This window comes from Aeromonas sp. 600948 (genome assembly GCF_049174875.1).
GTDB lineage: Bacteria > Pseudomonadota > Gammaproteobacteria > Enterobacterales > Aeromonadaceae > Aeromonas > Aeromonas veronii_A.
The window spans coordinates 170,069-227,739 of record NZ_JAAKTY010000006.1 but is presented as its reverse complement, the minus strand read 5'-3'; the positions used below and the strand labels follow the sequence as shown (position 1 = coordinate 227,739).

45 protein-coding genes and 2 pseudogenes (2 of these 47 running past the window's edge) are annotated in these 57,671 nt (G+C 55.4%); 22 read left to right on the top strand and 25 right to left on the bottom strand.

The features are described from left to right. The 5 genes from G5182_RS07885 to G5182_RS07865 form a co-directional block, all read left to right on the top strand. On the top strand, nt 1-48 hold the final stretch of the coding sequence (locus G5182_RS07885; protein ID WP_227342786.1) for an inverse autotransporter beta domain-containing protein. The gene continues 2,706 nt to the left of window position 1, outside the view; only the last 48 of its 2,754 coding nucleotides appear in the window; the start codon falls outside the window, past its left edge; the stop codon is at nt 46-48. A 68-nt stretch (nt 49-116) separates the two neighbouring features. After that, on the top strand, nt 117-821 hold the full coding sequence (locus tag G5182_RS07880; protein ID WP_227342788.1) for a ZirU family protein: 705 nt from the start codon (nt 117-119) through the stop codon (nt 819-821). Between the two features lie 243 nt (nt 822-1,064). Beyond that, a complete protein-coding gene (locus G5182_RS07875; RefSeq protein WP_227342790.1) occupies nt 1,065-2,741 on the top strand; it encodes an Ig-like domain-containing protein in 1,677 nt (558 codons plus the stop codon). Between the two features lie 477 nt (nt 2,742-3,218). Further along, nucleotides 3,219-3,965 (top strand): hypothetical protein, encoded by a 747-nt coding sequence (locus tag G5182_RS07870; protein WP_216953520.1) that lies wholly within the window; start codon nt 3,219-3,221, stop codon nt 3,963-3,965. Further along, nucleotides 3,962-6,127, top strand: coding sequence for a putative bifunctional diguanylate cyclase/phosphodiesterase (locus tag G5182_RS07865; RefSeq protein ID WP_227342791.1), 2,166 nt, complete (start codon nt 3,962-3,964; stop codon nt 6,125-6,127). The genes G5182_RS07870 and G5182_RS07865 overlap by 4 nt, the downstream gene beginning before the upstream one ends. Before the next feature lie 75 nt (nt 6,128-6,202). On the opposite strand, the gene G5182_RS07860 is transcribed toward G5182_RS07865, so the two are convergent. Together G5182_RS07860 and G5182_RS07855 are read right to left on the bottom strand one after the other, a co-directional pair. Next, a complete protein-coding gene (locus tag G5182_RS07860) occupies nt 6,203-6,514 on the bottom strand; it encodes a hypothetical protein (RefSeq protein WP_216953522.1) in 312 nt (103 codons plus the stop codon). Between the two features lie 85 nt (nt 6,515-6,599). Continuing rightward, entirely contained in the window at nt 6,600-7,316 is a 717-nt protein-coding gene (locus G5182_RS07855; RefSeq protein WP_227342793.1) for a winged helix-turn-helix domain-containing protein, read from the bottom strand. A 1,064-nt stretch (nt 7,317-8,380) separates the two neighbouring features. On the opposite strand from G5182_RS07855, the gene G5182_RS07850 reads away from it, so the two are divergent. Continuing rightward, nucleotides 8,381-8,758 (top strand): winged helix-turn-helix domain-containing protein, encoded by a 378-nt coding sequence (locus tag G5182_RS07850; protein WP_216953524.1) that lies wholly within the window; start codon nt 8,381-8,383, stop codon nt 8,756-8,758. 259 nt (nt 8,759-9,017) lie between these two features. Here G5182_RS07850 and G5182_RS07845 read toward each other — a convergent pair. Then, a pseudogene (locus tag G5182_RS07845) lies at nt 9,018-9,289 on the bottom strand (hypothetical protein); the annotation flags it as partial. A 220-nt stretch (nt 9,290-9,509) separates the two neighbouring features. Between G5182_RS07845 and G5182_RS07840 the strand changes: the two are divergent. From G5182_RS07840 to rplY, 5 genes are all read left to right on the top strand, one after another. Beyond that, on the top strand, nt 9,510-10,787 hold the full coding sequence (locus tag G5182_RS07840) for an HD domain-containing phosphohydrolase (RefSeq protein ID WP_227342795.1): 1,278 nt from the start codon (nt 9,510-9,512) through the stop codon (nt 10,785-10,787). A gap of 121 nt (nt 10,788-10,908) precedes the next feature. After that, entirely contained in the window at nt 10,909-11,328 is a 420-nt protein-coding gene (locus G5182_RS07835; RefSeq protein ID WP_227342797.1) for a CBS domain-containing protein, read from the top strand. Between the two features lie 217 nt (nt 11,329-11,545). Continuing rightward, nucleotides 11,546-15,445 carry an ATP-dependent RNA helicase HrpA gene (gene hrpA / locus G5182_RS07830; protein WP_421254314.1) on the top strand — a complete coding sequence of 1,300 codons (3,900 nt, stop codon included), beginning with the start codon at nt 11,546-11,548 and terminating at the stop codon, nt 15,443-15,445. Nucleotides 15,446-15,540: 95 nt separating this feature from the next. After that, nucleotides 15,541-16,374: a hypothetical protein gene (locus tag G5182_RS07825; RefSeq protein ID WP_227342801.1), complete on the top strand. Its 834-nt coding sequence runs from the start codon at nt 15,541-15,543 to the stop codon at nt 16,372-16,374. 115 nt (nt 16,375-16,489) lie between these two features. Continuing rightward, nucleotides 16,490-16,777, top strand: coding sequence for a 50S ribosomal protein L25 (rplY, locus tag G5182_RS07820; protein WP_005345280.1), 288 nt, complete (start codon nt 16,490-16,492; stop codon nt 16,775-16,777). Between the two features lie 89 nt (nt 16,778-16,866). Here the strand turns inward: rplY and G5182_RS07815 are convergent, their stop codons facing one another. Beyond that, on the bottom strand, nt 16,867-17,265 hold the full coding sequence (locus tag G5182_RS07815) for a MerR family transcriptional regulator (protein WP_216953528.1): 399 nt from the start codon (nt 17,263-17,265) through the stop codon (nt 16,867-16,869). Nucleotides 17,266-17,387: 122 nt separating this feature from the next. Here G5182_RS07815 and G5182_RS07810 point away from each other — a divergent pair, with 122 nt between their 5' ends. Continuing rightward, nucleotides 17,388-18,551 (top strand): acetyl-CoA C-acyltransferase, encoded by a 1,164-nt coding sequence (locus tag G5182_RS07810; protein WP_227342802.1) that lies wholly within the window; start codon nt 17,388-17,390, stop codon nt 18,549-18,551. Here G5182_RS07810 and G5182_RS07805 read toward each other — a convergent pair. The 11 genes from G5182_RS07805 to G5182_RS07755 form a co-directional block, all read right to left on the bottom strand. Continuing rightward, nucleotides 18,548-19,771 (bottom strand): EAL and HDOD domain-containing protein, encoded by a 1,224-nt coding sequence (locus G5182_RS07805; protein ID WP_216953530.1) that lies wholly within the window; start codon nt 19,769-19,771, stop codon nt 18,548-18,550. The genes G5182_RS07810 and G5182_RS07805 overlap by 4 nt on opposite strands. Before the next feature lie 116 nt (nt 19,772-19,887). Continuing rightward, nucleotides 19,888-21,144, bottom strand: a complete 1,257-nt coding sequence (locus tag G5182_RS07800) for an OmpP1/FadL family transporter (protein WP_227342804.1) — start codon at nt 21,142-21,144, stop codon at nt 19,888-19,890. 252 nt (nt 21,145-21,396) lie between these two features. Continuing rightward, the gene (locus G5182_RS07795) at nt 21,397-22,680 is read right to left on the bottom strand and encodes an outer membrane protein transport protein (protein WP_227342806.1); all 1,284 of its coding nucleotides are present in this window, start codon (nt 22,678-22,680) and stop codon (nt 21,397-21,399) included. A gap of 402 nt (nt 22,681-23,082) precedes the next feature. Beyond that, nucleotides 23,083-23,862, bottom strand: coding sequence for a DUF3379 domain-containing protein (locus G5182_RS07790; RefSeq protein ID WP_227342808.1), 780 nt, complete (start codon nt 23,860-23,862; stop codon nt 23,083-23,085). After that, nucleotides 23,855-24,454 (bottom strand): sigma-70 family RNA polymerase sigma factor, encoded by a 600-nt coding sequence (locus G5182_RS07785; RefSeq protein WP_204479196.1) that lies wholly within the window; start codon nt 24,452-24,454, stop codon nt 23,855-23,857. The genes G5182_RS07790 and G5182_RS07785 overlap by 8 nt, the downstream gene beginning before the upstream one ends. A 13-nt stretch (nt 24,455-24,467) precedes the next feature. Then, nucleotides 24,468-25,979 carry a hypothetical protein gene (locus G5182_RS07780; RefSeq protein ID WP_421254318.1) on the bottom strand — a complete coding sequence of 504 codons (1,512 nt, stop codon included), beginning with the start codon at nt 25,977-25,979 and terminating at the stop codon, nt 24,468-24,470. A 20-nt stretch (nt 25,980-25,999) separates the two neighbouring features. Beyond that, nucleotides 26,000-27,451 (bottom strand): VWA domain-containing protein, encoded by a 1,452-nt coding sequence (locus G5182_RS07775; RefSeq protein ID WP_227342812.1) that lies wholly within the window; start codon nt 27,449-27,451, stop codon nt 26,000-26,002. Beyond that, nucleotides 27,442-28,434: a VWA domain-containing protein gene (locus G5182_RS07770; protein ID WP_204479202.1), complete on the bottom strand. Its 993-nt coding sequence runs from the start codon at nt 28,432-28,434 to the stop codon at nt 27,442-27,444. Before G5182_RS07770 ends, G5182_RS07775 begins: the two co-directional genes overlap by 10 nt. Then, a complete protein-coding gene (locus G5182_RS07765; RefSeq protein ID WP_421254313.1) occupies nt 28,431-28,970 on the bottom strand; it encodes a DUF4381 domain-containing protein in 540 nt (179 codons plus the stop codon). The genes G5182_RS07770 and G5182_RS07765 overlap by 4 nt, the downstream gene beginning before the upstream one ends. Then, nucleotides 28,955-29,857, bottom strand: a complete 903-nt coding sequence (locus G5182_RS07760; protein ID WP_227342816.1) for a DUF58 domain-containing protein — start codon at nt 29,855-29,857, stop codon at nt 28,955-28,957. The genes G5182_RS07765 and G5182_RS07760 overlap by 16 nt, the downstream gene beginning before the upstream one ends. Next, the gene (locus tag G5182_RS07755; protein WP_064341237.1) at nt 29,848-30,798 is read right to left on the bottom strand and encodes an AAA family ATPase; all 951 of its coding nucleotides are present in this window, start codon (nt 30,796-30,798) and stop codon (nt 29,848-29,850) included. The genes G5182_RS07760 and G5182_RS07755 overlap by 10 nt, the downstream gene beginning before the upstream one ends. A gap of 182 nt (nt 30,799-30,980) precedes the next feature. Between G5182_RS07755 and fadI the strand changes: the two genes are divergently transcribed. Continuing rightward, on the top strand, nt 30,981-32,291 hold the full coding sequence (gene fadI, locus G5182_RS07750) for an acetyl-CoA C-acyltransferase FadI (protein WP_227342818.1): 1,311 nt from the start codon (nt 30,981-30,983) through the stop codon (nt 32,289-32,291). After that, nucleotides 32,291-34,438, top strand: a complete 2,148-nt coding sequence (gene fadJ, locus G5182_RS07745; protein ID WP_227343047.1) for a fatty acid oxidation complex subunit alpha FadJ — start codon at nt 32,291-32,293, stop codon at nt 34,436-34,438. The genes fadI and fadJ overlap by 1 nt, the downstream gene beginning before the upstream one ends. A gap of 164 nt (nt 34,439-34,602) precedes the next feature. Here the strand turns inward: fadJ and G5182_RS07740 are convergent, their stop codons facing one another. The 4 genes from G5182_RS07740 to G5182_RS07725 all read right to left on the bottom strand — a co-directional run bounded on the left by G5182_RS07740 (nt 34,603) and on the right by G5182_RS07725 (nt 41,854). Then, entirely contained in the window at nt 34,603-36,123 is a 1,521-nt protein-coding gene (locus tag G5182_RS07740; protein ID WP_040065652.1) for a SpoVR family protein, read from the bottom strand. Between the two features lie 9 nt (nt 36,124-36,132). Then, nucleotides 36,133-37,404, bottom strand: coding sequence for a YeaH/YhbH family protein (locus G5182_RS07735; protein ID WP_005360363.1), 1,272 nt, complete (start codon nt 37,402-37,404; stop codon nt 36,133-36,135). 23 nt (nt 37,405-37,427) lie between these two features. After that, nucleotides 37,428-39,350, bottom strand: a complete 1,923-nt coding sequence (locus G5182_RS07730) for a PrkA family serine protein kinase (protein ID WP_033113275.1) — start codon at nt 39,348-39,350, stop codon at nt 37,428-37,430. 587 nt (nt 39,351-39,937) lie between these two features. Then, a complete protein-coding gene (locus tag G5182_RS07725) occupies nt 39,938-41,854 on the bottom strand; it encodes a RecQ family ATP-dependent DNA helicase (RefSeq protein ID WP_421252313.1) in 1,917 nt (638 codons plus the stop codon). A 355-nt stretch (nt 41,855-42,209) separates the two neighbouring features. On the opposite strand from G5182_RS07725, the gene sstT reads away from it, so the two are divergent. Then, the gene (sstT, locus tag G5182_RS07720; RefSeq protein WP_227342822.1) at nt 42,210-43,460 is read left to right on the top strand and encodes a serine/threonine transporter SstT; all 1,251 of its coding nucleotides are present in this window, start codon (nt 42,210-42,212) and stop codon (nt 43,458-43,460) included. A gap of 573 nt (nt 43,461-44,033) precedes the next feature. Here the strand turns inward: sstT and G5182_RS07715 are convergent. The 3 genes from G5182_RS07715 to pabB form a co-directional block, all read right to left on the bottom strand. Next, entirely contained in the window at nt 44,034-45,332 is a 1,299-nt protein-coding gene (locus G5182_RS07715; protein ID WP_005345325.1) for a serine/threonine transporter, read from the bottom strand. 216 nt (nt 45,333-45,548) lie between these two features. Next, nucleotides 45,549-46,115, bottom strand: a complete 567-nt coding sequence (locus G5182_RS07710; RefSeq protein ID WP_005351753.1) for a CoA pyrophosphatase — start codon at nt 46,113-46,115, stop codon at nt 45,549-45,551. Nucleotides 46,116-46,157: 42 nt separating this feature from the next. Next, nucleotides 46,158-47,441, bottom strand: a complete 1,284-nt coding sequence (gene pabB, locus G5182_RS07705) for an aminodeoxychorismate synthase component I (RefSeq protein ID WP_421254312.1) — start codon at nt 47,439-47,441, stop codon at nt 46,158-46,160. Nucleotides 47,442-47,735: 294 nt separating this feature from the next. Here pabB and G5182_RS07700 point away from each other — a divergent pair, with 294 nt between their 5' ends. After that, nucleotides 47,736-49,262 carry a fumarate hydratase gene (locus G5182_RS07700; protein WP_005345328.1) on the top strand — a complete coding sequence of 509 codons (1,527 nt, stop codon included), beginning with the start codon at nt 47,736-47,738 and terminating at the stop codon, nt 49,260-49,262. A gap of 202 nt (nt 49,263-49,464) precedes the next feature. Here G5182_RS07700 and G5182_RS07695 read toward each other — a convergent pair whose 3' ends face one another. Beyond that, nucleotides 49,465-50,043: a PhnA domain-containing protein gene (locus tag G5182_RS07695; protein ID WP_005333203.1), complete on the bottom strand. Its 579-nt coding sequence runs from the start codon at nt 50,041-50,043 to the stop codon at nt 49,465-49,467. Nucleotides 50,044-50,226: 183 nt separating this feature from the next. Here G5182_RS07695 and G5182_RS07690 point away from each other — a divergent pair, with 183 nt between their 5' ends. After that, entirely contained in the window at nt 50,227-51,447 is a 1,221-nt protein-coding gene (locus G5182_RS07690) for a methyltransferase (RefSeq protein ID WP_227342827.1), read from the top strand. Between the two features lie 307 nt (nt 51,448-51,754). Then, on the top strand, nt 51,755-53,218 hold the full coding sequence (locus tag G5182_RS07685; protein ID WP_227342829.1) for a chitinase: 1,464 nt from the start codon (nt 51,755-51,757) through the stop codon (nt 53,216-53,218). A gap of 125 nt (nt 53,219-53,343) precedes the next feature. On the opposite strand, the gene G5182_RS07680 is transcribed toward G5182_RS07685, so the two are convergent. Then, nucleotides 53,344-53,898, bottom strand: coding sequence for a porin family protein (locus tag G5182_RS07680; RefSeq protein WP_227342831.1), 555 nt, complete (start codon nt 53,896-53,898; stop codon nt 53,344-53,346). Between the two features lie 316 nt (nt 53,899-54,214). Here G5182_RS07680 and G5182_RS07675 point away from each other — a divergent pair, with 316 nt between their 5' ends. Further along, complete coding sequence (locus G5182_RS07675; RefSeq protein WP_335843780.1) at nt 54,215-54,637, top strand: GFA family protein; 423 nt, start codon at nt 54,215-54,217, stop codon at nt 54,635-54,637. Nucleotides 54,638-54,672: 35 nt separating this feature from the next. Continuing rightward, nucleotides 54,673-55,262 (top strand): annotated as a pseudogene (locus G5182_RS07670) (histidine phosphatase family protein). A gap of 17 nt (nt 55,263-55,279) precedes the next feature. Here the strand turns inward: G5182_RS07670 and smrB are convergent. Next, complete coding sequence (smrB, locus tag G5182_RS07665; RefSeq protein ID WP_201951174.1) at nt 55,280-55,804, bottom strand: endonuclease SmrB; 525 nt, start codon at nt 55,802-55,804, stop codon at nt 55,280-55,282. A gap of 82 nt (nt 55,805-55,886) precedes the next feature. Here smrB and prmB point away from each other — a divergent pair, with 82 nt between their 5' ends. After that, the gene (gene prmB, locus G5182_RS07660; protein WP_139462539.1) at nt 55,887-56,822 is read left to right on the top strand and encodes a 50S ribosomal protein L3 N(5)-glutamine methyltransferase; all 936 of its coding nucleotides are present in this window, start codon (nt 55,887-55,889) and stop codon (nt 56,820-56,822) included. Between the two features lie 12 nt (nt 56,823-56,834). Next, nucleotides 56,835-57,671, top strand: partial view of a chorismate synthase gene (aroC, locus tag G5182_RS07655; RefSeq protein ID WP_201951171.1) — the 5' portion only. It continues 252 nt past the right edge of the window; 837 of the gene's 1,089 nt are visible here — the first part of the coding sequence; its start codon is at nt 56,835-56,837; the stop codon falls past the right edge of the window.

Below are 57,671 nucleotides of genomic sequence, written 5' to 3'. Positions count from 1 at the left end.
CGAGAGGATCAGAAGAAACGGGTGCGCGTCATTGTTGCGGCGCTGTGAGCATCCGGAGTGGCGTTTATCGACGCCATGTAAGTCATTTTTTGTAGCCAAAAGGAAGAGAGCAAGTGATGAGAAAGCAAAAAATCGCGGTATCGATCGCAATGGTAATGTGGGGCGTAGCCAGTGGCGCCAGCGCGCTGACATCGGCTCCAACCGATACTGTGAAGGGGCGACCCCCAACGTTGACTGGAGTGTCATTCAACTATGTCGATGTCAACAACAACGGTCGAGTGGATGTAGGTGACAGCCTCAAAATTGAAGAACAAGGTTTTGATGATCCGGATATGGATGCTCAAGCACCGAGTGAGTACAAGTGGTATCGCGATGGCATTGATATGGGGGTAACCGGTGATAGTTATTCCCTGACTTTGGCAGATCTTGGTACCCAAATCACAGCAGGAGTTATTCCGCAAACCGATGCAACCACGACAGACCCTTATCAGGGGAATGAAGTTGCGGCGGCGGGGGGCTCTCCTGATGGCGATGGTTCTGTTGATGTGGTTGATCCCAATGAGGTGGATGCCGTCGAGATCGTCATTGCGGCCACTGACGCTGCGCTTGCTGGCAATCCGATTGTCTCGACCGAACTCAGGGCCAAGGTCACTACCAGTGCCGGTGGGGTTGGGGTGGCGAGTGATTACAACTACACATGGCAAATTGAGGATGGTGCAGGTGGCAACTACATCAACATTCCTGGGGCTGTCAGTGAAACCTACACCCCAAGCAAGGATGATCAGAAGCGCAAGCTGCGGGTTGATGTCACCAAGAAGTAAAGCCATCACCAGCCCCGGCTGGATGGGCATGATATCCGGACCATCGCCCGCAGCAAGAGGTTGATGGTTATCGGATGGATAACGGGTTGTCCTGCCTTGCCAGGGAAGGTGAGGTGGGCACATCAATCAGTAATACAGGGCGCCCGCGGGCGCCCACCATTTTAATCAGCTTGGCCTGTAAAAATGGCGAGGCTGGCGAGTTACAGCAGGTGATGGTGCTGTCGTAAACCGGAGAGTGTTTGAATGAAGGTGATATCTCGTTATTTGTCATATCTGGCACTGTGGATGGTGCTGTGGCAAACGACAGGAGCAATGGCCGAAAGTGCCAACACCCTGTCGGTGCAGGGGCGTGCGCCAGTGGCATCTGGCGTGACACTGACTGGCCCGGCGGCGCCCTTGGTGGGGGATACCCTGCTGGGAACATATACCTTTAATGACCTGGATACCGACGAGGAACAGGGCAGTGTATTGCGCTGGCTGAATAATAGTGACATCGAACTCGCCAGAGGTGATCGCTATCTGTTGACCGATGCCGAGCGTGGCAAACAGCTTCGCTTTGCTGTTACCCCGGCCACCAATCCGGCGGCGACTGATCCGCATGAGGGGGTAGAGGTAAGCAGTTCTCTCTCTGCTGTGGTGCAGGGGCGGCCAGCCCCCGCCAAATCCACCTTCAGTGTCGACAAGTCCACCATAGTGGCGGATGGGGTTGATAATGCAGTTCTGATGCTGACCCTCAAAGACGACAATCAAACACCGGTAACCGGCATCAGTGATCGGGTGGAGCTAGGTTATAGCGGTGTGGATACAGATGTTATCTCCCTGATGGAAAACGACCGGGGCAATGGTATCTATGAGTACATCCTGACGGGGACCAAGTCTGGCGTTGTCACCCTGATGCCACAGCTGGATGGCGCTCCCTTGACCACACTTCCTCCATCACTGCAGGTGACTCTGGCCGCCAACCCAGCTACCGCGAGAGTGGCCCAACTGGTGACCACCACTGACAATCAGCCTGCGGATAACGTCAGCGCTGACCTGCTGACAGCGACTGTGCATGATATTGAGGGGAACCCCATGCAGGGCGCTAGCGTGGTATGGTCGCATGGCAGCACCACGGCAACCTTGGGCGCAGCGACAAGTGTGACCGACAGTAATGGTCTGGCAACAGTGACCCTCATCAACACCCGGGCTGAGAGGGTCGCCGTGACGGCAAGGGCTGAAGCCAATTCTGGTGACACGGGCATGACCAGTGATGCCAACTTCGCACTCTATCCGGTGCTCGATACATTAGCCGTGGGGACCAATAATCAGCCCGCCAATAATAAGGCCTGGAACACAATAGTGGCCACATTCAAAGACCTTGCTGGGTCGGTTCTGGCAAATGTGCCGATCACTGTGCAGTTCAGTGCTGACAAGGGCACCGCCACGTTCGATAACGAGTCGCCATGGACGACCACTACCAATGACGTTGGTGAGGTGATCGTGTCACTGCGCAGCAGCGTGGTTGAGGATGTGGAGGTGACGCTATATGCGAAAAATAGCGATACCGTGCAAAAAGCGGCAACGGTCAGCTTTACAGAATTGATGATAACAAGATTCCTCAAGCCGGATCCGGCCACCATGAATTGGCTGGATGCCGACAACTACTGCAATAGCATCGGACGCCGTCTACCGACGGTAGCTGAATTGCAGGCATTGTTTGTCGAGATATCTCCTTCTTCTGGTGAGAATTATGCCTTGTGTCATGTTCATGGATGGCCACTGGCTAACAAGTGTGGTGGCTCTTTCGATGACTATTGGACGAGTGAGACGTACGACCCTCTTGCTGTTAGTGCACATGCCGCCGTCTATATGCACACAGGTCTCGTTGGTGGATTCGGTGACACACAGCCTAGCCAGGTAGCGTGCATACGTCGTTGAGGAGGCCTTGTTTCCCGGAACGATACCGATTGAATGGAACTAACCGGGGATAGTGGTGATGTGATCACCATTATCCCCTCAATTTTGCACTGCGGTTATTCACGCCATCACTACTGAACAACAAGAGTGATATCCATATACTACAGCTCGTTGAGCTTGGCATGGTTATAAAACCAACCCCATGCAGAAGTACAAATATGAAAGCTATCAGAGGACGGTTGCCGAGTTTTAATATATGTGGCTCAAAAAATAGAGCATGAAGAATTAAACTTCACGTTGTAAAAAGATCATTCTTGGAGATACAATCATTTGTATGGTTATCCATGAAATCGCATTAAATCAATGCGTTATGTTGCCATCATCTGTCTTGGTGAGTGGTTTTTATTATTTTATTAATCATCATCTTTTTGATGGCTCAACTTAAAATCTCAATCTGCCAAATTTGAAACATCATAGACCGGTCAGATTGGGGATGAAATGGAACAGGATAACAGTTGGAACATCGGTGAGGATGATATTGAGTGGTGGAATAGCTACACTCGATTATTTGTACAGGATATTTATAGCAAAGACCCTAAAAAAAGAATGGCTGGTTTCTATTTTAGACCACTCAGTATGGAGGCGGCTTCATTCTATCATTCCTGTGATCACGATTTGCTTTTGATGATCACCTGTGTACAAATGTCACTTCTTGAAGAGTGTTGCAAGGCATATCATCAAGCTGGACGTCGGCCATGTCAGTTATTTTTTAAGGCTGAACCACGAGTATTATCAAAAATATCTAGCCAGCTAATAGCATTGATGGATAGTCTGCGCTCTCAAAAGATAGAGTTGATTCTTGACTTGAATTTACCATATCATAAAAATGATAAGGAGTGGCAAAAGTCACTATTTAAAATAGTCGATAGTGGCCATATGGTTTGTCTGGGAGGGTATAACTGGAAAGATAACGAACCCAGAGATTTCCAGGTGGTTAAAGAACTATTTAAATATGTCAGATTAGGACCGCCTCCGTCTAATTTGGCGGAAGTTAATCACTTTATTGATACCTGCTTCTATGTTAAAGAAAAACTGGCAATGCAACTCATATTAGATAGAGTGCAAAGTCAGACAGATCTGGATATAGCTTGTCGGACACCATTTTTTGCATTGATGGGCGATTATATTTCAACTGCTCATTTAGCAAAAAATCTGGATGATGTCTCCTATAAGGTCATGTTATGAGTGCCATCAAGAATACTACACTTGTTATTGCATTGTGTACATTAACACTCTGTAATATGATTTATCAAGATGTATTCCATACATTGAAAAATGATGGGCATCATCATTCTGAATACAGCATTATCTGGGCACCTAATGCTTATCTGGTATTTTTTCTATGGGCATTTGGTCGCTGCATAGATAAGACAATATCACTAATATCAATTTTCATGACAGTAATAGGGTTCAACTTACTCTATTTTAGTAGCCAAAATTATCCTATGGGAATGGGGTCTTATTGGTCATCATTGATAATGTATGCTGTCAATAACACTGTATTTATCATTGGCTTTCTATTTGTGTTGAATTTTTGGCAATCATCAATATCTTTTCTTTCAAAAGACAATGAAGTGCTATCATTTTTATGGCTCCATTTTGGTGGAGCCTTATGTACTCTTATTGCAAGTGTATCTGTCCTGGTTTTCCCTAGTTCCTCAGAAAAATTGGTATATCAGCTGTTTTCCGCAAACCTAATGGCATTTACCTTTTTTACATCATATCTTTTTTTGTCAGAGCAATTCATTCCTGACAACAAAAACCTGAAGATGATGAACTTTTGTTTATTGGTGTCACTGTCATCAATTGTTTTTTTTATAGTAAATGAGTTTTTTCATACCTTATCAAAGGAAACGTTTGCATTAATCTTGATGGCATCATTTATTTGTCTTTTTATTAAATCCAGACCCTATGTGAGAATTGTTATTGCGGCGTTGGTCTCAGCTTTTTGCGCTGCTGTAAATGTAGCTTTGGATTTATCTCTTTATGATTTTATTTTATTTTACAGTATATGCATTAGTACCAGCATTATCTTGATAATGCGGAAGAAAGAAACACACATTATACATGCGCTGCAGAAAACGGTAGATGAGCTTAGAAAAAGTAAACTAATAGACCCTTTGACTGGCTTGCTTAACAGAGAGGGATTCAGGAGCGTATTAAGTGAAAAATGTAACACCAATGAAGAGTTTCTGGTCGCATATGCAGACCTTGATAAATTTAAAGAAATTAATGATTTTATGGGACACGCTGCCGGTGACCTTGTATTAAAGATATCTTCAGCAAGAATGTCATCAATCTTAGGTATGAATAGCCCTGTCGCACGCCTTGGTGGTGATGAGTTTGCTTTTGTTATTCCTGGTGAGAAAAGTGTAGCCCTGCAGCGTTGTCAGGAACTAATCGAAAAAATAACGCAGCCCATCGCAATAGGAGAGCGCACATTTTCAATTGGTATTTCTATTGGAGTTAGCGCTTATCCTCATCAAGCAGTTACAGTAGAAGAGTTGCTTGATAAAGCGGATATGGCCATGTATGCAGCCAAATGCTCCCATGATCGTGCGCCAGTGTATTTTGAAGAAAAGATGGACTACCGAAAAAATCATGAGACATTTTATTTGCAAAGAACATTTAATATAGAGTTAATGTTGGGGGAATGTTATGCGGTATTCCAGCCGCTACACGATATTGAGCAGGGGAGAATAAAGTCATTTGAAGCATTACTGCGACATCCTAATTTTAGCACGGTTGATATAATTCAGTGGGCTGAAGAATATGGCCATATGAATGCACTGTTTGAACTTATGGTACAATGCGCAGTAAATTTTATTCTAAAGTCAGGTTATCCCGTTACAGTCAACATATCTCCCTCTCAGATCATCTTCAATTGTGGGATAATTAGAAACTTAATGGAAAAGGTGATCATAGAATGTAAATTGCCACGAGGTTCATTAAATTTAGAAGTTACTGAGTCGGTACCAATCGTTGAGCAGGCAGTGTTCATTAATGCGGTTGGCCAAATAAAAGAACTCGGAGTAGAAGTTTACCTTGATGACTTTGGTACTGGCTATGCCTTTTTTTCTACACTAAGTATGGGGGCTTTTGATGCAATCAAGATTGATAGGAATCTAGTGTCTGGCATTAATAACTCACTATCCATGCAGCGCCTTTTGAACTCCATATTAACTTATGCGAACGAAGCGGGTATGTACGTTATCGCTGAGGGTGTTGAAGAAGAAGACGAACTTTGGGTGTTGAAAAACTTGGGGGTAAAATATGTGCAAGGGTACTATTTCTCAAAACCAATGAAAGAAGAGGCCATGTTAAGCTACATAAAAGATTGGCTCTAAGCCGATAAAGAAGGCGTCAATCGATATAAAATTAAAAGCTATGCTACTTAATATCATTGGCTAGCAAGAATAGCATTACCAAAATCCCAACTTGCCAGCCATATTTACCTTGTAAACACGATACGATGGGTTTCTTAGAAGAACCCAATCGTATTGCCCCGCATGAATTTGCTTCGCCGAGTATATATGAGCATCGGTAAACCTTACATTTAGACCATCATCAAAATCGAATATAGGTTTGGATAGTTCTTTTGAATAAACTACAAAAAAAAACAAATCGTCTTTCTTTTTTGCCAAGATTCCTTTAAAAAGTTTTTTCTCTCCACTAATCTTGTTCCATGCGATTGTTTCTACAATGCCGAATCGACATGTGCTTATATATTTCATCTTTACATCATTTGCCTCTGAGTTATAATTGCACCCCATACCATTGATAACCGGAATAATAATATAAGTATGGAGGACTATGAAACTAGTCAACGCTATGAACTTTAATGTCTTGATCATTGTTGTCATATCCATAAAGATAAAGACCAGATTTCTTTTGTATATTGTCAGATATTGACTTTTGCTTGCTTTTATTTAGCTCAAAAACGCCACATATCTTTGTTTTTTCACTTAACTGATAGCAGTAAAGTTCACCTGAAGAAAAGAAATATATGATACCTAATGACAGGATCGCTACGCAATACAGCGAGAATAGTGTTTTGACAAATATTTTTTTAAAATAACTGGCATGATTTTCTTGCGCTATGATCTTTGCGTTAATTTTGGCCATATCAATAATGGCCTCATCTACTTCATCTGAACTTGATTCGGTTGTTTTATTCTCTGTATTTATCTCATTTTTATTTTTTGACGAGTCACAAGGAGGTTGCAGAGCAATCATGCTAGATTGGATCTTGTCTGCTGCGCCATGAAGTATATAACCTCTCCGGTGAACGGTTTCTATCTTAAAAGCCCCGTCAGTTTCTTGTAGTACTTTTCTGATGTTTTTTATAGCAACTGCCAATGAATTGGGAGAGACGAACTTGTTAGGCCACCCTTCTTCAATCAGTTCCTCTTTACTGGAAAACTGATTTAATTTTTTTAGTAAAGCGGTAAAAATCAGTGTCTCGCTTTTGCTTAATCGAGCAATCACTTCTGAGTTCCATGTGACGTCACCTGAGACGGGGTTGTAGTCCAGCATGCAAAACCACCAATGATTAAATTTTACGTTATAAACAAGGCTCTCATCCAGTGAAAGCTAATCCTTAGACCTCTATCTACGATAGCCTTACTTTTAGTGATTCTATAAGTAACATTACTATAGTTGCAATACTCTTATTCAAGCACCCTGTATATTATTCGTTCTCAATAGTGAGACATCGCTCATCATAGTTTCAGTATTAATTAGTTTATCTAATCCATTAATTATAAAAATTTTAAGTGAGGTGTCTCACTATAAACCTTGACACAAATCTTAACCGTTTATTTGTTGCGTAGTTTTACAACAGATGGAGATGTTTATAAAGAAAAATAAGCAGGATGTGAGAAGTTGCTTTGATTGTCATCTGAATATTTATTGTTGTGGTAAATTTCTTGGTGTTATATTAACTTGTTAGTGGTTGTTGATAATGCTGTTAAATATATGCCAGCTTGACAATAAATATTAAATCATGTCTAGTTTAAATCTGGCTTGATACGTTATGGTAAATAAAGCTATCAAGTGACTGGTAGACATATCTAATGTCGGTTCCTGAGATAATCAGAGGCGGTAACGTAAAAATACAGTTATCAAAGCTGGTGACAACTCTCTGCGATGATCTGGCAAATAGCTACATAGCTATCGGATAATAGATAGATCTAAATTAACTCCCTATTAAATCATATCTTTTCATGTAAATTTGCGTCGAATCAGCATTATATTTAACCAGCATTGTATTCTTTATGTCATGTGAGGATACTCATGAACTCTTTTTATATATCAGTGATATAAGATTAATTAAGTCGTTATTTCATGGTTTTGAGTATTGAATAATACAGGAGATGGCCTTTGAAAAGGTTGCCTGTTACTGAGCATTCGGAGTGATGAATGAACAATGAAATTACTATGACAGATGAGATGGTGTTGGTGTAACTAATTGAAAAGAAAGGGTTTTTTATTTTTATAAATTTATTATTTTAGCATCACTACATTTTGATTAAAACATAGGATTATTGCTGCTTAGTTATCAGGCATATGTGAATCTGTATTGGTCGAGGTGAAATGATATGTATATAAAAATGGTAAATAGAGATAAGGGAGTTACCTTTGATCTTCAAAATGGTATTGTCGAATACAAAGCATTGGGGGGATTGTTGGTACAGTCTAGGCTGGGTAAAAAAGACAGGGATGTATTGATTTATTTGATAAATAACGTAGGGCGATTGATCTCAAAAGATGAAATTTTACATAGTGTATGGACTAATCGTATTGTCTGCGACAATACCGTTTCGGTTTCATTGTCAAATATTAGAAAGTTCTTGAGGAAAGCAGATGAAGATTGCTCATGCCTGACAAATGTCTCTGGGTCTGGTTATATATTCAATCCAGCCAAATCGGGATTTAGATTAGAAAAACAACTGAAAGTAAATGAGTTTGCTGTTTGATTATTGATATTTATTGTCGGTGCTGGTTATTAATTATATTGGTGAGGCCATTGCTGTAAGGGTTACTGTTAGTATGAAATAGTCGTGGCAAGCTACAGTAGCCCAACGCCATTTCACGAAAAATACTGAAGCATGATAAAGTTCAGGTATGAATACGCTGTCAAGCCTTATTTTAACTATCTTGCCAATCAGGAATTATATTTTTCGGTTTGTGGAGCGTGGAATATTATTGTTTTTATCTATGGATAACTGCAGAAAATTAATGCCTGGTTGTACAGCTCAAAGATGTGATATCAACATGCACGATCTCTATTTGTTCTCGCTGGTCACCAAGACAGAAAACCAGATTGATGAAGACAGCATAACCTCTCGCCTGCTTTTCATATCTGAAACCTCTTCAGCCATCCGAAGCACCGCGCGACTGCATTTAGCTGCAATAACGAGCTTTGTTTAACACCAGTGTGCGGAACCTTATGGTGTCGCGACTGCTCGCACATGCTGTGCGATGACCGCTTTTATCCTTCTACGCCGGTTGGGTGTATCCCGGCAATCCCATCGAGCAGCAGGTCTTGTTCGCGTGAAAGAGGCCCGGTTGAGCGGTAGTAGGGATACAAGGGCTCTATAAGCCTCTTTGCACTGCTTTTTGCAAAACCGTGATGAGGTAAACCATGGGATTAATGACTAGATTTATCAGTAGCAAGGAGTAAAACGACACCCTTGCATCATCACAAAACAGCATGGGACAGGGATCATGAACAGAGCGCAGGAAGCCGGTTCGTGCTCGCTTCAGGTGGATCTCAGACAGGTCGTTTATGCCTTGTCTGCGTCACTGGATCTGGTAGGAATTGGCGATGTGGCCCATGGTAAACGGGTCGGGATCATGGCGGCCGAGTGTGGTCGGGTATTGGGGCTGGATACAGCTGAATGTTGTTTGTTGTTTGAGCTCGGCGTGCTGCACGATATTGGTGTCTCCTCGACCATCACCCATCACCATCTGGTTAGTGAGTTCGATTGGGAGTCCTCCCAGCGTCACTGCGAGGTAGGATATCAGCTGCTCAAGGATTTCCGCTTGCTGGCCCCGTTGGCACTGCCTATCCGTTATCATCATACCCACTGGCATCTCTTGCGCGAGATGGCCGATGTGGAGCCCCAGGTTGCTCGTCAGGCCAACCTTATCTTTCTGGTGGATCGTTGCGATGCGCTGGCTGCCCCATTCTATGGCGATGGCTCATTGTTAATGCATACACACGAGATCCGTGCTCGCCTGCAGGATTGCCGTGACGAATTCTTTGCCACCGATCTGTTGGATGGTTTTCTCCAAGCCTCCCGCTCGGAGGCGTTCTGGTTGCAACTGGAGGCGCGAGCCATCAATGATTACATGCACGAGATGCTGAGGCAGCGGGAGTCCTGCATCACCGATAATGGTGAGCTAAAAGCGTTGGCCAGGATCTTCTCGGGTATCGTTGATGCCAAAAGTCCATTCACTATGACGCACTCCCTCGGAGTGAGCCGTCTTTCGCGTGCCCTGGCCGAGCGGCTGGGGGTTAGTAGTGTCCATTGTGACATGCTCGAAATTGCAGGGCTGTTGCATGATCTCGGCAAGTTGAGGGTTCCTGATGAAATATTGGACAAACCTGCCGGCTTGACGCCGGAGGAGCGGGCAATCATCAATACCCACAGTTTCGAAACCTACCAGATCCTGCGTCATATCGAAGGGTTTGAGGAGATAGCCTGCTGGGCGGCCTATCACCATGAGGAGCCTGACGGGGAGGGCTATCCGTTCCATCTGCCGGCATCCGCCATGGCGCTCGAAGCGCGCATCCTGCGGGTGGCCGATATTTTCCAGGCCATGGTGCAGGACAGACCTTATCGACGTGGGCTGCCTGCTCGTGATGCTCTGGCTTTTATGCATCAACTGGCGGCTCAGGGTCGGGTAGATCCTGTCGTGGTGGCGACGTTGGCGGATTATCTGCCACAGATGATGGCTGCGGCCATGCCGGCCAATGAAAACAGATATGCAATCGGTTGATGGGGGAGGAGAGGCTGACCCATCCGGCAGTGAGCCAGCTATGCTTGGAGCAAGCCGTGCGTGGTGCCGGTACTGACGCGCAAGACGCCAGCCTGATTGGACTATGGATAGGGGAATTGATATGGAATCGCTAAAAGCCAGGGATTATATGCAGAGCAGACCTATAACCTTCACTGCAGACATGATGGTGCAGGCTGCGGTCGAGAAATTTTTGAACAGTCATCAGTTGGGAGGGCCAGTGGTGGATGGGCAGGGACACTTGATCGGCTGGATCTCCGAGCAGGATTGCATTGCAGTGATGCTCAAGGAAGCTTATCACTGTGAGCAGGTCGCTCAGGTCAAGGATGTGATGCGCAAGGAGGTACTGACTGTTGAGCCAGATACCAGCATCCTCACCCTGGCGGAGATGATGATGGGACAGAAACCCAAGATCTATCCGGTGGTGGAGGAGGGCAGGCTGCTCGGGGTAATCAATCGCCATAATGTGATGCAGGCTATCCATGCCCAGTTGACCACCTGTTTTGTACACAATCACGGCTAAGGGCTGACCGGATGCAACATGCAACAGAAGCAGGCCAATGGCCTGCTTCATTGTTTTGGGAGATGGTGCGTTCACCCATCCGTAGCCTGGTATGGAGGCTAATTTGCCTCTCCAGTGTCTCATGTTAAGGCTTGCACCTGCTGTCTGTGCTCTTTAGGATCTCCCCCAGCTATCGATATGGCCCCCTTGTCGGGCACTCTTTTAAGGAATTCGTACCTTGTCTCTCTCTATCGAGGCGCTGCGCCGCCGTCTCTCTGCCTGCATGAACCTCGACGCCCGCCGTCTCTCCAGCCGTCTGCACGGTGCCAAGAAGTTGCCCGAGGGCAAACAGGCTGCGGTACTCGAGACCATTGCCGCCGATCTGGATGCGGCGCAGGCGCGTTACCAGTCCCGTTTGGCGGGCGTACCCAAGGTCACCTATCCGGACAACTTGCCGGTCAGTCAGAAGCAGGCGGAGATCGCCAAAGCCATTGAAGAGCATCAAGTGGTGATCATCGCCGGCGAAACCGGCTCGGGCAAAACCACCCAGATCCCCAAGATCTGTCTGGCGCTGGGGCGCGGGGTGAAGGGCTTCATCGGCCACACCCAGCCGCGTCGTCTGGCGGCCCGCACTGTGGCGGCCCGTATTGCCGAGGAGATGGAGTCCGAACTCGGTCACTACGTGGGTTACAAGGTGCGCTTTACCGATCAGGTTAGCGAGCAGACCCATATCAAGCTGATGACCGACGGTATCCTGCTGGCCGAGATCCAGAACGACCGGATGCTCACCCAGTACGACACCATCATCATCGATGAGGCCCACGAGCGCAGCCTCAATATCGACTTCATCCTGGGCTATCTCAAGCAACTGATGCCCAAGCGCCCGGATCTCAAGGTGATCATCACCTCGGCCACTATCGACCCGCAACGCTTCTCCCGCCATTTCAACAAGGCGCCGGTGATAGAGGTCTCTGGCCGCACCTATCCGGTAGAGGTGCGCTACCGCCCGCTCACCAGTGATAAAAGTGAAGGGCTGGAAGAGCGCGATGAGCTGCAGGGGATTTTCGATGCGGTGGAAGAGCTGGCTAGAGAAGGTTTAGGAGACATCCTCATCTTCATGAACGGTGAGCGGGAGATCCGCGATACCGCCGATGCCTTGCGCAAGCTCAACCTGCGCGATACTGAGGTGCTGCCGCTCTACGCCCGCCTCTCCAACGCCGAGCAGAACAAGGTGTTCCAGCAACACGCCGGACGGCGGATCGTGCTGGCTACCAACGTGGCGGAGACCTCGTTGACGGTGCCTGGCATTCGTTACGTCATTGACCCGGGCACTGCCCGTATCAGTCGCTACTCCTGGCGCACCAAGGTGCAGCGCCTGCCCATCGAGCCGGTTTCCCAGGCCAGTGCCAACCAGCGTAAGGGTCGTTGCGGTCGGGTGGCGGACGGTATCTGTATCCGTCTCTACTCCGAGGAGGATTTCAACGGCCGTCCGGCCTTTACCGACCCCGAGATCCTGCGCACTAACCTGGCCTCCGTCATCCTGCAGATGCTGGCGCTCGGCCTTGGCAATATGGAGGCCTTCCCCTTCGTCGAGCCGCCGGAGTCACGCCATATCAAGGACGGCCTGACCCTATTGAAAGAGCTGGAGGCGGTGCGCGAGCTGCCCGCCACCGGCGATCGTGAAGCCAAACTGCAGCTGACCGATATCGGTCGCCAGCTCTCGCGCATCCCCCTTGATCCGCGTTTGGCGAAGATTGTGATCAGCGCGGCGCAGACCGGCTGCCTGAGCGAGGTGATGGTGATCACGGCCGCTCTCAGCATTCAGGATCCTCGCGAGCGGCCCATGGAGAAGAAGCAGGCCGCCGACGAGCAGCACAGACGCTTTGAGGACAAGGAGTCCGACTTCCTCGCCTTCGTCAATCTGTGGAATTACCTGAAAGAGCAGCAGGATGCCCTTGGCAGCAATCCGTTCCGCCGCATGTGCCAGAAGGAGTTTCTCTCCTACCTGCGGGTGCGCGAATGGCAGGACATCCACTTCCAGCTGCGTCAGACGGTCAAGGAGCTTGGTTTTAAAGCCAACCATGAACCGGCGGATTTCAAGACGGTGCACTGCGCCCTGCTGACCGGCCTCTTGAGCCATATCGGCAACAAGGATCTGGAAAAGCCCGAATTCCTCGGCGCCCGCAACGGCCGTTTCCACCTGTTCCCGGCCTCGGGTCTGTTCAAGAAGCCGCCCAAGTGGGTTATGGCTGCAGAATTGGTGGAGACCTCGCGCCTCTACGCTCGCATCAACGCCAAGATTGAACCCGAGTGGGTGGAGCCGCTGGCAGGTCACCTCATCAAGCTGCACCACAGCGACCCCCACTGGTCGAAGAAAAATGGCGCCGTGATGGCCAAGGAGAAGGTGACGCTTTATGGCCTGACCCTGGTCAACGAGCGCACCATTAACTTCAGCCGTATCGACCCGGCGCTGTGCCGTGAGCTGTTTATCCGCCGCGCCCTGGTGGAGGGGGATTTCGAGACCCGTCACCGCTTCTTCAGCGACAACCGCAAGCTCTTGGCCGAGGTGGAGGCGCTGGAGCACAAGTCCCGTCGGCGCGACATCCTGGTGGATGACGAGGATCTGTTCCGCTTCTACGATGCCCGCTTGCCAGAGGAGGTGATCTCCGCTCGCCATTTCGACAAGTGGTGGAAAGAGGTGCAAAAGCAGGACGCCGAGCTGCTCAACTTCGAGAAAGAGATGTTGATGAAGGGGGATGCGGCCCACATCAGCGATCTCGACTACCCCAACTTCTGGCAGCAGGGGCGCCTCAAGCTCAAGTTGACCTATCAGTTCGAGCCGGGGGAGGCGGCAGATGGTGTGACCCTGCATATTCCGCTGCCGCTCCTGAATCAGGTAGAGGTAAAGGGGTTCGAGTGGCTGATCCCGGGGCTGCGCCACGAGCTGTTGGTGGCCCTCATCAAGTCGATGCCAAAGCCGATGCGCAAGAACTTCGTACCGGCGCCCAACTATGCCGATGCACTGCTCGCCAGTATCAACCCCGAGCAGGGGCCGCTGCTGGACGAGATGGAGCGCCAGCTGCGCCGAATGACTGGTGTGACCGTGCCCCGTGAATCCTGGGACTGGGCTGCGGTGCCCGATCACCTGAAACTCACCTTCCGGGTGGTGGACGATAAACACAAGAAGGTGGCGGAAGGCAAAGATCTGGAGGCCTTAAAGGAGTCGCTGCGCGGCAAGGTGCAGGAGACTCTGTCACAAGTGGCAGATGATGACATCGAGCAGTCCGGTCTTACCCTGTGGAGCTTTGGCGAGCTGCCGCAAGAGTACAGCCAGAAGCGGGGCGGGTTCGAGGTGAAGGCCTATCCGGCGTTGGTAGACGAGAAGGATTCGGTCGCCATCCAGCTGGTGGAGAGCCCGGTGGTGCAGCAGCAGCTGATGTGGGCCGGTCAGCGTCGGCTGGTGCTGCTCAACGTGCCATCTCCCATCAAGTACCTGCAGGAGAAACTGCCCAACAAGGCCAAGCTGGGGCTCTATTTCAACCCCTTTGGTAAGGTGGCGGAACTGATTGACGACTGCATCGCCTGCGGCTGCGACAAGCTGATCGAGCAACATGGCGGGTTGGCCTGGGATGAGGCCGGTTTCGAGGCGCTCAAGGAGTTTGTCCGCGCCGAGCTCAACGATGCGGTGGTGGAGGTGGCCAAGCAGGTGGAAGCCGTGCTGACGCTCTCCCATGAGATCAAGAAGCGGCTCAAGGGCAAGATGCAGCTCGACACCGCCTTTGCCATGTCAGATATCCAGCAGCAGCTCGGCAACCTTATTCACAAGGGCTTTGTCACCGAGACCGGCTGGCAGCGGCTGCCTGACTTGCTGCGTTACCTGCGGGCCATCGAGCGACGTCTGGAGAAGCTGGCCATCGATTCCAACCGGGATCGGGTCTACATGCTCAAGGTGCACAGTGTGGAGTCGGAGTACAAGGCGCTGCTGGCCAAGATCCCCAAATCCCAGCTGGTGCCCACCGAGGTGGCCAATATCCGCTGGATGATCGAGGAGCTGCGGGTGTCGTTCTTCGCCCAGAATCTGGGCACCCCTTATCCGGTCTCCGATAAACGGGTGCTTAACGCCATCGCTCAGTGCTAAGCTGCTATCTAACTGTTTTAACTGCATGATAGCGCGTGATAAGAAGGGGTTGCCGGTCAGGTAGCCCCTTCAAACCGTAAGTCAGGGAGGCAAGGATGCTGGGGATCTGGTTGAGTGTAGCGCAGGTGGTGATCAGCGGTTATCAACCCATCGCGGAACAAACCTGGGTGCAGTTGAACCCGGAATATTACCCGCTGGCGCGCACGCCGCCTGCGATGTTTGTGGCTTGGCGTGGCAATCAGTTTCCGCCGCTGGCCCAAAAGCAGAAGCACGGTCGCTGGCAGATCCTCTTTCCCGCTCGGCTTGTCCCCCCTTTCGATCTGTTCGAGGGGGAGGCGCAGCTCTCCAAAACCTATCTGGCAAGACTGCGGCGCATCGACGAGATGGCTTACGGGGTCGCCCCCGGCCAGGTCGCTGCAACCGTGCAGCATGGCAGTGTTTCACCTTTTGAGCCATCGCAACCCATAGCGCCCTTTATCGCCGAGTTCAACGTTCCTCGTGCCATGCCGGTTCAGTTGGCGGTCGCCCCCCGCTACGAAGCAGAGCCATTGCTGGCGTTGCTTGGTGCCGCAGTTGGCGAGAGGGGGAGTCGCAGTGATGGTCTGCTGGCGGCCAGCGTGTCATCTGATAGCACCACACTGACACTCTCTGCGCCGGCGGTTGGCGAGGGGCGCTCAGTGTGCCATCGGGTCGCGGCGGGTGAGACGCTGTGGCGCATCGCCAATCAGCTATCCAGCAGGGTGGGGGCAGATACTTACAGCTATCTGCTGGCCTTGGCCGCAGAAAACAGGGCGGGCCTCGGTAACAGTATCCGGGTCAAAACCGGGGAGGGGCTCTACTGTCCTCGCGCCGAGACGCTTGCGCAGTTTGATGCGTTGAGTCCGGCCCAGCGGCAACAGCAATTTGCTCGTCTTGAGCAGGGGCGTTAAAGCGCGGGATGAGCCTTGTATCCGCTATTGGCCCATGGTAGTATTCGCGCTCGTTTTGCGAGGTGCTGACCGGTCGCAGTTTGCACCATACATTCCTTTAAAAGAGATACATACTATGTCTTTCGTATTCCAAGCTGAAGTCCGTTCTGACCTGGGGAAAGGTGCGAGCCGCCGCCTGCGTCAAGCTGACCAAGTTCCTGCCATCGTTTACGGTGCAGGCAAAGAAGCCCAGTCCATCACTGTTGACCACAAGAAATTCATCCTGGCCCAAGAAAAGCCGGAATTCTATGAGTCCGTACTGACTCTGGTTATCAACGGCGAAGAAGTTAACGTGAAAGTGAAAGCTATCCAGCGTCACCCGGTACGTTACAAGCTGGTTCACCTGGACTTCGTTCGCGTTTAATCACGAACCGTCAGGTAGCAGAAAAGCCACTCTCAGGAGTGGCTTTTTGTTATCTGAAGCATGAGAAGGGGATCTCACGGCCCCCTTCTTTAACGACCCAGTTGCTGCAATGCCTGTTGACAGCGCCGCTCCGCGGCATCCAGCTCCAGCAGCACCATCCTGATATCTTCCATCTGCTGCTGCAGCGTCTCCCGCTTTTCGGTAACCAGCCCGAGCATGGTTTGCAGCTGGGTGCGGCTGCTCTTGTCGGCATCATAAAGATCAAACAACTCCCGGATCTCGGCCAGACTGAAACCGAGCCGCTTACCACGCAGGGTCAACTTGAGACGAACCCGATCCTGCTTGCTGTAGATGCGGGTCTGCCCTTCTCTGGCGGGATTGAGTAACCCTTGATCCTCATAGAAACGGATGCTACGCGTCGTAATATCAAATTCCCGAGCCAGTTCACTGATGCTGTAGCTCCGGGCTTCATCCTTGTTTTTGTTCATATAAACTTCTTGGCGAGCTAAATCCTGCTGGCACCTTACCTAAACGTAAACTGCACTGCAACTCTTGTTCCCATGGCATAGAAAACCTATGTTATGACCAGGTAACTAAAAGAGGCGGGCAAATGGATATTGCAATTGTGGCGGCAAAACGTACGCCAATGGGGGCGTTTCAAGGGGCACTGGCAGAGGTGGCGGCCCCGGAGCTGGGGGCCTGTGCCATTGCCGCTGCGTTGGTACAGGGCGGGCTTGTTCCCGAGCAGATCGATGAAGTGTTTATGGGCAATGTGCTCTCGGCAGGTGTGGGACAAGCGCCGGCAAGGCAGGCGATGTTAAAAGCGGGATTGCCAGAGAGTGTGCCTGCTACCACGGTCAACAAGGTGTGTGGCTCCGGCATGAAGGCGGTGATGCTGGCGGCAGATTCCCTTCGTCTGGGCGATAACAAGGTTGTGGTGGCTGGGGGGATGGAGAGCATGAGCAGGGCCCCCTATCTGCTGGATAATGCCCGCAATGGTTTTCGGATGGGCCATCAACAGCTGTTTGATCACCTTTTCCTCGACGGATTGCAGGATGCCTATGATGGCCAGTTGATGGGAATACACGCCCAGCGCAGCGCCGATCATGCCAGTTTGACCCGCATTGCCATGGATGAGTTTGCCCTTGCGTCGTTGCAGCGTGCCCGCGCTGCGCAGCAAGCCGGCGCGTTTGCATCCGAGCTGGCAAGTGTCTATCGCGGTGATCGCTTGTTGCTGGCCGAAGACGAACAACCGGGCAAAGGGAGGCCGGAGAAGATCCCGACCCTGAAGCCTGCATTTGGTAAAGATGGCACCATTACGGCGGCCAATTCGAGCTCCATCTCGGACGGCGCGGCGGCGCTGATATTGATGGATGGTGCCACTGCGCAAGCTTGGCAGGTACCTGTACTGGCGCGGATCGTCGGTTATCAGAGCCATGCGGCATTGCCGGCCGAGTTCACTTCCGCTCCCGTTGGCGCAATATCCAGACTGCTGGCTCGTCTCGACTGGTCAGTGGATGAGGTTGACCTGTTCGAAGTCAACGAAGCCTTTGCCATGGTCACCATGCTGGCCATGAGCGGGTGCGGGATCCCCCATCACAAGGTGAATGTTCATGGTGGCGCCTGCGCATTGGGTCACCCGCTTGGCGCGAGTGGAGCACGTATTCTGGTGACGCTGATCTCGGCATTGAGGTTGCGGAGAGGGAGACGAGGCATTGCGTCTCTTTGTATCGGTGGCGGAGAGGCGACCGCTATTGCGGTAGAGATCCCTTAATCGCCGGTATCCATCGCTTGCAGTTGCTCGTTCACCCAGGTCGTTGCCGCGAGATAAAGGTGGCTTACCTTATCTTCATTCAACCCCAGGCGGGCTGTTCGGGCCGTGACTTTGGGCCAGTTGGCATTCTCGTAGTCTTCACAAAATGCGAGATAGAAACCGAGAGTGCCTTTGCGCTCGAGCAGCGCCAGCCGGATATCCTCGATCAGGGGGATAGTCCCCAGCAGCTTGTCCATCGGCTGCTCCATAAGCACATCCAGTAGCGAAAAGAGACCGGTGATAAACGCTTGCTGAGCCTGCAGGGTCGGCGCATGGGTATGCGCCAGCAACTCGCAGAAACGGGCACGGATCATCGACATCTGGTAGAGCTCGGCACTTTTCCCCTTGCCTGCACTGGTCGCAGCCACCAGTGAAACAAAACGCTTTAGCTGGGTATTGCCCAAGTATATCGCAGCCTGGCGAAACGAGGAGATGGGGTTGGCATGGCCTTTGAGATGATTGACATAGCGCAGCAACTTGAGTGACAGAGAGATATCCTGGCTGAGCAGTTGCTCGATCTTGTTGATATCGGGTTCTGTCTCGTTGACCACATTGAGCAACTGCATGACCACGACCTGGGCGGGCTCCATAGTGGCTTGTTTGACCATCTCGGGGCGGCTGAAGAAAAAGCCCTGAAACAGCTGGATCCCCAGCTTTTTGGCTCGTTCGAACTCAGCCTTGTCCTCAACTTTTTCTGCCAGATAGGTGAGTCCCAGCGCCTGATGGCGCTTGATGAACACCCTGATCTGCAACAGGGGCGTGTCACGCAGATCAAACTTGATGATGTGGATAAACGGGAGGAAGCGCTCCCAATCCGGCGACATGGTGAAGTCATCGAGTGCCAGCTGATAGCCCAGTTTGTGCAACTGCTTCACCTTTTCCAGCAGGGCATCATCCGGAGGGGCATCCTCCAGAATTTCGATCACCACCTTTTCGGGTGGCAGGCACTCGGCCAGTCCTTCCAGTAACAGTGAGTGGGGAAAATTGATAAAGCAGGGGCGGCCACCCAACAGCTGATCGATATTCTGTTGCAGAAACTGCTCGACCACCAACCGGGAGGTGGCTTGTTGTGAGGAGATGCTCGGGAAGACATTATTCAGGCTATCGCGAAAGAGCAGCTCATAGGCATGGGTATTGAGGTCTCTGTCGAGGATCGGCTGTCTGGCTACGTAGGAATACATGCCTTGCTCCAGTATGGGTACTGGGTTGATTTTATGGTGTTGCAGAACACTATGCCAGTTTTGACCCTGTTCGGTAAGGCAATAATTGGCATAGTGTTTTTCTGCAGGGAGGGAACTTAGAAGAGATAACTCATTTGGGCGCCAGCCAGCCATGCATCTCCCTCGGAGGTGCCCTGGAAGGTGGAGGTGCTCTGCGGGTTGCCCGGTTGCAACTCCATTTTTTCAGTAACATCAACCTTCTTGCCATCGATCAGGGTTAACCCCAGATCCATGGTCAGGTTGGGGGTGAACTGATAACCCATCCCCAGGCTGTACCAGATCCGGTCGGCATCAGGAATGGAGATAGTACGGCGATCCGCTGGTACCGGGCTCGCATCGTAAGCAACTCCCGAGCGCAGCTGCCACTGGGGAGTCAGTTGATAGGTCATCCCGATCGCATAGCGCCAGCTATCTTCCCAGTGTTCATCCTTGATATGCATGTTGGGCAGTGTATCCAGATCGGCTTCCAGCTGGACAAATTTGCTCCAGTTGGTCCAGTTCAGGCTGCCATGGATCGCCAGTTTTTCGGTCAGCTGGTGAAATGCAGCAAGCTCTGCCGTTGCGGGTAGCGGAAGATCCAGAGAACCTGTGTCTTTTAGCTCCTTGCCGTTGGGCAGGCCAAGAATGGCATCACCCGAGAGTGTCAAATTGACATCGTGGCGGTATGAGAGCCCAATCCGGGTTTGCTCCGACAACTCCAGCAAGGTGCCGACATTCCAGCCCCATGCCCAGCCATCCCCTTGCAGATGTTTTGCTATCAGATTGCGAGAGGGGAAGGTGCCACCGACTTCGCCCTCGCCCTGAATAGCAGAGATCCCTGCGCCAATTGACCACATCTCATTGATGCGATAGGCAAGAGAGGTTCCCAAATCCATGGTCTTGATATCGGAAACATTGCCAAAGTGGCCGGCACTGTAGTTATCCGGCATCTTGATGCCAAGACCATAGTAAGAGGTGGCCGAGAAGCCGAGGCGCCACTGCTCATTCAGCGGGATGATGAGATAGGCGTTGGGCACCCAGGCCGAGGCCGCGATATCGTGTGCACTCGCATCGGAGGTGACGATGCCGGCTTGCGTCGGCAAACGTGTGTGGCCTTCGATATTGACGTCAGGGCTGACATAGATAGCTCCGCCAGACAGCGCCATCTGATCGAAACGGGTCATGGCTGCGGCATTGCGGGAGAGTACGCTGGCGTTATCCGCAATGGCGGCTTCACCGGCAAAAGCGCGTCCCAGGCCCGTGGCGGATTGTTCAGCCAGCTGGAACCCGGCGGCATGGGTTTGACCCGCGATCACCAGCAGGGCGATGGCGGACGGTTTGATGATGGAATGCATGGGAAAATCCTTGCTGTTACCCGAGGTTTCAATAGGTCATATGGATGGAGGCAGGATTTTATATGGTATGACCAGTAAGGCAACGCTCATGGTGGTTATCCGGAGAAAACAAGATTTAATGCTGGGATGATGTAGTCTAATAGCTTGATTGAAAAAGAAAAATAAACACGTGTGTGCTACAGCTGTGCGCTGAAACTGTTTTTTCGGATAAAAAAAGAGCGCCTGTCGGCGCTCTTTTCGGTGGCGTTCTAATCAGAACTTCATATTGAACTGGGCAGAGGCCAGGAAGGCATTGCCGTGGGAGGAGCCTTTCCAACGCAGAGGGTCTGAGTGGTTACGCAGACCTTCGTTGACATCAACCTCTTTACCGTCCAGATAGGCCATACCAAAGTCAATGCTCATATCAGTATTGATATGGTAGGTCGCGCCAGCGCTATACCAGACACGGTCAGAATCCGGGATGCTCAGGCTGCGGTATTCGGGCTCGATTGGGCTGTTGTCATAAGCAAAGCCAATACGCGCTTCCCAAGCCGGGTTGATATACCAGGTACCGCCGATTGAGTAACGAGTAGAGTCTTTAAACTTCTCATCCTTTTGCAGACATACGCCGCCAGCGCATTGGCCGCTGGTTGCTTTCAGCTCCTGGAAGGCACTCCAGTCAGTCCAGTTGACAGAGTAGTGAACGGCGAATTGCTGATTCAAACGGTGATAACCGGCAAACTCGGCCTGAGCAGGGAGATCCAGTTTCAGATTGCCATCAACAGTGCGGTTCCCTGAAGTGAGCCCCTGGAAGTCACCATCAAAGCTCATATCGACCTGTGAACGGTAGGTCAGAGCAAAGCGATGGTTCTCATTGACTTCGTACAGAGTGCCAACGTTCCAGCCAAAGCCCCAGGTATCGCCTTTCAGGTGAGCCAAGCGAGTATCTGTTGCCAGCGGGCCACCCTGGCTCGGTGGGTTCAGCGGACCCAGCAGACCAGCATAGCGGTTGAGTTCGGCAGCACCGTAAACGGCGTTGATACCGGCACCCACACTGAAGTGCTCATTGATGCGATAGGCGATGTTCGGGTTGATATTGAGAGTCATCAGTTCAGTATCACCGGCACCGGCACCAGCCGGGAAGGTTTTGGAGTACTCGGTAGATAGCCCGTAATTTGAGAAGAGGCCGATACCCCAAGCCCACTGGTCATTCAGCGGCTGAATAAAATAAGCGGCAGGAACGAATGCTGACGGAGCAATACCTGATTCGCTGGCAGGAACTGTACCCAGAGGCGTAGCAACGCTGCCATTCACATCGACATCCGGCTTGATGTAGGTGCCGGAGACAGAAACCGCCATCTTGTCGAAGGTGGTCATGGCAGCCGGGTTACGGGCCAGCACGGAGGCGTTGTCGGCGATAGCCGCTTCACCGGCATAGGCGCGACCCAGACCGGAGGCCGAGTGCTCGTTCAACTGGAATGCCGCGGCATGGACTTGACCGGTGGCCAGCGCGATGGTGGCGGCAATCAGGCTCTTCTTGAAAATAGTTGTCGTCATGGTGTTCTCTCTTGTAGGCAGATTTTTTTGCCGATATTGGCTGCACGTTCAATGCAAACCTCGACAAAATCCGTTTTTATTTCAGCTTCTTCCCAATCAATTCTGGCGTGATTCTATGGATCTGGTAGGAGGTAAGAAATCAGACCAGTGACAGCAGAATACATAAAAGTGATCGATGTGTTAATCATTTGTTTTAACTTGCTGTTTAATTCATCATTTTCAGGGTCTAAAGGCGGAATATTGACCTGGATTGCCGATCTCCGTCACAAAAATAATTTTGTCAATTTTTCGAAATCTTGAGGCAAATGAGTGACAAAGGGGAGTAAACAGGGAGGGAACAGGCAGCGTCTCGTGACCGCCGCCTGCTATTGAGGATGGCTCTGAGGTTGTTAACCAGCGATGTTAAATGTCCCACTGCAGACGTGACTGCAGGGCGTTGGCAACAGGGGCAAGTGGCTCTTTCATCTCGCCAATCAGTACCATATTGGCGCCTTTGAGCTGGACTATCTCCCCTTTGAGGGTGCCATCATCAAAGGTGTCCTGTTGCAGGGTTAATGGCACATGTTTGGGCACTAAAAAGAGAGTGACTGGCCCCATCTTTCCCTGGATCACCATGTGCAAGGCCGGTCCCTGATAAAACGAGCAGTGATTGACATAGGTCACCTTAAGCCCATCCATCCCGCTTAAGGTGGCGCCATACTTCTCCATCTTGGCATTGATGCTATGCAGATTGACCTGCTCATCGACACCTTCAATAAAGGGTTCTTCACCATAGACATGAGCCATCGCCACCTGTGCGAGGGAGAGGGCCGCAGGAGCCGTTTCTGGCAGCGTGATCCAGCGGGTGCTCATTCCCAGCAGGAAGGCGACCGATGCAGCCAGGGCGATCTGGCGCCAGGATGTCGATGTCCGGATCTTGACCGGTGCCGTGCCAAGGGGGCGGGATGGCGGCATATCATCTGGCGCGTCACTGTCTTGCAGCATGGCTTGCCTGAGCAGGATCCGCTCGGCCAGTCCGGCGGGAACCTCTACCTGCATGGTGCGCTTGAGGCTTCTGTCGAACTGCTTCATCTCGTCGAGGTAGTTCCGATTGGCCTGGCTTGCTTCAGCAGTTTTGAGAAAGTCCGGTTGTTGATCGTTGGGCTGGATCATGGCGTTGCGGCGAAATTCGAGTTCATCCATGTCCGTGTCCTCTTGCTTGGTTCTTCTGCTCCATCGCCTCCTTGATCTGGTTGCGGGCGCGAAACAGTCGGGTCATAACGGTGTTCTTGTTGAGGCCGAGCATCTCGGCAATCTCCTCACCACTGAATCCTCCCACGACTTGCAGCAGCAGTGGCTCCTGATACTCCTCGGGCAACCGGGCGATGTGACGGTGCAACCACTCGTTCTCCATCTCCTGTTCGCTGTGCAGCGCATCGTGCTGGGGTTGAGGGTGATCGTCGAGATCAATCAGTTCCAGCTGTTTGCGTTCAAAGCGGCGGGCGTTTTCCCGTCTGAGGATGGTGATCAGCCACCCTTTGGCTGCCTTGTCATCCTGCAGGGTGTCGATAGCCTTCCATGCTCGCAGAAAGGTCTCTTGCACCAGATCTTCCGCTACGTTGGGATCCCGGGTCAGCCAGTAGGCATACCGGTATAGATCGCCGTGCAGCGCATGAACCAGTGCTTCAAATTTGGTTTGTTTGTCAGCCATGGGATCAGAGACCGGCGAAATGGCCGGATCATTTCCACCAATATGCTGCTGAGCACGTTTTTTTCTAAAAAACAGCAGTGCCATAGAGCAATCCTTGTCAGGGGGCGTGGCGGCGGAAGCGGTAACTCCCGTGCGCCAGCAGGTAAATCAGGTGCGCAATACCGGCAGCTTCATCTGCCCTGAGGGTACGCGCCAGAGCGCGCCACTCGATGGGGGGGCCAGAAGAGGGTCGTGAAAAACAGGCTCGCTCGAGTGCGGCTAGCGCGTTGCCGAGCCGATTATGCCCAGCGTCAGGCAACTGGCCTAATTGATAATAGGAGACCTGCCAGCGCAAGGTCGCCCACTTGATCAGCGTCTTGCGACTGGCATCCGGCTGGTGTCGGGCAAGGGCTCGTTGCAGTTGATAGAAGGCGCGCCAGCGGGGCCCGTTGCGCCATAGCGTACGCAGCGTTATGGCCAGCACGACCCACCAAAGGCTCTCTCGCAGTGCCACCTGCGATGTCTGCTGATCAGGTTGCCGATTTGTCGTTGCCTGAAACGTCAGCGTGATGGCGGGCAGGCTGGCCTGCTCAATCCGGCCACTTTGGGTATTAAACCAGGGCAGATCAATGGGGGGCAGCTGGTAGTCGCCGCTCTGCTCCGCGACCAGAGTCTGGCGCCACTGTCGCTCAAACAGCAGCTTGCCATCTCGGTAACGCTCCTGCTGTTGCTCGCCATCGGGATGTGCCTGTATGCCGCTTGGCAGTTGATGGGCCATCAGGGGGGCAAGCTGGATCTGGCCGCTGTCACCATTTTCCATGGTCAGGGTGAGGATCCGGATCAGCGGTTCACCCACTTCCCCCTTGGAGGCCGGTTCAAGCCGTTGACTCAGGGTCAGCCGGGTGGCCACCGGCGTGGCGGGGGCCTTGTCGACCCTCACCTCGAGCGGTGCCGCGCGGGCCGAGAGTTTTTGCGGCTTGCTCCCCTGCTGCGTGAGCTGCCCCTGCAAGCGGGGTGAGTCGAGGAGCCATAGCCCAGGCGCTTTTGCCTGAACGAGCCAGCTGCGGGTGAGCCGGCCTGGTAGACCAGCCTGAGCGGGGGCGATCCACTCGTCGCTACCGAGGCGACGGATGGTGAAGCTAGCAGAGCTGAGTTCGCTCAGCGCCGGGTTTTGCATACTGGTGGGCAGCCACAGTGTCAGCCGGTAGATCACCGGCTGGCCGGGATAGAGCGGGCCCTGATGATCAAGGCTGGCCTGCATCTCGAGGGGCGAGGGGGCTGCGGGTTGCGGTAGTGCCGCTGTTTTCACCTCTCTCAATGGCAGGGTGAGCGAGGGGGTGAACTCATTTCCCAGCTTGAGCGGGGCAATCACCACCTCGGTATTTGCGGTTGAATTGCTCTGGTGCAGCGGGATCTGCCAGCGAGTCAGTTGTTGTACCGGGGTCGTGACCCGGCTCATGGTCACTCTGCCCACTGCAAATTGGCGCAGTAGGGGGGAGATCTCCAGCTCGTTGCTCTGGCGCTCGCCATCCGCTTCGATGATCAGCAGCCAATCGCTGGGGTCAGCCCCCGGCAGCAGCTCTGCCCGGGGGGGTAAGGCCCAGCAAAGTGGACTCGCCAGTGCGAGCAACAACCCCCATCCTGCCCGCGTCACCAGGGCTCCTCCACCTTGATAAGATCCCGGCGCAGCGCCTCTTTACGCAGTCGCTGCTCCAGTAGCAACACCGGGGGAGAGGAGGGCAAGGGCATTGCCGTCGCCTGCTGAGCTGCCGATGGTTCGGGCTGCTTGCTGTTACTGGTATCGGGAGCGGCCGCCGCTGTGCCCTGTAACAGAGAGAGGTTATAGAGCGCATCTTCATGGCCGGGTTCCAGTGCCAGGGCCGCCAGATAGGCCTCCTTGGCCGCGGCAAACTCCCCCAGCTGCAGCAGGGCATTGCCGCGGTTGTAGTGGGCGGTGGCACTCGCCGCTTCCTGATAGGCTGAGATGGCTTGCCGGTAGGCACCAGCTCGATACCAGGCGTTGCCGCGCCAGACTGGATCGTTGAAGGTGCGGGCTGCCCGCTGAAAATCCCCCTCTTGATAAGCCTGCATCGCTTGCAGGTCTCCCCTCTCTGCCGCTTGCAGGTCTTGTGGCGCAAGCAGCTGAGCACCCACCATCAGCGCCATCATCAACCGGGCGCCGACTCTGGCCAGCAAGGCCAGTGGTAACAAGGGGATCAGCAGCCAGGGGCCAAGATCCAGTGGTGCCGGGGTGAGGGCCGAGGTCGTGGTGGGGAGGGAAGCAAAGCGGGGTGTGTTGCTGCCAAGCCACTGCAGCTCACCGCCGAGGCGATTGGCCAGTGCGGCAATGGCCTGACTATCGGGGGCGGGCAACTGCGCGGGCATGCGGGCGGCAAACCCCAACTCATTGGCCGGAATGGCGGGCATGGGGGCCGGTTGACCACTGCTGGCAAGCAGAATATCGAGGCGTGCCGACTGGGTGTCGCGGCAAAGAAGGCGTTGCTGGCAGGGCCACAGGGCGGCGATTTGGGTCATCTGATTCCGGGTGAGGTCGTCGGTGATCAGCAGCAGACGCGCTTGTTCTCCAGGGGCCAGCTGCTTCATGGCAAGTTCCACCGCCCGTGCCGGGTTGCTGCCCTGCAGCGGCATGATATCGGGGCGCAAGTCGGGCAGCAGCAGCGAAAGGGCTTGATGATCCCGGGTGGGCGGCATGGCGAGGTAGGCATCGCCTGCGTAGAGGATCAGCGCGATGCGCTCGCCCTGAGCACGGCTCAGCAGTTGCTGCAACTGCCACCTGACCCGGGTCGCCCGATCCGGTTTGAGGTCGGTGGCGGTCATCGAGCGTGACAAGTCCAGCAGCCAGATATCGAGCGGCGCTGCAGGCTGCTGTTGCAGCTCGCCGCGCAGTGCCGGTCCGCTCAGAGCCAAAATGACGGGCAGTGTCGCCAACCAAAGCCAGGGGCGTTGAGGGTGGGATGCTGGCAGCAGATAAGCCTGCATCGCAGGTGCGAGCAGCGTGGGCTTGCGACGACGGCGCCACCCTTGCCAGAGCCAGGGGATGAGTGCGATCAGCCACAGGGGGCGGAGCAAGATCAACTCCATCTGCGTGCGCCTCGTGTCAGCCAGCTACGCACCATGCGAAACTCCAGCCTGCCGTGCCCTGACGGCAGAAGCAACAAGCCACAAAGCAGTGCCAACGGCCAGGGGTAGAGCTCGATCACCGGCTGGTACTGGGCAATCGGCATGGGGGCAGGTTCAAGGGCATTGATGGTCACGTTGATGGCATCGAGATCGCTCTGGGTGCGTGCCCGAAAGTAACGCCCTTGGCCTGTCTGTGCCAGCTCTTTCAGGAGCGGCTCGTCCAGTTCGCTGCTGGGATCGGCCTGACCACTGCCCGCCTCATCGTAGGGTTGAATAAAGGTATCGGGATCGGCCCCGACCCCCAGCGTGTAGATCCGTATTCCCTGCGCTGCGGCGAGTTTTGCCTCCTGCAGCGGGTCGGCATTGCCTGCGGTATTGCGGCCATCAGTGACCAGCAGCAGGGCGGTGGGGCGACCCGGATCTCCATGCTGACGTGCCAGCTGGATGGCTTCGCCAAGGGCGGTGGTTCGGCCGACAAGATCAAAATCGAGCTCGTCGCTCAAGGTCAACAGCGCCGGGATCTCCTGAGTGAGGGGAGAGAGCAGGTAGGCGTGATCGGCAAAGACAATGAGGCCCACCCTGTCTCCGGCCCGTTTGGCGATCAGCGTCTTGATCTGCTGGCGCACCGCCGTTAGCCGTGCTTGCTGCTCGCCGTTATCGAGCATATCAGGGGTGCGCATGCTGTCTGACAGATCCACCGCCAGCAGCAGATCCCGACTCCCTTCATATTGAATAACCGGTTCTCCCCACCACTGGGGGCGGCAGAGGGCGAGGATAAGGGCGCACCAGAGCAGCATGGCGCGCCAGAGCGGTAATCCGGCCTGAGGACGCAGCAGCGCAAACCCGGGGTGAGCCAGATAGCCGCGGCGCAGGGGCGGCAAGCCGAAGCGCACCAGCAAGGGCAGTACCAGCGCCAGCGCAAACCAGGGCCAGGCCAGGATCATGAATGCCTCCGTGCGGTTTTACGCCCCGAGCGGGGAGAGCGTTGCAAGAAGAGGGTCTGACCCCAGCGGCGATAATGTTGCCGCAGTTGTTCGCTCTGCTCGCGAGTCGGGTTCTGGCTGCCATAGAGCCAACTGCTCCAGTGAGACGAAAACTGGCTAAAATTGCTGCCGCCGTGACGATCGACGAAGGCGAGCCACGCCTCTCCCTGCAATTGGCGCGCCTCGGGCCAGCGTTGCAGTGCTTCATGACGCAGGGCCTCCTGTATGCGTGCCACCAGCAGCGCCGGATCTCCCTCCAGCTGATGACACCAGCGGCGGTAACGTATCACTCTCCGGGCAATCAAGACGATCAGCAGCAGCAATAACGCTGTGATCAATAGCCACAGTAGCGCCTGCACTCTGGGATCAAGACTCTGTTCAATCAGATCAGGTCCCGGGTGGATGTCGCGCATCAGGGCGGCCAGCAGCGGAGTGATGGCGTCGGAGGCTGGACTGGCGCTGTCGAGTTCGGCGGGCGAGATCATCCCTGATGACATAGCCCCTCCTGCCACTGCTGTTGCAGCGTCTGGCTGTTATCGAGCAGATAGAGGCGCTGCACCAATGGCAACAGCAACTGCTTGCCGTGGGCCAGCTGCTGCTCGGCGGCATGCCGGTAGCGCTGGGAGAAACCGGCATGGCTCCCATCCAGCCAGCCCTGATAGTGCTGCCCTGGCCGATCGATAGCCACTGGCAGCTGGCCGTCAGGGGGAAGGGCTGCCTCGAGGGGGTCACGGATCTGCCAATAGTGAATATCGTGGCGGCGGGAGAGCAGTTGCAATTGCTGACAGAGCGCCGACTCGCAGGATCTGTGATCGGTGATGATCGTCAGCTTGGCACCGTGAGGCAGCTTCACGCCGGACAAGGTGTCGCCCAGCGAGTGAGAAAGCGCCCGGCGGGCCAGCCCTTGCTGATAGTGATGGCAGAGGGATTCGAGCAGGGGCAGCACGCTGCCGCGCTGGCTCTGGTGATTTGGGATAAGCCCGTGGCAAATCAGGGTGTTGTGCAGCTTCTCCCCTTGCCAGATCAGGGCTGCAGCCAGCTCGCACCCCAGTCGCGCCTTGAGCTGCAGTGTGGAGCCGAAATACATGGCGGGAGAGAGATCGAGCAGCAGCCAGTGCGCCTGATCCAGCTCCTCGCTATAGAGGCGGGTATAGGGACGACCGAGGCGTGCGGTCACTCGCCAGTCGATATGGCGTACCTCGTCACCAGCCTGATAGGCGCGCAGCTCCCGAAACGTGAGTCCGGGAGAGCGGCCCGGTTTGCCGCGTTCGCTGCTGCTTCTGCCTGCGTGAGGTGGCTTCCTGGCCTTGGCCCATAGCCGGATATTGAGCAGCCGTGGCAGCGACAGGGCGATATCGGGATGCAGACCGGGTTCTAGGGGCATGGCACCTGATCCAGCAGTTGAGCGATCAGGATATCGTTATCCAGATTGTCGGCCAGTGCCTGATAGCTGGGAATAAGGCGGTGGCGCAGCACCGGATAGGCTTGCAGCTGGATATCTTCCGGTAGCACATAATCTCGTCCGGCAAGCCAGGCTCGGGCGCGGGCGGAGCGAGCCAGCCCCAGCGTAGCCCGAGGGCTGGCCCCCACGGCAATCAATGGCTCAAGGGCAGGGCAAAGGCCGCTGCCCGGGCGAGTGGCGCAGACCAGCTCCACCAGATAGTGCTCCAGTCGGCTTTGCATGGTTACCGCCAGCACTTCGCTGCGGGCACGCTGCAAGCTGGTCTGACTCAGGGTCACTGGTGCCGCGCCAAGCTGTTCGCCGCTGGCGTTGAGCTGCAAGATGGCGAGCTCCATGGTGGGGCTTGGGTAATCCACCATCAACTTGAGCAGAAAGCGGTCGAGCTGCGCCTCCGGCAGGGGATAGGTTCCCTCCTGCTCGATGGGGTTCTGGGTGGCGGCGACCATAAAGAGAGGTGGCAGCCGCCAGCTCTTTTTGCCCACGGTGATCTGGTGTTCGGCCATGGCTTCCAGCAGCGCTGATTGTACCTTGGCTGGCGCCCGGTTGATCTCGTCTGCCAGCACCAGATGGTTGAAGAGGGGGCCTGGCTGGAAAACAAAACTGGCATCCTGCGGGTGAAACACCTCGCTGCCGGTGAGATCGGCAGGAAGCAGGTCGGGGGTAAACTGGATACGGGCAAAGCGCCCTTCGACGGCGCCAGCGAGCGCCTTGACGGCGCGGGTTTTAGCAAGGCCGGGGGCCCCTTCGATTAACACATGTCCTTCACATAACAGGGCAATCAGGAGCCCTTCTATTAGCTCCTCCTGCCCCAGGATCTGACTGCCAAGATAGTCCCTAAGTGCTCTGAACTCGGCCGCTGCCATGCGATAAACCCGTTGTTTTTATGGAAGTTGATCTTTTTATACTCCAGTTGCTCCCCAAGGGCGAGCAAAGGGGCCTTGCCGTGCTTAATTTAGTTTCAATCAGCTGTATGAAACTTGTGATTGGATTGTTAAGATGTGGCGCAATGAGGTCAGACCTCTGCCTTTTAAACCAAGGAGCCAGGATGAAACAGCCATTGAAACTGACGACTCGCCAGGGCGAACGGATTGCCGTCGTGGCGGGGCTGCGTACCCCCTTTGCCAAGCAGGCCACCGCCTTTCATGGCGTGCCTGCAGTCGATCTCGGCAAACTGGTGGTGAGCGAGATGCTCGCCCGTACCAATCTCGATCCCAAGCTTATCGACCAGCTGGTGTTTGGTCAGGTGGTTCAGATGCCGGAAGCCCCCAACATTGCCCGTGAAATCGTGCTTGGCACCGGCATGAGCGTCAATACCGATGCCTATAGCGTCTCCCGCGCCTGCGCCACCAGTTTTCAGGCGGTGGCCAACGTCACCGAATCCATCATGGCGGGCACTGTGGATATCGCCATCGCTGGCGGTGCGGACTCCTCCTCCGTGCTCCCTATCGGAGTGAGCAAGAAGCTGGCCCGTGCCCTGGTGGATCTCAACAAGGCGCGCAATCTGCAGCAGCGCTTCAATATTCTACGTCAGCTGCGGGTCAAGGATCTGCTGCCGGTGCCGCCTGCCGTGGCGGAATACTCTACTGGCCTCTCCATGGGACAGACCGCCGAGCAGATGGCCAAGAGTCACCAGATCAGCCGCGAGGCGCAAGATGCGTTAGCTCATCGCTCCCACACTCTGGCCGCGCAGGCTTGGGCCGATGGCAAGCTCAGTGGCGAGGTGTTTACCGCCCATGTACCGCCCTACAAGTCGCCGCTGGAGCGGGACAACAATATCCGTGAAAGCTCGGATCTCGCGAGCTACGCCAAGCTCAAGCCGGTGTTTGATCGGGTTCATGGCACAGTGACGGCTGCCAACGCCACGCCGCTGACCGATGGCGCTGCCGCCGTGCTGCTGATGCGCGAAGGGCGGGCGAAAGAGCTGGGCCTCAAACCGCTGGGCTATATCCGCAGCTTCGCTTTCTCGGCCATCGATGTGTGGCAAGACATGCTGATGGGGCCCTCCTACGCCACGCCGCTGGCGCTGGACAGAGCCGGCATCACGCTCAGCGATTTGACTCTGATCGACATGCACGAAGCCTTTGCCGCCCAGACTCTGGCCAACCTCAAGATGTTTGCCAGCCACGAGTTTGCCCGTGACAAGCTGGGCCGCGATCAGGCCATCGGCGAGGTGGACATGGAGAAGTTCAACGTCCTCGGCGGTTCGCTGGCCTATGGCCACCCCTTTGCCGCGACCGGTGCGCGGATGATCACCCAGACCCTGCACGAGCTGCGTCGTCGCGGTGGGGGATTGGGGCTCAACACCGCCTGTGCGGCGGGTGGATTGGGCGTGGCTATGGTGTTGGAGGTTGAATGATGAGCGCTAAGACTTTTTCCCTGGATGTTCGCAAAGATGGCATCGGCATCCTCACCATGGATGTGCCGGGCGAGAGCATGAATACCCTGAAAGCCGCCTTTGTCGAGGAGATCCGCTCCGTACTGGACGAGGTAAAACGCAACAAGGATTTGATCGGGCTGGTGATCACCTCCGGCAAGAAGGACTCCTTCATCGCCGGCGCTGACATTACCATGCTGGCCGCCTGCACCAGTGCCAAGGATGCCGAGACCCTGTCACGAGAAGGGCAGGAGATCTTTGCCGAGATCGAGGGGCTGACCATTCCGGTGATCGCCGCCATTCATGGCCCCTGCCTCGGTGGCGGGTTGGAGCTGGCGCTGGCCTGCCATGGTCGGGTGGTGACCGAGCACGGTAAAACCGTGCTGGGATTGCCGGAAGTGCAGCTCGGTCTGCTGCCGGGCTCTGGCGGTACCCAGCGTCTGCCGCGCCTTATCGGGGTGGCCAAGGCGCTGGATCTGATGCTGACCGGCAAGCAGGTGCGGGCCAAACAAGCCAAGAAATTGGGGCTGGTGGACGATGTGGTGCCGCCGTCAATCTTGCTGGATGCTGCCATCAAGCTGGCCAAGAAGGGCAAACCGCGCCATCAGTTGAAACGGGATCTGCAGGGCAAGGTGCTGGAGACCAACAAGCTGGGTCGCAAGGTGCTGTTCGATCAGGCCAGCAAGGGGGTGAAAGCCAAGACCCGCGGCAACTATCCGGCGCCGGAGCGGATCCTGGACGTGGTACGCATCGGCGTGGAGGAGGGGATGAAGGCCGGTCTGGCCGCTGAATCCCGCCACTTTGGCGAGCTGGTGATGACTGCCGAGTCTGCCGCCCTGCGTTCCATCTTCTTTGCCACCACGGAGATGAAGAAAGAGGTCACCTATCAGGGAGCCGAGCCGCGCAAGGTGGGCCATGCCGCCGTGCTGGGTGGTGGTCTGATGGGGGGCGGCATCGCGTTCGTCACCGCTACCAAGGCGGGCGTGCCGGTGCGGATCAAGGATGTGGCAAGCGCCGGGATCGGCAATGCCATGCGCTACAGCTATGACATTCTGGCCAAGAAGCTCAAGCGCCGTCATATCCTGCGCAGCGAGCTGGAAAAGCAGATGAGCCTGTTGACCGGTACCCTCGACTACTCCGGTTTCCACCGGGTGGACATGGTGGTGGAGGCGGTGTTTGAAGATCTCAATCTCAAACACCAGATGGTGAAGGACGTGGAGCGTGAGTGCGGTGAGCACACAGTGTTTGCCTCCAACACCTCTTCCTTGCCCATCAACCAGATTGCGGCAGAGGCGGCGCACCCAGAGCGAGTCGTGGGGCTGCACTACTTCAGCCCGGTGGACAAGATGCCGCTGGCGGAGATCATCCCCCACGCTGGCACCAGTGCCGAGACGGTCGCTACCACCCTGGCTTTTGCCCGCGCCCAGGGCAAAACGCCCATCGTGGTGAAGGACGAAGCCGGTTTCTACGTCAACCGCATCCTGGCGCCCTACATGAATGAGGCGGCAAGACTGGTGCTGGAAGGGGAGCCGGTAGAGGTGCTGGATAGCGCGCTGCTGGACTTTGGCTTCCCGGTTGGCCCCATCACCTTGCTCGATGAGGTGGGGATCGATGTGGGCGCCAAGATCTCCCCCATCCTTGAGAAAGAGCTGGGCGGCGAGCAGTTCCAGGCGCCCAAGGCGTTCGACAAGCTGCTGCAAAATGATCGCAAGGGACGCAAGAACGGCAAGGGCTTCTATCTCTATGGCAAGGCGGCACCGCGCAACAAGCTGACTGGCAAAGAGGGCAAGAAGACGGTGGACGAGAGCGTCTATGGCGTGCTCGGCATCAAGCCGTCTGCCAAGCTGGCCCGTCAGGAGATCGCCGAGCGCTGCGTGCTGCTGATGCTCAACGAAGCGGCCATGGCGCTGGATAGCGGTGTGGTGGCGTCGGCCCGTGATGGTGATATCGGTGCCATCTTCGGCATCGGTTTCCCGCCTTTCCTTGGCGGCCCGTTCCGCTACATGGACACGCTTGGGATTGATCATCTGGTTGGCCGTCTGGAGTATTACCAGAAGCGCCATGGCGACCGGTTTGCCCCTTGTGCCCGCCTCAAGGCAATGGCCGCAGAGCAGCAGACCTTCTACTGATAACTGCTGCAGATTGACCGCAAGACAACGAGGCCCGCACCCATGCGGGCCTCTTTCTATGCTGTGGTTTGTTCGGGTTATTCAGGTGGTGCTGCGATGATGCAGGCAGAGGCGAAGGCCGAAAAAATGGCCCACCGAAGTGGGCCATTTGCGAGGTGGTAAGCTTAGATACCCGGCTTACGCTCCGGGCAGCGGCCGATAATATCGGGTGGCAGTTCACCGTTGTCCTGCTCCAGCACCACGTCGAATCCCCACAGTTGATGGAGGTGCTTGAGCACCTCATGGCGAGAGTCGCCAAGGGGGATGCGGTTGTGGGGCACATAGCGCAGGGTGAGGGAGCGATCCCCCTTCACGGCGACGTTGTACACCTGAATATTGGGTTCCAGATTGCTGAGGTTGTACTGGGCCGACAGAGTATTGCGCACCTGACGGTACCCCTCGTCATTGTGGATAGCGGAGACCTTCAGATAGTTCTTCAGATCGTCGTCATCAATGGCGAACAACTTCATATCCCGCATCACTTTCGGGCTTAAGAACTGGCTGATAAAGCTCTCGTCCTTGAAGTTCTGCATGGCAAAGTGGAGGGTGTCGACCCAGTTGCTGCCGGCATAGTCGGGGAACCAGTATCTATCCTCCTCGGTCGGGTTCTCGCAGATGCGGCGCAGGTCGGTAAACATGGCAAACCCCAGCGCATAAGGGTTGATCCCCGAGTAGTAGCGACTGTTGTAAGCAGGTTGATAGACCACATTGGTGTGGCTGTGCAGCACCTCCATCATGAAGCGATCGCTCAGCTTGCCCTCGTCATAGAGGTGATTGAGGATGGTGTAGTGCCAGAAGGTGGCCCACCCCTCGTTCATCACCTGAGTCTGCTTTTGTGGATAGAAATACTGACTTATCTTGCGCACGATGCGCACCACTTCCCGCTGCCAAGGCTCCAGCAAGGGGGCATTCTTCTCGATGAAGTAGAGGATGTTCTCCTGGGGCTCTGCGGGGTAGCGCCTGTCCTCCACCCCTGCCGCTTTATGCTGCTTGGGCAGGGTACGCCACAGCTCATTGACCTGAGTTTGCAGATAATCTTCCCGCGCCTTCTGGCGCCGCTTCTCCTCGGCCATGGAGATCTTCTGGGGACGCTTGTAGCGATCCACCCCGAAGTTCATCAGGGCATGGCAGGAATCGAGCAGCTGTTCCACCGCCTCGATGCCATGCTTCTCTTCGCACTGGGTGATGTAGTTCTTGGCGAACAGCAGGTAGTCGATGATGGAGGAGGCATCGGTCCAGGCCTTGAACAGGTAGTTGTTCTTGAAGAAGGAGTTATGACCGTAGCAGGCGTGCGCCATCACCAGCGCCTGCATCGGCATGGTGTTCTCCTCCATCAGGTAGGCGATGCAGGGATCGGAATTGATGACGATCTCGTAGGCCAGTCCCATCTGGCCGCGCTTGTAGTTGCGCTCGGTATGGATAAAGCGCTTGCCGAACGACCAGTGCTGATAGCCGATGGGCATGCCGACGCTGGAGTAGGCATCCATCATCTGCTCGGCGGTGATCACCTCGATCTGGTTGGGGTAGGTGTCCAGCTTGTAGAAACGGGCGACCCGGGCGATCTCCTGGTGATAGGTCTCCAGCAGATCGAAGTTCCAGTCTGGTCCGTCATCCAGTGGCGCTACACGTTTTTCTGTTTCGATCATGTGACCTCCTCACGCCGCTTGTTTCTTGAACAGCTCGCGGAACACCGGATAGATATCCTCGACCTTGCGAATGTGCTCCATCGCAAAGTGGGGGAACTGGCTGGCTACCGACTCATATTCGTGCCAAAGGGTCTGGTGGGCACGGGTGGTGATCTCGATGTAGGAGTAGTACCGCACCCTTGGCATGATGTCCCGCGCCAGAATTTCACGGCACTGCGGTGAGTCATCGGCCCAGTTGTCACCATCCGACGCCTGCGCCGCATAGATGTTCCACTGGTTGGCCGGGTAACGCTCGTTGATGATGTCATTCATCATCTTGAGGGCGCTGGAGACGATGGTGCCGCCTGTCTCCTGGGAGTAGAAGAACTCGTGTTCATCCACCTCCTTGGCCTGGGTATGGTGGCGGATATAGACCACTTCTACGTTCTTGTAAGTCCGGCTCAGGAACAGATAGAGCAGGATATAGAAACGTTTGGCCATCTCCTTGGTGGCCTGATCCATGGAGCCCGAGACGTCCATCAGACAGAACATCACCGCTTGGCTGGAGGGGACGGGCCGTTTGACGAAGTTGTTGAACTTGAGATCGAAGGTGTCAATAAACGGTACCGCATCGATCCGTCGTTTCAGCTCCCTGATCTCCTTCTCGAGCAGGGCGATCTCGGCAAAGTGTTCGTTGGGATCGGTGGCCAGCAGGGCCAGCCGATCTTCCAGTTCATGCAGTTGGCGCTTCTTGCCCGCTTGCAGCGCCATGCGCCGCGCCAGTGAATTTTGCAGGGAACGCACCACGTTGATATTGGCGGGCACCCCGTTGGAGGTGTAGCCCGCCCGATAGGTTTTCACCTCCATCAGCTGGTTGAGCTGGGTTTTCTGCAGCCTGGGCAGCTCCAGATCTTCAAACAGCAGATCGAGATACTCATCCTTGGAGATCTGGAACACGAAATCATCGGCCCCTTCTCCCTGATTGGATGCTTGTCCCTCGCCTGAACCCTGTCCGCCGCCCCCTCCTTTGGGACGGTCAATCTTGTCGCCGGAGACGAACTGATCATTGCCGGGATGCACCATCTCCCGTTTACCGCCGTGCCCCTGATGAAAATGGGGCTCGCCAATATCCTTGGTCGGGATGCTTATGCTCTCGCCCTTGTCAACGTCCTGAATGCTGCGCTTGGAGACAGCATCCGAGACCGCTTGTTTTATCTGCTTCTTGTAGCGGCGGATGAAGCGCTGCCGATTGACAGCGCTTTTGTTTTTGCCGTTGAGCCTGCGGTCGATAAAATGCGCCATAACTCCCCCTTGAACAGTCAGGGTCAGGATGACTTGCGTACCCTGAGATACCATTCGGAGAGCAGTCGCACCTGTTTGCGGGTGTAGCCTTTCTCCATCATCCGTTCGACAAAGTTATCGTGCTTCTTCTGCTCCTCGGCCGAGGTTTTGCTGTTGAAGGAGATAACCGGCAGCAGCTCTTCCGTGTTGGAGAACATCTTCTTCTCGATCACGGTGCGCAGCTTTTCGTAACTGGTCCAGTTGGGGTTACGGCCTGCATTGTTGGCCCGGGCACGCAGCACGAAGTTGACGATTTCGTTACGGAAATCTTTCGGGTTGCTGATCCCGGCGGGTTTTTCAATTTTCTCCAGCTCGCTGTTGAGAGACGCTCTGTCAAACAGCTGGCCGGTTTCGGGGTCACGGTACTCCTGATCCTGGATCCAGAAGTCGGCGTAGGTGACGTAGCGATCGAAGATGTTCTGACCGTACTCGGAGTAGGACTCGAGATAGGCGGTCTGGATCTCCTTGCCGATGAACTCCACATAGCGCGGGGTCAGATAGCCCTTGATGAACTCAAGGTAGCGATCGTGCAGCTCTTGCGGGAACTGTTCGCGCTCGATCTGCTGCTCCAGCACATAGAAGAGGTGCACCGGGTTGGCGGCCACTTCCGCGTGGTCGAAGTTGAAGACGCGGGAGAGGATCTTGAACGCAAAGCGGGTAGAGAGACCATTCATCCCTTCGTCTACACCTGCGTAGTCGCGATACTCCTGATAGCTCTTCGCCTTCGGATCTGTGTCCTTCAGACTTTCGCCATCATAGACCCGCATCTTGGAGTAGATGCTGGAGTTTTCGGGTTCTTTCAGCCGTGACAACACCGAGAACTGACCCAGCAGTTCGAGGGTGCCCGGGGCGCATTTGGCCTCGGTCAGTTCACTGTTGACCAGCAGCTTCTCGTAGATCTTCACCTCTTCCGAGACGCGCAGGCAGTAAGGCACCTTGACGATGTAAACGCGGTCGAGGAAAGCTTCGTTGTTCTTGTTGTTGCGGAACTGCTGCCACTCGGATTCGTTGGAGTGAGCCAGCAGAATGCCGTCAAAGGGGAGGGCGGAGAGCCCTTCGGTACCGTTGTAGTTACCCTCCTGGGTTGCTGTCAGCAGCGGGTGCAGCACCTTGATGGGGGCCTTGAACATCTCCACAAATTCCATCACTCCCTGGTTCGCTTTACACAGCGCACCTGAGTAGGAGTAGGCATCGGCGTCATCCTGGGCGAAGTGCTCCAGCATGCGGATGTCGACCTTGCCGACCAGTGAGGAGATATCCTGGTTGTTGTCATCACCGGGTTCCGTTTTGGCTATGGCAATTTGATCGAGAATGGAGGGGTTGACCTTCTCCACCTTGAACTTGGTGATGTCGCCGCCAAACTCGTGCAGGCGTTTGGCCACCCAGGGGGACATGATGGGACGCAGGTAACGGCGCGGGATACCGTACTCTTTTTCCAGGATCTCCCCATCCTCTTCGATGTCGAACAGGCAGAAGGGGTGATCGTTGACCGGTGAGCCCTTGATGCGATAGATGGGCACCTTCTGCATCAGGGATTTGAGTTTCTCTGCCAGCGAGGATTTACCGCCGCCAACGGGGCCCAGCAGATAGAGGATCTGTTTCTTCTCTTCCAACCCCTGGGCGGAGTGTTTGAGGTAGGAGACGATCTGTTCGATGGCCTCTTCCATCCCGTAGAAATCCTTGAAGGCGGGATAGCGTGCCACGACGCGGTTGGAGAAGAGTCGGCTCAGTCTGGGGTTGGCTGAGGTGTCTACCATCTCCGGCTCACCAATGGCGGTCAGCAGACGTTCGGCTGCGGAGGCGTAGCAGGCTTTGTCCTGCTTACACATATCCAGGAACTCCTGGATGGTATATTCCTCTTCTCTCGCTTTTTCATATCGCTGTTGGTAATGCTCGAATATGCCCATAACTTTGCCCTCGTTATAGTCGCTTACCCTGAAAAATGTGGATGACTGCTTTTGTGTTGTGCGCTTTTAAAGCCTAGTCAACAGACTCCAGTAATCCATCACGGTTGATAGGTTAAATTCTGAAGAAACCTGCCCGATCCTTGTGCGGGGAGGGTCAGTCAACAACACCGCTATGTTACTGACTGTTAAATTATTTTTGCCACGATAGTGAGGTAAATGTCAAAGACATAAAAAATAAATGTTTATGGGAAACAGGGAACTTATTGCGAAAAGATTAAGGGGTTTGACGAAAGGCAATGGGGCTGCGGGTTGGCGGGGTTATGAATGAAAATATCATTACGTGAACGTCAACGTAAATTGCTTTGTTTGGAGTTTAGACTCTAATTTTTACATTGACGCTACATTTTGAGTGCCCTAGATTGGCGATGTGTGAGCAGCAAGACGCTTTAGCAAGAGAGTTGACTGTTGCCTCACCAAGCTCTGTTTAAGCACGTTTCCGTTGGCTTGACCCTCGCAACCGCGAGGGTCTTCTTTTTCTGTGTCTATAAACGCTTCTGCTGGTGGCTATTGAAGCCGCCAGCACTCACCTAGCAAGGGTAGGCTTGTTGCACTGCCGCCAGGACGCGGGCAAACGGGTGGGCGGCCAACTGGCCTGCGCCCGCCAGCGATTTGGCCTTGACCCGGCTGGTCAGCGGTGTGGTGATGCCGCACAGGAAACGGGCCAGAACACGAGCATCCACCGAACCGGTTTTGGCAATCAGCGGATCGCACCAGGCGCGGATCCCCGCCTCGTTTGGCATGGTCAGTGAGGATAGGGGAGGAAGATGTGCCACCTCGCCGCGACAAACCGAACAGTGGCCACAATGAACCGGCGCCACCTCATCGGCGAAATAGCGGGCGAGGCGGTGGCTCAGGCACTCATTCGAAGTGAAAAAGTCGAGCATGGCTTGCAGTCTTGCCAGCTCGCTCTGCTCTTTTTGCAGGAACAGGGCGTGCAGGGCATTTGCTTCCTGCTCGTTGTCCCACCCCTGACGGGTGATCCGGTAGACCTCAGTCATCTGTTTGCTTTCAAGCTCGATCCAGCCTTGCTGCTGCAGGTAGTCGAGCGCCGCAACGGCCCGCTGCCGCTCCCCCTGATAGCCCTGCCATAGGGCGTCAAAGTCCATGGTGCACCAACTGCGGGCTTGCGGGGCGCAGGCGAACAGTTGCTCCAGAAACTGGCGACGATCCGGATTGAAGCGACTCACTATCTCGCCTTTATCCAGCACAAACTTGAAGCGGTAGTCGGCGTAGTAGCTGTAGGCCGGGGTGATGATGCCTGCCATCTCCAGATAGACCAGCAGGGTTTTAAGGGGCAACTGGCGGATATTGGTGTCGTTGGAGAGGCGCAGCAGGGTGAATTCCCACTCGCTCCCGCTCTGCTTGATGATGGCAAGGAGCTGGAGGATGGCACTCAAATCCGGCGTATCGCCGTAGACGAAGTTCTCCAGCACCGGCAGCTGGCTCTGGTTGGCCAGCACGATACAGCGCGATGGCTGGCCATCCCGTCCGGCGCGGCCAATCTCCTGGCTGTAGTTCTCGATGGATTTAGGCAGATCGTAGTGAATGACCCGCCGGATATCCGCTTTGTCGATCCCCATGCCAAAGGCGATGGTGGCGACGATGCAATCCACCTTGCCCGCCATGAAGTCGTGCTGGATCTGACTGCGCAGCGCCGAGTCGAGTCCGGCATGATAGGCGCGGGCGTTGATCCCTTCTCTAATGAGGTGCTCGGCACAGGCTTCTGCGGTGTGTTGCAAGGTGACGTAGACGATGGTGGGGGCCGCCGGATCGTTGGCCAACTCCTGCGCGAGCCAGCTATCCCGCGCATCGAGCGCCAGGGGAATGACCGTCAGATCAAGATTGGAGCGGTAGAAACCGGTGACCACGACCCCCTCCGGCGCGATGCCGAATTTGGTCTGCATATCCTGAATAACCGCCGGTGTGGCGGTGGCGGTGAGCAGCAGCACCTGCGGGATCTTCAGGTCATGGCGATAGCTCGGCAGCTTGAGGTAGTCGGGGCGAAAGTTGTGGCCCCACTCCGAGATACAGTGCGCCTCATCGACGACCAGCAGCGAGAGCGGCACTTGCTGGATAAAGCGGCGAAAGCGCTCGTTCTTGAGTCGCTCCACCGAGATCATCAGGATCTTGAGCTGGCCATCCAGCGCCTGCTGCATCACTCGTCGGCTCTCCTCCGGGCTCTGGCTTGAGTCGAGGGTAGCGGCGCTTATTTCCTTGCTTTTGAGGAAGGCGAGTTGATCGTGCATCAGCGCCAGCAGCGGCGAGATAACCAGGGTCAGGTGAGGTAGGGCGAGGGCAGGCAGTTGATAACAGAGCGACTTGCCGGAGCCGGTGGGAAAGATAGCGGCGGCACTCTGACCTGCCAGCACCCGGCTGATCACCGCCTCCTGACCAGGTCTGAGTGCGGAGAAACCAAAATATTGGTTGAGCAGGGATGGGATCATGGCAAGGCTCCGCAGCAAATGGGGGATGATAGCACAGCGACGACGGTCACGGATGACACAGGAATGGTCCTGAGGGTAAGGGCAGAGAGTGTCGATAAAACGTACAAAAATGGGTGGTTGCGCTGTGGTTAAGGTTTTGTTGCGGTTTTTTGTGATGGAAACGGGATATTTTTTGGTGAGTCTCTGGAAAAAAAAGATGGCGAATGGGATATTCCGACATGCAATCCGGTGATTGGCGGATCGGCCCGACAGAAGGCTGGCCACAGACACCACATTCGGGCGACAGGGGTCTCCCGATGGGTGGTTGCAGACAGGACTCATGATTCATGCACTACGGTGCTTAGGGACTTTTTTGATGACACAACAACACCCCCTCCTTCGGCTGGTCAATAGCACCAGTCTGGTCAGCCAGATCCTGGTTGGTCTGGTATTCGGTATCTTGCTGGCGATGTTTGCCCCCGAGTGGGCGAAAACGGCTGGTCTGCTCGGCAGTCTGTTCGTTGGCGCACTGAAAGCGGTAGCCCCGCTGCTGGTATTCGTACTGGTGATGGCGGCCATCATTGGTCACAAGCAGGGTCAGAAGACCAATATGCGACCGATCCTGCTGCTCTATCTGTTTGGTACCTTCTCTGCGGCCGTGGTCGCGGTGATTGCCAGCTTCCTGTTCCCCTCCAACCTCCATCTGGTGGCCAATACTGCCGAGATCACCCCGCCAGGCGGGATCACCGAGGTACTGCAGACCCTGCTGTTCAACGTGGTGACCAACCCGGTCAAGGCGCTGATGGATGCCAACTATATCGGGATCCTGGCGTGGGCCATCGGTCTGGGTATCGCCATGCGCCATGCCAACGAGAGCACCAAGGCGCTCATCACTGACCTGTCTCACGGTGTCTCCGCCATCGTGAAAGCGGTGATCCGCTGTGCTCCGCTCGGGATCTTGGGTCTGGTTGCCTCCACTCTGGCAGAGACCGGCTTTGACGCCCTGTTTGGCTATGCCCAACTGCTGGTGGTGCTGATCGGCTGCATGCTGTTTATCGCCTTCGTGGTCAACCCGTTGATCGTCTTCTGGAAGATCAAGCGCAACCCCTATCCGCTGGTGCTGACTTGCCTCAAAGAGAGCGGCGTGACCGCATTCTTTACCCGCAGCTCTGCCGCCAACATTCCGGTCAACATGGCGCTGTGTGAAAAACTGCGCCTGCCCAAAGATACCTACGCGGTCTCCATCCCGCTGGGTGCCACCATCAACATGGCGGGTGCGGCCATCACCATCACTGTGCTCGCCATGGCGGCGGTACATACCCTGGGGATGGAAGTGGACATGGCAACAGCCGTGCTGCTCTCCGTGGTTGCCACCGTCAGTGCCTGTGGCGCGTCCGGTGTCGCCGGTGGCTCCTTGCTGCTGATCCCGCTGGCGTGCAGCCTGTTTGGTATCAGCAACGACATCGCCATGCAGGTGGTAGCCGTCGGCTTTATCATCGGTGTGCTGCAGGATTCCGCCGAGACAGCGCTGAACAGCTCCACCGACGTGTTGTTCACCGCCGCAGCGTGCATGGCCGAAGATGAAAGCCTGCTGGATGTGGCTCCGGTACCGAGCCGCGAAGCCTGATCTCGTAACGGTCAGTTTCGCAACACACTTGCGCCCTCTTCGGAGGGCGCTTTTTATTGTCGGCTTTGCTCTCTTTTCCTCTTTAAGCAGGCTCTTTGGCTGATGTGCCGGACATTCTGTCTCCCTTGTCCAGGGCGCTGCCTTGTCTTTATCCCTTCGAGTCGTGCTTCCTCCTTCTGTTGTGCGTTACACATTTTTGCCTTCTCTGCCAAGAGCCGATTGCTATGGCTTACCTCAAATCTTCAGGACAATCACAGCATCACAGCATCACAGCATCACAGTATTAAAGAAGAATGGAGGTGGCTGGCTGCGGCAGATGAGCTCGTCCTATCAGACACGCCATCATGGTTTGGTGAGGGGGAGTAAACGTGTTGGCGATATTGAGCTGCGGGCATGGGGGTCATGTTGATACCCGACGTGCTCAGTTATGGTGCTGGTGAGCATGCAGATATCCAACAAGGTGGGGGGGAGTAATAAGGAGAGAGCAGGACAATCGCGGTGGCACAGATTGCAGAGATAAAAAAGCCAGCCGACTATTCGGCTGGCTTTTTGCTATCAGCGGCAGGTAGGGGATTAACCGACCAGCTGATAGAGGATGGCGGAGATGGCGATCATCCCCATCACAGCGACAAATACGTTGCTGATATGGCCCTGATACTTCGCCATGGCCGGTACGCGCTTGATAGCGTACATCGGCATGATGAACAGGATGGTGGCGATGATCGGGCCGCCCAAGGATTCAATCATGCCCAGGATAGAGGGGTTGGCAATGGCAGTGCCCCACAGGGTCAGGATGAAGAAGGCGATGATGAACATCTCGACTTTCTTGGCGTTCGGCTCTTTGCCGGACTTGCGCATGTTCTGCACGATCATCCCTTTCAGACCTTCACGGGCACCCAGATAGTGGCCGAAGAAGGAGGAGACGATGGCGACGAACGCAACCAGCGGACCGAAGTAGGAGATAATGGGGCTGGCATGCTGATTGGCCAGATAGGAGAGCACGGCGATGTTCTGAGCCTTGGCTTCTGCCAGCTGGGCCGGTGTCAGGCTCATGACGCAAGAGAAGACGAAGAACATCACGAAGCCCAGCAGCACCATGGCGGTACGCTTGAGGATGGCATCGGCTTTCTCGACAGCCTGATCACCGTGGTCGCGGCGTTGGGCCAGGGAGAAGCTGGAGATGGCCGGGCTGTGGTTGAAGGAGAAGACCAGTACCGGGATGGTCAGCCACAGGGTAGTGGCGAAATCCTTGGCAGAGGGTACTTGCTCCAGCGCGGCACCGGTCCAGTCCGGGATCAGGTAGAGGGAGATACCGGCCAGAATGGCGATCAGCGGATAAACCAGCAGCTCGGTCACTTTCAGCATCAGCTTTTCACCGGCCAGCATCACCGACATCATGCCCATGATCAGCACGATGGAGAGGATCCAGCGCGGCGGGGCACTCATCTGCAGCTGGTTGACCATGAAGCTTTCCACGGTGTTGGTGATGCCCACGCCGTAGATCAGCACGATGGGGTAGATGGCGAAGAAGTAGAGCAGGGTGATTAATTTACCGGCACCCACGCCAAAGTGCTCTTCCACCACTTCGGTGATGTCTGCATTTGGCTTTTTGGAGGAAAGGACGAAGCGGGCCAGACCACGGTGAGCCAGATAGGTCATGGGGCCTACCAGCAGCGCCATGACGACCAGCGGCCAGAAACCGCCCATACCCGCGTTGATCGGCAGGAACAGGATCCCCGCGCCAACCGCGGTCCCGAACAGACTGATGACCCAGGTAGAGTCGCGTTTTTCCCAACGAGTGGTTTGAGTAGAGCTGATCCCTTGCTCTGTTGACGCCGCAACTCCCTGCGTGCCAGTGACTGTGTTTGACATCTATCTCACCCCGAATGTGTGGTTCTTATTAAGTCGGCGCAAGGATACGGTTTTTCTAATCAAAAATGTTGATCAAATTCATCTTTACGGCACGAAAAACCGCACTTTCTTATGGAAATGTGATCAAAACAAGAAAAAATCAATTATTGTTTATCAATTGGCACGTTATTTTAGTGTTAATGATTAAATCTCGCCCAGCCAAATGTGGGTAAATTGTTATTTTGCGAGATGCTGGGCTAGCTGGTTGATCATGCTGGCGGTAGCCCCCCAGATAAAGTGCTGTTGCCAGGGGATCCAGTAGATGGTGTGCGCTTTCCCCCCTCTGGAAAGGGTCAGGGGGATGTGGTTGCGCCGATCCAGCAGATGGGTCAGCGGCACTTCGAAGGCGTGATCCACCTCATCCGGACTCAGGATGAGGGGATAGTTGCCATCGAGCAGCCCCAGCACCGGCAGCACCTCGAATCGTGACACCGTATTGAGCGGGTTGAGGGTGCCGATCACTTCAATCAGTCGGGCCGGAATGCCGAGCTCCTCTTCGGTCTCCCGCAGTGCCGTGGCAATCAGGTTTTCGTCGCCGGGATCCTGTCGCCCGCCGGGGAAGCTGATCTGCCCCCCATGATGACGCAGCCGTGGGCTGCGCCGGGTCAATAACACGCTGAGCCCCTCATCGCGCATCACCACCGGGATCAACACTGCCGCCGGACTGAGCCCGCCAATGGCGAGGCGATGGGCCGGGGCGGGTCGCTGCAACTGGAAGCGGGTCAGCAGTTCGTGGCGATCCATGGCGGGGAGCTCTCCTGTGTGTTGCCTTGACGGTGGGGAGGGTTACAGCGCCGACAGAGGCGGAAGGATGCGGGCGACCTTGTCATAGGTCTCCTGATATTCGCTGTCGGCGTCGGAGTCGGCGATGATGCCGCCACCGGCCCAGCAGTGCAGGTGACCCGCTTCGGCGATCAAAGTGCGAATGCAGATGCTGGTATCCATCCGGCCATGCTGGCTGAGATAGCCGATGCTGCCGCAATAGGCATTGCGGCGCTGGGGCTCCAGCTCTTCGATGATCTCCATGGCGCGGATCTTGGGGGCGCCGGTGATGGAGCCACCCGGGAAACAGGCCCGCAGCAGATCGACTCCTTGCCAGCGTGCATCCAGCTCACCGTGGATGGTGGAGACCAGATGATGTACCGCCGGAAACGACTCCACCGCAAAGAGATGAGGCACGCTGACCGAGCCAGGCCGGCTGACCCGACTTATATCGTTGCGCAGCAGATCAACGATCATCAGATTCTCTGATCTGTCCTTGTCGGCTTGCGCCAGCTCCCGCGCGACTTGCCGATCGGTGGCCGGATCAGGGTGGCGAGGGCGAGTGCCTTTGATGGGTTTGGTTTCGATATGGCGACCATCAAGCAGCAGGAACCGCTCGGGAGAGAGGCTCAGCAGCGCACTATCCGGCAGGCGGATAAAAGCTGAGAAGGGGGCCTTGTTGGCGGTTGCCAGCAGGCAATAGGCCTGCCACTCATCCCCCTGATAGGGGGCGCTGAAACGTTGGGTCAGGTTGATCTGGTAGCAATCCCCCGCGGCGAGATATTCCTGAATGCGGGCAAACTTCTCGCCATACTCGGCGCGGCTCATATTGCTCTGCCACGCCCCCTGCAAGGCAAAAGCGGGGGCCGGTTTGGCCTGCTGCTGTTCAAGCCAGGCCAGCCGGTTGGCAAGGCCCGCTTTATCCCCCCAGTGCACCAGCTGCCAGTCGCCAGTTGCCACATTGCGCAGCAGCGCCCAGTCGTAGATGCCTACAGCCATGTCCGGCACCGCGATATCGGCGGCGGCCTGCACTGGCAGTCGCTCGAAGCGGCGGCCGAGATCATAGCCAAACAGGCCGAGGGCACCGCCGATAAAGGGTAGGTGAGTGGCACACAGATCCAGCTCCCCCAGCAGCTGTCGCTGGGTATGGGCCAGCAGGGCGAGGGGATCTTCGCTGTGTTCGCTGCTCTTACCATGCCAGGTGAGAGTGGTCACCTCGCAACGGGTTTCGAGGGTCGCCAGCGGATCGGCAGTGATGATATCAAAGCCGTTATCGGCACCGAGTGGTCCCGCCGATTCCAGCAACATGGCCCACGGCTGATGTTGCAGGCGGGCAAAAAGCTGATGGAGTTCAGCACTATGGTCTAGATGATGGATATGAAGTGTTGGCGTCATTTTATGTTACACAGGCAACAGTTTGGTTCCCGAACCCTAGTCGGTGCTGGTGGGCAAGCGTATCATAGGTGTCGGTGACTTAAGAAAAAACTGCCGTGTCGTTCGTTTTTTGCTGGTTGATAGTTTTTAGCCAGCACGTCAGCACGGCCCATCATATGGAAGCCCTTGCCCTGCTCCGTGGCAGAGACAAGGACCAGTGAGGATGATATGAGCATTATAAAAAAACAGGATTTCATCGATTCTATCGCAGATGCCCTCCAGTACATCTCCTATTACCACCCGTTGGATTTTGTTCAGGCTGCCAAAGCGGCGTATGACCGTGAAGCCAACCCGGCCGCCAAGGATGCGCTGGCCCAGATCCTGATCAACTCCCGCATGTCCGCCGAAGGTCATCGTCCGCTCTGCCAGGACACCGGCATCGTGACCTGTTTCGTCAAAATTGGCATGCAAGTCCAGTGGGACAGCGACATGACAGTGCAGGAGATGGTGGACGAAGGGACACGTCGTGCCTACACCAATCCTGACAACCCGCTGCGCGCCTCCGTGCTGGCCGATCCGGCCGGCAGTCGCAAAAACACCAAAGACAACGCCCCTGCCGTGGTGCATATCGACATGATCCCCGGCAACAAGGTGGAAGTGAGCATCGCGGCCAAAGGCGGCGGCTCCGAGAACAAATCCAAGATGGTGATGCTCAACCCCTCTGACGATATCGTCGAGTGGGTGCTGAAAACCGTGCCGACCATGGGCGCAGGCTGGTGCCCGCCCGGCATGCTGGGCATCGGCATCGGCGGTACCGCCGAGAAAGCGGCGGTACTGGCCAAAGAGGCCTTGATGGAGCATATCGACATTCAGGAGCTGATTGCCCGTGGCCCGCAAACCACAGAAGAGAAGCTGCGGGTCGAGCTCTACGACAAGGTCAACAAGCTGGGGATCGGTGCCCAGGGTCTGGGCGGTCTCACTACCGTGCTGGATGTGAAGGTGAAATCTGCGCCGACTCATGCTGCCTCCAAGCCGGTGGTGATGATCCCCAACTGCGCCGCGACCCGTCACGTTCACTTCGAGCTGGATGGTTCAGGCCCCGCCGAACTGACTCCGCCGAAACTGAGCGACTGGCCGGAGATCACCCGTGAAGCGGGTGGCAACGTGCGCCGCGTCAACGTCGATGGCATCACCAAGGCCGAACTGGCCAGCTGGAAGAGCGGTGATACCGTGCTGCTATCGGGCAAAATCCTTACCGGTCGCGATGCAGCCCACAAGCGTATCGCCGACATGCTGGCCCGTGGTGAAGGGCTGCCGGAAGGGGTCGATTTCACCAACCGCTTTATCTATTACGTTGGCCCGGTTGATGCGGTGCGTGACGAAGTAGTTGGCCCGGCTGGCCCCACCACCTCCACCCGGATGGACAAGTTCACCGACATGATGCTGGGTGAAACTGGCCTTATCGGCATGATCGGCAAATCCGAGCGTGGCCCGAAAACCGTCGAGAGCATCAAGCAGCACAAGGCTGTCTATCTGATGGCGGTCGGCGGCGCCGCCTATCTGGTGGCCAAGGCCATCAAGAAGGCCCGCGTGGTGGCCTTTGCCGATCTCGGCATGGAAGCGATCTACGAGTTTGAAGTGGAAGATATGCCGGTGACCGTTGCGGTCGATTCCGAAGGCAACAACATCCACGAAACCGGCCCTGCCTACTGGTCGGCCAAGATTGCCGAGCTGGATGGCAAACTCTCCTCCTGAGTGACCGTTTCCGCTGCCGGTTAATGGCATCGGCTTGTAAAGAAGGCGCGTCCATCCGGATGCGCCTTTTTGCTTTGGCTGGCCTGTTATGGGCTCAAGTTGGCTGTTTGCGGCAAGCGGGCATAAAAAAGGATGGCGTGACGCCATCCTTATCGTTGTGCTTGTGCTCTGGCAGCAGACAGTAGAGCAATCGCCCTTGGCTTTAGGCCTTTTTCAGGTAGGCGGCCACCAGTACGATCTGCACGCCGTTGACCTTGCCTTCGATATGGAGCGGGTTGTTGGTCAGACGGATGCCCTTGACCAGGGTGCCGCGCTTGGCGGTGAAACCGGCGCCTTTCACGTCCAGATCCTTGATCAGGGTGACGGAGTCGCCCTCTTGCAGCACGGCGCCGTTGGAGTCAACAGTCGGTACGCTGTCGTCATCTTCGTCAGCAATACCAGCTTCAGCCCAGGCCTTGGCTTCGTCTTCCATGTACATCATGTCCAGCAGATCCTGAGCCCATACTTCACCCTTGCCGGAGAGAGCTTTGAGCTGGCGCCATGCCATCACCTGCACCGCAGGCACCTGGCTCCACATGCTGTCGCTCAGGCAACGCCAGTGGTTGACCACCAGGGTATCCGGTTGTTCCAGCTGACCACGGCAGGTGTCACAGATAGCAACGCTGTGATCATCGTCGCTGGCGGGGGAGTGAGGCACCACGAAGGCGGTCAGCGCCTGCTCGGCGCTGCACAGTTCACACTTGGCGCCCGCGCGCGCTTGCAGAATGGCGTTGATGGTCATGTTGTTGGTCCCATAGCTAGTGTAAAGCGTCCCGCGTTGGGCGGGGCGCGTGAAAGAGGGGGCGGAATATAGCATAAAACCCCGTACTTTGTCAGGTCTGCCCTGGGTCGCAGGGTCGGCTGTGGTGTTGCGCGGTGCTGATCGTCAGGTATTGAGAGTGCAATTTGAAGCGGGATCGCTAGAATGAGCCTCCTTTTTGACTGCAAGGCAGGGGCATTCGTGCTGGCTCAACGTTTTCAACAACTGGATCGACTGCTCACCCGCTACCGACGCTGGTGGCAATATCAGCCATATCATCATTTGACCATAGCCTTTGCCGATGAGGCGCCCGAACTGGCGGCGTTGCTCAATGGGCTGACGCTCGTCCAGTTGGCAGAGCTCGATGCGGATATGGATGCCCTCAGCAGTCTGCTTGCCCCCTGGATTGCCGAGGGAGCCGAGCTGCAGCAACTCAGTCAGCTTGCCCCGTTTACCCCTGAGCCAATCATTTGCAGCAAGGAGATGGCGCTGCATATGCCGGGGCGCAAGCAGGCCCAGATCGAGTCGTTCACCGCCTGTCTGCCTGCCCATCAGGGCCCCTATCTGGAGTGGTGTGCTGGCAAGGGACATCTTGGGCGGCTGGTGTCACTTCATCGACAGGCTCCTATCCTCAGTCTGGAGTTGCAAGGACAGCTTTGTGACGAAGGTCGGCTGCTGGCCGAGCGGGATGGCGCCAATATGACCTTTACCTGCGCCGATGCCTTTGCCCCTGAATCGGCGGCGCTGATCGCCCCCGAACATCACGCCATGGCACTCCATGCCTGCGGCGAGCTCCACACCCATCTGCTGGAGCGGGTGGCCGAGCGCGGTGCCCGCGGAGTGACCATCTCTCCCTGTTGTTACCACCTGATCCGTACCAGCCACTATCGCCCGCTGTCGGCCGCGGCCAGCGCCAGCGAGCTGGTGTTGAGCAAAGCGGATCTCAAGTTGCCGCTACAGGAGACGGTCACCGGCGGTGCGCGGATCGCCCGCCTGCGCGAGCAGGAAGTGGTGTGGCGGCTCGGGTTTGACTGCCTGCAGCGTCAGGTGCGCGGGGTGGATGAGTATCTGCCGGTGCCCAATATGCAAAAGAGCCTGCTGACCGGCACCTTCGAGGCATTCTGCGTTTGGGCTGCTGAACGCAAAGGGATTGTGCTGCCCGCCGGGCTCGACTATCCCGCCTGGTTGGAGCACGGGGAGCGTCGCTTTGGTGATGTCGCCCGCATGGAGCTGGTGCGTCATCTGTTTCGCCGTCCTCTCGAGATCTGGCTGGCGCTGGATCGCGCGCTCTTTTTGCAAGAGCAGGGTTATCGGGTCGAAGTGGGGGAGTTCTGTGCCAAACCCATGACCCCGCGCAATATCCTGATCCGTGCCGTGCGCGCCTGACAGCGAGCTCTTTGTGAGCGTTATTTGAACATTGTTGATGGCTGACTGGTGAAGCGGGTCAGCCATTTTTTTTTGCCACGAATAATTAATTGGTGACAGATCATCTGATCGTCTTTCGCCTCCCCATACGGGTGGCAAAACAGGCCAAAATGGTCATCGTTTGAGTTCTTTTATGTCGTTTTAGCTGCGTTGAGTAGCACAAGGTGAAATGGTTCACAAATTACGCGCATTTCTTAATTTTCATCGTGAATTTAGTTGTTGGAACACCTACTCTTGGAGCGCATTAATTCAAACAAGGACGATAAACATGTTCAAACCCAAGCGTTGTGCCTGGCTGATCGCTGCCGCTTGCGTATTGCCCAGCTATGCCGTAATAAGTGCAACCATGAATATTCAACCCGATCCACAAAATGCGGGAGGATATGTGATTGCGGCCCCGGATCTGGCCGCGGTGGAAAAGGCCAAGACGGCCAACCCCATGTATACAATATGGGCCAAGGCACTGGCCACCCGGTCAAATAAAATAGTCGATGCCATTGAACCGGGTCTGGCAAGCAATCCTGACAACGTAAAACGGGTTGAACGGGTATTTCCCCAATCTGAATGGGAATATTTAACCCAGATGGCCGCGCCGGAATATACCTATGTCCGCTTCTTGCGGGCCATCGGTAAATTTCCTGCGTTCTGCGGCGAATATAACGACGGGCGCGATTCTGATGCGATCTGTAAAAAATCCATTGTGACGGCCTTTGCCCACTTCTCTCAGGAGACCGGCGGCCATATTGCCAAGGAGAACGTCTCCGATAACCCGCTGGGGCTGGAGGAGTGGCAACAGGCGCTGGTGCATGTGCGGGAGATGGGCTGGTCAGAGGGACAGACCGGTTATACCACCGGCTGTGGCCAGAACGACTGGCAGAACAAGAAGTGGCCCTGCAGTACCGGACAAGGTTACTTTGGCCGCGGCGCCAAGCAGCTTTCTTACCACTTCAACTACGGGGCCTTCTCCGAGGCGATGTTTGATGGCGATGCCTCAGTGCTGCTCAACAACCCGGGGCTGGTGGCGGACTCCTGGCTCAACCTCGCTTCTGCCATCTGGTTCTTCCTCACCCCGCAGGCCCCGAAACCGGCCATGCTGCACGTGATTGATCGCACCTGGGTACCCTCCAAACGGGAAGCTGACGCCGGTATCGGCTATGGCTTCGGTACCACCATCAACGTCATCAACGGCGGTATCGAGTGTGGTGAACAGAACAAGGACAAAGGGCAGCCGGTCAATCGCATCCGCTACTGGGAAGGGCTGGCCAACCACTACCAGATCCCGGTCAAGGCGGATGAGAAGAACACCTGCTGGCAGCAGACTCCCTATGGCAGCCTCAATCTCAACGGCGCTACCGACGTGCTCTACACCAACTGGGATGGCAACTGGAAGTACTATCCTGATCGCCCGGGCGGTTACTCCTTCGAGTGTGAGCTGGTGGGCTTCCAGACCGCTTATTCTGCGCTGGTGCCGGGTGATTACGAGAAGTGCGTGACCAACTTCTACGGTTCCCACGCCAACTGGCCGAAAGTGCGGATCGTCGCCAAGCTCGATCCTGCCCCGGTCGATCCGGTTGACCCGCCCATTGATGGCCAGCCTGCCTGGGAGGCCAGCAAGGTCTATACCGCGGGCAACAAGGTGAGCTACAAGGGCGCCGTCTATCAGGCCAAATGGTGGACGCAAGGGGATGATCCCGCCAAAGGTGGCCCCTGGGCTGTGGTGGTGACCAAATAAGGTTGCCGTTGGGATCATGGTCAATCACCATGATCTATCGGTAGTGGAAACAAGCAGGCAGCAGGGAGGAGATATCTCCCTGCTTTTTACCCGTTATCGGCCTGTTGTCGCCCCATCAGGCGGGATCAGAAACGGTAGTTGAGACCGACACTGACCCCTTTGACATCGAGTCGAGGCATGGGGATATATTGGTACTCCGCATTGAGTCCGATACCCGAATCAAAGCGATATTGCCAACCCGCAGCGCCATAAAAACCGACCCCGGAGTTGCTCTGATCTTCCTTGTTGATCGTGTATTCGACTCTGTGGGCGTTGGCACCCAGTTTGGCATAAAAGCTGTTGCCGGAAGAGACCGGGAATTGTGCATACAAGGCAGAGCGGATCCCTTTGTAATGGATATCTTTTACGTCATTGAGGGTTGCATCGAAGAGGGCGCTGACTACGCCACCGGTACCAAACAATATTCCTGAATCGATACCGATATAATCGTTGAACATATAACGGTAATAGAGATCGGCAGTCATATTGTCACCGCCATCGGCCTGATCCCCATTTTGTGCTTTGAATGACTGGGTGCCATAGCCAAGGGTGGCGCCGACGATATGGGGAGAGGGGGTTGCTATCGCCACGGAAGAGAAGATCGCCGTGGCAACCACCAGGGGAGTGAATAACTTCATCATGCAGGTTCCAATTAAATAGCGTGGAATATGGCTGCGACGAACAGATTTATATGGGCTCGGGTGAGCTTGTCTTATATTCGCAGGCCAGTAGTGAGTGGCAATATCTCATATTGTCAGCGGGATGAATAATCAGAGCCCCCATAACCGTTATGATGGGAGGTGAGAGTGGTTATCTTCTGTCTGAAAAATGGTGAACTGTGTCAATAATATCTGAAACGGGCGCTGATAAATCGCAAATTTCATTGGTTTTCTGCACTAATCAACTTAGTGTAACGGGATGTTAGGCTGGCAATATATGCCTTCAAACGTGGACTTGATGGTAAACAAGATGGTGATTTCTCGTAACGGGATATTAGAGGGGGGTTGCCATTGTGGTGCAATCCGCTACAAGGTGCTAGCTGCTCCCTTTGCTACCGATTTTTGCCACTGCCGGGATTGTCAGCGCACGACCGGCGCTCCGGTCGGCGCCTGGATGGATTTTCGGGTGAAACAGGTGCAATGGCTATGCGGCGTATTGACTGAGTACGCCTCGTCGGAGGCGATTCGACGCGGCTTTTGTGCAACCTGTGGCGCCACCCTCAGCTATCGCAGCATTCAATACCCCGAGTACCTGACGCTGGCTATTGTCCCACTTGATAACCCCGAAACGGTCGCACCAACCTATCACATCCATACCGTCAGCCAGCTCTCCTGGTTGCCGATCCAGGACGATCATCCCCGTTATCCGAAAGGGAAGTAGTTTTGTGATATTCCACGTAGAAAGAGGAGTACACCATGGAGCTGATAGTGATCCGCCATGGAGAGACCCAAGCCAACGCCGAGGGGCGCTATCAAGGGGCGTTGGATATCGGGCTCAACCAAGATGGCGCGCGGCATATATGCTGGCTGGCCAATGAGATAGCGACCACACTGGCCCCGTTCGATCGGTTGCTGGCGTCGCCCCTGCTGCGAACAAGAGAGAGCGCCGCGATCTTCTCACGCCAGTTGGGGTTGCCTGTGGAGCTTGCTCCGGCCTTTCGTGAGCGGCATGTCGGTCTGTTTGAGGAGAGGCCAAGGCGCGTTATCCCGAGTTGTGGGTGCGCAACATCACCCGGCGCTGGGCGGAGGCTCCGCTTGGCGGTGAGACGCTGGATGAGGTGATTGCCCGAGTCTCGCAGGGACTAACGGCACTGGCCTCGACCATGCAGGGGGAGCGGGTATTGCTGGTGGCGCACGGTGTGGTCGCCAAGGTGATCCGCGCCCTAACGACCGCCGGATTTGATGACTTATTCGCGTGGCAGTTGCCCAACGGCGGCATGCTGGTGGTCAATCTTGACTCCTCTATATCACCATTGCGATTCAATCGACCGGTTGGGCAGAGTTAGTTTGTGCGCTGCTTTTTCTACTCTTCGATATCCAGCAACACCAGAATGGCGCTGTCGCCACCCCATTCGCGGGGAGCCTGATGGAAGGCGCGCACATTGGGGTGCTGGGCCAGCCAGCAGGGAATGCGCTGTTTGAGAATATGTTTGCCGATGCCGTGCATCACCGAGGCGACGTGAATGTTCTCTTTCTGGCAGAGGGTGAGCAGGGCGGCCAGCTCCTGTTTTGCCTGCTGCTGGTTCATGCCGTGCAGATCCAGGTAGATCTCCGGCGGATAAATGCCCCGCTTGAGCTTTTTCAGCTCAAATTTTGACACATCTTCCCGCACGTAACGGGTCGGCCCATCATCGTCGAGATGGGGCTGATACTCATCGCTGAAATAGTGGTCAACCCCAAGCTTTTCGCGGGTTTCGCGCAATTCGCGTTTCTGCTTGACCGGGCGTAACTCGGCCCTTATGGTATCTTGCTTGATTTTCCGGGTACCTTTTATCGCATCGCGGAACAGCAGGGTTTCCTCGTCTGTCGGTGAGGGCGTTTTTTTCATCAGATGCTCATGTATTAGGTATGCGTCTTGCCCGCAACGTAAACGGGGCTCGGGCCGGATATTACTCGACTTGGAGGTGGATTTGGACAAGATATTTATCGATGAGGTGGTTGCCGAGATGCACACCATCCAGGACATGTTGCGTTGGGCCATGAGTCGTTTCAACGACGCCGGGATTTTTTACGGTCATGGAACCGACAACGCCTGGGATGAAGCTGTGCAGCTGGTACTGCCCGCGTTACATCTGCCACCGGATGTAGACCCGGCCATGCGCCACTCCCGTCTCACCAGCAGCGAGCGTCACCGTATCGCCGAACTGATTATCCGCCGCGTACAGGAGCGGGTACCTGCCGCCTACCTGACCAACAAGGCCTGGTATGCCGGTTGGGAGTTCTACGTGGACGAGCGGGTGCTCATTCCCCGTTCCCCCATTGCCGAGATGGTCGCCAACCGTTTCGCGCCCTTCCTCAAACATGAACCGACCCGGATCATGGACTTGTGCACCGGCTCCGGCTGTATCGCCATCATCATGGCCCACGAGTTCCCGGAAGCGGAAGTGGATGCCATCGACATCAGCATCGATGCACTGAACGTGGCCGAGCGCAACATCAACGATCACGGGCTGGAGCAGCAGGTCATACCGATCCGCTCCGATCTGTTCCGCGATCTGCCGGCGGGCGACAAATACGATCTCATCGTCTCCAACCCGCCCTATGTGGACTCCGAAGACATGTCGGATCTGCCGGAAGAGTTCCGTCACGAGCCCGAGCTGGCGCTGGCGTCCGGCTCCGATGGTCTCAAGCTGACCAAGCGTCTGCTGGCCCATGCCGCCGATTTCCTCAAGGATAACGGTGTGCTGGTGGTTGAAGTAGGCAACAGCATGATCCATCTGGAAGCCCAGTTCCCCGAGATCCCCTTTACCTGGGTTGAATTCGAAAACGGCGGTCACGGCGTCTTTGTGATGACCCGTGAAGAGCTGGTGCAGTATCAGGATCATTTCGCCATCTACAAGAACTAAGCAGGAGCGCGCATGGCAGGGAACAGTTTTGGTCAACTCTTTCGGGTCACCACCTTTGGCGAGAGCCACGGCCTGGCGCTGGGCGCCGTGGTCGATGGTTGCCCGCCTGGGCTGGAGATCAGCGAAGCGGATCTGCAGGGGGATCTGGATCGGCGCAAGCCCGGCACTTCCCGCTACACCACGCCGCGCCGCGAGCCGGACGAGGTGAAGATCCTCTCCGGGGTGTTCGAGGGCAAGACCACCGGCACCTCCATCGGGCTGCTCATCGAGAATACCGATCAGCGCTCCAAGGATTACTCCGATATCAAGGATCTGTTCCGGCCGGGTCATGCTGACTACACCTACCACCAGAAGTATGGTCAGCGGGACTATCGTGGCGGTGGTCGCTCATCTGCCCGCGAGACCGCGATGCGAGTGGCGGCGGGGGCGATTGCCAAGAAGTACCTGAAACAGGTACATGGCATCGAGATCACCGGTTTTCTCTCCCAGCTCGGCCCCATCAAGGCTGAGGCGTTTGACGCGGCGCAGATTGAGCAGAATCCCTTCTTCTTCCCCGATGCGGGCAAGCTGGAAGCGCTCGATCAATATATGCGCGACCTGAAAAAAGAGGGCAACAGTATCGGTGCCAAGGTGCAGGTCATTGCGCGCAATGTGCCGGTGGGCCTGGGTGAGCCGGTGTTTGATCGTCTCGACGCCGACATTGCCCATGCCATGATGGGCATCAATGCGGTGAAAGGGGTGGAGATCGGTGATGGCTTTGCGGTGGTGGAGCAAAAAGGCTCCGAGCATCGCGACGAGATGACCCCGGCGGGCTTTGCCAGCAACCATGCGGGTGGCATTCTGGGCGGC

Excerpts from the sequence above, each read along its gene's own strand:
- G5182_RS07880 (WP_227342788.1), top strand. The coding sequence starts at position 117 with ATGAGAAAGCAAAAAATCGCGGTATCGATCGCAATGGTAATGTGGGGC.
- G5182_RS07875 (WP_227342790.1), top strand. The coding sequence starts at position 1,065 with ATGAAGGTGATATCTCGTTATTTGTCATATCTGGCACTGTGGATGGTG.
- G5182_RS07870 (WP_216953520.1), top strand. The coding sequence starts at position 3,219 with ATGGAACAGGATAACAGTTGGAACATCGGTGAGGATGATATTGAGTGG.
- G5182_RS07865 (WP_227342791.1), top strand. The coding sequence starts at position 3,962 with ATGAGTGCCATCAAGAATACTACACTTGTTATTGCATTGTGTACATTA.
- G5182_RS07860 (WP_216953522.1), bottom strand. The coding sequence starts at position 6,514 with ATGAAATATATAAGCACATGTCGATTCGGCATTGTAGAAACAATCGCA.
- G5182_RS07855 (WP_227342793.1), bottom strand. The coding sequence starts at position 7,316 with ATGCTGGACTACAACCCCGTCTCAGGTGACGTCACATGGAACTCAGAA.
- G5182_RS07850 (WP_216953524.1), top strand. The coding sequence starts at position 8,381 with ATGTATATAAAAATGGTAAATAGAGATAAGGGAGTTACCTTTGATCTT.
- G5182_RS07840 (WP_227342795.1), top strand. The coding sequence starts at position 9,510 with ATGAACAGAGCGCAGGAAGCCGGTTCGTGCTCGCTTCAGGTGGATCTC.
- G5182_RS07835 (WP_227342797.1), top strand. The coding sequence starts at position 10,909 with ATGGAATCGCTAAAAGCCAGGGATTATATGCAGAGCAGACCTATAACC.
- G5182_RS07825 (WP_227342801.1), top strand. The coding sequence starts at position 15,541 with ATGCTGGGGATCTGGTTGAGTGTAGCGCAGGTGGTGATCAGCGGTTAT.
- rplY (WP_005345280.1), top strand. The coding sequence starts at position 16,490 with ATGTCTTTCGTATTCCAAGCTGAAGTCCGTTCTGACCTGGGGAAAGGT.
- G5182_RS07815 (WP_216953528.1), bottom strand. The coding sequence starts at position 17,265 with ATGAACAAAAACAAGGATGAAGCCCGGAGCTACAGCATCAGTGAACTG.
- G5182_RS07810 (WP_227342802.1), top strand. The coding sequence starts at position 17,388 with ATGGATATTGCAATTGTGGCGGCAAAACGTACGCCAATGGGGGCGTTT.
- G5182_RS07805 (WP_216953530.1), bottom strand. The coding sequence starts at position 19,771 with ATGTATTCCTACGTAGCCAGACAGCCGATCCTCGACAGAGACCTCAAT.
- G5182_RS07800 (WP_227342804.1), bottom strand. The coding sequence starts at position 21,144 with ATGCATTCCATCATCAAACCGTCCGCCATCGCCCTGCTGGTGATCGCG.
- G5182_RS07795 (WP_227342806.1), bottom strand. The coding sequence starts at position 22,680 with ATGACGACAACTATTTTCAAGAAGAGCCTGATTGCCGCCACCATCGCG.
- G5182_RS07790 (WP_227342808.1), bottom strand. The coding sequence starts at position 23,862 with ATGGATGAACTCGAATTTCGCCGCAACGCCATGATCCAGCCCAACGAT.
- G5182_RS07785 (WP_204479196.1), bottom strand. The coding sequence starts at position 24,454 with ATGGCACTGCTGTTTTTTAGAAAAAAACGTGCTCAGCAGCATATTGGT.
- G5182_RS07775 (WP_227342812.1), bottom strand. The coding sequence starts at position 27,451 with ATGGAGTTGATCTTGCTCCGCCCCCTGTGGCTGATCGCACTCATCCCC.
- G5182_RS07770 (WP_204479202.1), bottom strand. The coding sequence starts at position 28,434 with ATGATCCTGGCCTGGCCCTGGTTTGCGCTGGCGCTGGTACTGCCCTTG.
- G5182_RS07765 (WP_421254313.1), bottom strand. The coding sequence starts at position 28,970 with ATGTCATCAGGGATGATCTCGCCCGCCGAACTCGACAGCGCCAGTCCA.
- G5182_RS07760 (WP_227342816.1), bottom strand. The coding sequence starts at position 29,857 with ATGCCCCTAGAACCCGGTCTGCATCCCGATATCGCCCTGTCGCTGCCA.
- G5182_RS07755 (WP_064341237.1), bottom strand. The coding sequence starts at position 30,798 with ATGGCAGCGGCCGAGTTCAGAGCACTTAGGGACTATCTTGGCAGTCAG.
- fadI (WP_227342818.1), top strand. The coding sequence starts at position 30,981 with ATGAAACAGCCATTGAAACTGACGACTCGCCAGGGCGAACGGATTGCC.
- fadJ (WP_227343047.1), top strand. The coding sequence starts at position 32,291 with ATGAGCGCTAAGACTTTTTCCCTGGATGTTCGCAAAGATGGCATCGGC.
- G5182_RS07740 (WP_040065652.1), bottom strand. The coding sequence starts at position 36,123 with ATGATCGAAACAGAAAAACGTGTAGCGCCACTGGATGACGGACCAGAC.
- G5182_RS07735 (WP_005360363.1), bottom strand. The coding sequence starts at position 37,404 with ATGGCGCATTTTATCGACCGCAGGCTCAACGGCAAAAACAAAAGCGCT.
- G5182_RS07730 (WP_033113275.1), bottom strand. The coding sequence starts at position 39,350 with ATGGGCATATTCGAGCATTACCAACAGCGATATGAAAAAGCGAGAGAA.
- G5182_RS07725 (WP_421252313.1), bottom strand. The coding sequence starts at position 41,854 with ATGATCCCATCCCTGCTCAACCAATATTTTGGTTTCTCCGCACTCAGA.
- sstT (WP_227342822.1), top strand. The coding sequence starts at position 42,210 with ATGACACAACAACACCCCCTCCTTCGGCTGGTCAATAGCACCAGTCTG.
- G5182_RS07715 (WP_005345325.1), bottom strand. The coding sequence starts at position 45,332 with ATGTCAAACACAGTCACTGGCACGCAGGGAGTTGCGGCGTCAACAGAG.
- G5182_RS07710 (WP_005351753.1), bottom strand. The coding sequence starts at position 46,115 with ATGGATCGCCACGAACTGCTGACCCGCTTCCAGTTGCAGCGACCCGCC.
- pabB (WP_421254312.1), bottom strand. The coding sequence starts at position 47,441 with ATGTTGCTGGAATCGGCGGGACCACTCGGTGCCGATAACGGCTTTGAT.
- G5182_RS07700 (WP_005345328.1), top strand. The coding sequence starts at position 47,736 with ATGAGCATTATAAAAAAACAGGATTTCATCGATTCTATCGCAGATGCC.
- G5182_RS07695 (WP_005333203.1), bottom strand. The coding sequence starts at position 50,043 with ATGACCATCAACGCCATTCTGCAAGCGCGCGCGGGCGCCAAGTGTGAA.
- G5182_RS07690 (WP_227342827.1), top strand. The coding sequence starts at position 50,227 with ATGAGCCTCCTTTTTGACTGCAAGGCAGGGGCATTCGTGCTGGCTCAA.
- G5182_RS07685 (WP_227342829.1), top strand. The coding sequence starts at position 51,755 with ATGTTCAAACCCAAGCGTTGTGCCTGGCTGATCGCTGCCGCTTGCGTA.
- G5182_RS07680 (WP_227342831.1), bottom strand. The coding sequence starts at position 53,898 with ATGATGAAGTTATTCACTCCCCTGGTGGTTGCCACGGCGATCTTCTCT.
- G5182_RS07675 (WP_335843780.1), top strand. The coding sequence starts at position 54,215 with ATGGTAAACAAGATGGTGATTTCTCGTAACGGGATATTAGAGGGGGGT.
- smrB (WP_201951174.1), bottom strand. The coding sequence starts at position 55,804 with ATGAAAAAAACGCCCTCACCGACAGACGAGGAAACCCTGCTGTTCCGC.